The organism is Kribbella sp. NPDC004138, from assembly GCF_053603655.1.
In genome coordinates this window covers 1-46,636 of sequence record NZ_JBSGFZ010000043.1, presented here as the reverse complement: position 1 = coordinate 46,636, position 46,636 = coordinate 1, and the positions used below count along the sequence as shown (strand labels likewise).

44 protein-coding genes are annotated in these 46,636 nt (G+C 69.1%); 19 read left to right on the top strand and 25 right to left on the bottom strand.

All coding sequences use genetic code 11. The annotated features are described in order from the left end of the window. Positions 1-575: 575 nt before the first annotated feature. The 4 genes from ACWEOO_RS40160 to ACWEOO_RS40145 form a co-directional block, all read right to left on the bottom strand. Positions 576-1,889 (bottom strand): serine hydrolase domain-containing protein, encoded by a 1,314-nt coding sequence (locus tag ACWEOO_RS40160; protein ID WP_452147526.1) that lies wholly within the window; start codon positions 1,887-1,889, stop codon positions 576-578. A 71-nt stretch (positions 1,890-1,960) separates the two neighbouring features. Next, a complete protein-coding gene (locus ACWEOO_RS40155; protein ID WP_355699353.1) occupies positions 1,961-2,134 on the bottom strand; it encodes a hypothetical protein in 174 nt (57 codons plus the stop codon). Positions 2,135-2,261: 127 nt separating this feature from the next. Continuing rightward, positions 2,262-2,465, bottom strand: a complete 204-nt coding sequence (locus ACWEOO_RS40150; RefSeq protein ID WP_452147525.1) for a KTSC domain-containing protein — start codon at positions 2,463-2,465, stop codon at positions 2,262-2,264. Positions 2,466-2,516: 51 nt separating this feature from the next. Then, positions 2,517-2,870: a helix-turn-helix domain-containing protein gene (locus ACWEOO_RS40145; RefSeq protein ID WP_452147524.1), complete on the bottom strand. Its 354-nt coding sequence runs from the start codon at positions 2,868-2,870 to the stop codon at positions 2,517-2,519. Positions 2,871-3,009: 139 nt separating this feature from the next. On the opposite strand from ACWEOO_RS40145, the gene ACWEOO_RS40140 reads away from it, so the two are divergent. Then, the gene (locus tag ACWEOO_RS40140) at positions 3,010-3,303 is read left to right on the top strand and encodes a hypothetical protein (RefSeq protein WP_363714561.1); all 294 of its coding nucleotides are present in this window, start codon (positions 3,010-3,012) and stop codon (positions 3,301-3,303) included. A 59-nt stretch (positions 3,304-3,362) separates the two neighbouring features. Here the strand turns inward: ACWEOO_RS40140 and ACWEOO_RS40135 are convergent, their stop codons facing one another. Together ACWEOO_RS40135 and ACWEOO_RS40130 are read right to left on the bottom strand one after the other, a co-directional pair. After that, positions 3,363-4,559, bottom strand: a complete 1,197-nt coding sequence (locus ACWEOO_RS40135; protein ID WP_452147523.1) for a hypothetical protein — start codon at positions 4,557-4,559, stop codon at positions 3,363-3,365. 102 nt (positions 4,560-4,661) lie between these two features. Next, positions 4,662-5,291: a hypothetical protein gene (locus ACWEOO_RS40130; RefSeq protein WP_355699348.1), complete on the bottom strand. Its 630-nt coding sequence runs from the start codon at positions 5,289-5,291 to the stop codon at positions 4,662-4,664. 208 nt (positions 5,292-5,499) lie between these two features. Between ACWEOO_RS40130 and ACWEOO_RS40125 the strand changes: the two genes are divergently transcribed. Then, complete coding sequence (locus ACWEOO_RS40125) at positions 5,500-6,324, top strand: aldo/keto reductase (protein ID WP_452147522.1); 825 nt, start codon at positions 5,500-5,502, stop codon at positions 6,322-6,324. Between the two features lie 60 nt (positions 6,325-6,384). Here ACWEOO_RS40125 and ACWEOO_RS40120 read toward each other — a convergent pair whose 3' ends face one another. Together ACWEOO_RS40120 and ACWEOO_RS40115 are read right to left on the bottom strand one after the other, a co-directional pair. Further along, a complete protein-coding gene (locus ACWEOO_RS40120; protein WP_452147521.1) occupies positions 6,385-7,338 on the bottom strand; it encodes an AfsR/SARP family transcriptional regulator in 954 nt (317 codons plus the stop codon). Between the two features lie 982 nt (positions 7,339-8,320). Then, entirely contained in the window at positions 8,321-8,542 is a 222-nt protein-coding gene (locus tag ACWEOO_RS40115; RefSeq protein ID WP_452147520.1) for a hypothetical protein, read from the bottom strand. A gap of 237 nt (positions 8,543-8,779) precedes the next feature. Here ACWEOO_RS40115 and ACWEOO_RS40110 point away from each other — a divergent pair, with 237 nt between their 5' ends. From ACWEOO_RS40110 to ACWEOO_RS40090, 5 genes are all read left to right on the top strand, one after another. Beyond that, positions 8,780-8,971 (top strand): hypothetical protein, encoded by a 192-nt coding sequence (locus tag ACWEOO_RS40110; protein ID WP_359941982.1) that lies wholly within the window; start codon positions 8,780-8,782, stop codon positions 8,969-8,971. A gap of 74 nt (positions 8,972-9,045) precedes the next feature. After that, positions 9,046-9,243 carry a hypothetical protein gene (locus ACWEOO_RS40105; protein WP_355699343.1) on the top strand — a complete coding sequence of 66 codons (198 nt, stop codon included), beginning with the start codon at positions 9,046-9,048 and terminating at the stop codon, positions 9,241-9,243. A 123-nt stretch (positions 9,244-9,366) separates the two neighbouring features. Further along, on the top strand, positions 9,367-11,673 hold the full coding sequence (locus ACWEOO_RS40100) for an AAA family ATPase (protein WP_452147519.1): 2,307 nt from the start codon (positions 9,367-9,369) through the stop codon (positions 11,671-11,673). Continuing rightward, the gene (locus tag ACWEOO_RS40095) at positions 11,670-12,350 is read left to right on the top strand and encodes a hypothetical protein (RefSeq protein WP_452147518.1); all 681 of its coding nucleotides are present in this window, start codon (positions 11,670-11,672) and stop codon (positions 12,348-12,350) included. The genes ACWEOO_RS40100 and ACWEOO_RS40095 overlap by 4 nt, the downstream gene beginning before the upstream one ends. Before the next feature lie 14 nt (positions 12,351-12,364). Further along, on the top strand, positions 12,365-12,748 hold the full coding sequence (locus ACWEOO_RS40090) for a hypothetical protein (protein ID WP_452147517.1): 384 nt from the start codon (positions 12,365-12,367) through the stop codon (positions 12,746-12,748). A gap of 39 nt (positions 12,749-12,787) precedes the next feature. On the opposite strand, the gene ACWEOO_RS40085 is transcribed toward ACWEOO_RS40090, so the two are convergent. The 4 genes from ACWEOO_RS40085 to ACWEOO_RS40070 form a co-directional block, all read right to left on the bottom strand. Beyond that, on the bottom strand, positions 12,788-14,419 hold the full coding sequence (locus tag ACWEOO_RS40085) for a LuxR C-terminal-related transcriptional regulator (RefSeq protein ID WP_452147516.1): 1,632 nt from the start codon (positions 14,417-14,419) through the stop codon (positions 12,788-12,790). Positions 14,420-14,515: 96 nt separating this feature from the next. Beyond that, entirely contained in the window at positions 14,516-17,410 is a 2,895-nt protein-coding gene (locus ACWEOO_RS40080; RefSeq protein ID WP_452147515.1) for a vitamin B12-dependent ribonucleotide reductase, read from the bottom strand. 121 nt (positions 17,411-17,531) lie between these two features. Continuing rightward, complete coding sequence (nrdR, locus tag ACWEOO_RS40075) at positions 17,532-18,020, bottom strand: transcriptional regulator NrdR (RefSeq protein WP_167208700.1); 489 nt, start codon at positions 18,018-18,020, stop codon at positions 17,532-17,534. A 324-nt stretch (positions 18,021-18,344) separates the two neighbouring features. After that, entirely contained in the window at positions 18,345-19,775 is a 1,431-nt protein-coding gene (locus tag ACWEOO_RS40070) for an MFS transporter (RefSeq protein WP_452147514.1), read from the bottom strand. A gap of 130 nt (positions 19,776-19,905) precedes the next feature. On the opposite strand from ACWEOO_RS40070, the gene ACWEOO_RS40065 reads away from it, so the two are divergent. Beyond that, positions 19,906-20,214: a metal-sensitive transcriptional regulator gene (locus tag ACWEOO_RS40065; RefSeq protein WP_452147527.1), complete on the top strand. Its 309-nt coding sequence runs from the start codon at positions 19,906-19,908 to the stop codon at positions 20,212-20,214. Positions 20,215-20,237: 23 nt separating this feature from the next. After that, positions 20,238-21,182 (top strand): nucleoside hydrolase, encoded by a 945-nt coding sequence (locus tag ACWEOO_RS40060; RefSeq protein WP_452147513.1) that lies wholly within the window; start codon positions 20,238-20,240, stop codon positions 21,180-21,182. Here the strand turns inward: ACWEOO_RS40060 and ACWEOO_RS40055 are convergent. After that, the gene (locus ACWEOO_RS40055) at positions 21,175-21,759 is read right to left on the bottom strand and encodes a TetR/AcrR family transcriptional regulator (RefSeq protein WP_452147512.1); all 585 of its coding nucleotides are present in this window, start codon (positions 21,757-21,759) and stop codon (positions 21,175-21,177) included. The two genes, ACWEOO_RS40060 and ACWEOO_RS40055, sit on opposite strands and share 8 nt — an antisense overlap. Before the next feature lie 75 nt (positions 21,760-21,834). On the opposite strand from ACWEOO_RS40055, the gene ACWEOO_RS40050 reads away from it, so the two are divergent. Next, positions 21,835-22,404, top strand: a complete 570-nt coding sequence (locus tag ACWEOO_RS40050) for a GNAT family N-acetyltransferase (RefSeq protein ID WP_452147511.1) — start codon at positions 21,835-21,837, stop codon at positions 22,402-22,404. A 42-nt stretch (positions 22,405-22,446) separates the two neighbouring features. Next, the gene (gene ubiG / locus ACWEOO_RS40045; RefSeq protein WP_452147510.1) at positions 22,447-23,223 is read left to right on the top strand and encodes a bifunctional 2-polyprenyl-6-hydroxyphenol methylase/3-demethylubiquinol 3-O-methyltransferase UbiG; all 777 of its coding nucleotides are present in this window, start codon (positions 22,447-22,449) and stop codon (positions 23,221-23,223) included. Here the strand turns inward: ubiG and ACWEOO_RS40040 are convergent, their stop codons facing one another. Continuing rightward, positions 23,224-23,883, bottom strand: coding sequence for a LysM peptidoglycan-binding domain-containing protein (locus tag ACWEOO_RS40040; protein ID WP_452147509.1), 660 nt, complete (start codon positions 23,881-23,883; stop codon positions 23,224-23,226). It lies immediately after the preceding gene. Positions 23,884-24,284: 401 nt separating this feature from the next. On the opposite strand from ACWEOO_RS40040, the gene lexA reads away from it, so the two are divergent. Beyond that, positions 24,285-25,088, top strand: a complete 804-nt coding sequence (gene lexA, locus ACWEOO_RS40035) for a transcriptional repressor LexA (protein WP_452147508.1) — start codon at positions 24,285-24,287, stop codon at positions 25,086-25,088. Between the two features lie 48 nt (positions 25,089-25,136). Continuing rightward, the gene (locus tag ACWEOO_RS40030; protein WP_355699329.1) at positions 25,137-25,646 is read left to right on the top strand and encodes a glutathione peroxidase; all 510 of its coding nucleotides are present in this window, start codon (positions 25,137-25,139) and stop codon (positions 25,644-25,646) included. A gap of 115 nt (positions 25,647-25,761) precedes the next feature. Here ACWEOO_RS40030 and ligD read toward each other — a convergent pair whose 3' ends face one another. The 5 genes from ligD to macS form a co-directional block, all read right to left on the bottom strand. Then, positions 25,762-26,736, bottom strand: coding sequence for a non-homologous end-joining DNA ligase (ligD, locus tag ACWEOO_RS40025; protein WP_452147507.1), 975 nt, complete (start codon positions 26,734-26,736; stop codon positions 25,762-25,764). An 18-nt stretch (positions 26,737-26,754) separates the two neighbouring features. Continuing rightward, positions 26,755-28,752 carry an ATP-dependent DNA helicase gene (locus ACWEOO_RS40020; protein ID WP_452147506.1) on the bottom strand — a complete coding sequence of 666 codons (1,998 nt, stop codon included), beginning with the start codon at positions 28,750-28,752 and terminating at the stop codon, positions 26,755-26,757. A gap of 63 nt (positions 28,753-28,815) precedes the next feature. After that, entirely contained in the window at positions 28,816-31,116 is a 2,301-nt protein-coding gene (gene secD, locus ACWEOO_RS40015) for a protein translocase subunit SecD (protein WP_452147505.1), read from the bottom strand. A 405-nt stretch (positions 31,117-31,521) separates the two neighbouring features. Continuing rightward, positions 31,522-32,154 (bottom strand): response regulator transcription factor, encoded by a 633-nt coding sequence (locus tag ACWEOO_RS40010; protein ID WP_452147504.1) that lies wholly within the window; start codon positions 32,152-32,154, stop codon positions 31,522-31,524. Next, positions 32,151-33,275 (bottom strand): MacS family sensor histidine kinase, encoded by a 1,125-nt coding sequence (gene macS / locus ACWEOO_RS40005; RefSeq protein WP_452147503.1) that lies wholly within the window; start codon positions 33,273-33,275, stop codon positions 32,151-32,153. The genes ACWEOO_RS40010 and macS overlap by 4 nt, the downstream gene beginning before the upstream one ends. A gap of 187 nt (positions 33,276-33,462) precedes the next feature. Between macS and ACWEOO_RS40000 the strand changes: the two genes are divergently transcribed. Then, positions 33,463-35,838: an immune inhibitor A domain-containing protein gene (locus ACWEOO_RS40000; RefSeq protein ID WP_452147502.1), complete on the top strand. Its 2,376-nt coding sequence runs from the start codon at positions 33,463-33,465 to the stop codon at positions 35,836-35,838. Positions 35,839-35,893: 55 nt separating this feature from the next. Here the strand turns inward: ACWEOO_RS40000 and hflX are convergent, their stop codons facing one another. Both hflX and dapF read right to left on the bottom strand, forming a co-directional pair. Next, the gene (gene hflX, locus ACWEOO_RS39995; protein ID WP_452147501.1) at positions 35,894-37,372 is read right to left on the bottom strand and encodes a GTPase HflX; all 1,479 of its coding nucleotides are present in this window, start codon (positions 37,370-37,372) and stop codon (positions 35,894-35,896) included. A gap of 72 nt (positions 37,373-37,444) precedes the next feature. Continuing rightward, the gene (gene dapF / locus ACWEOO_RS39990) at positions 37,445-38,287 is read right to left on the bottom strand and encodes a diaminopimelate epimerase (RefSeq protein WP_452147500.1); all 843 of its coding nucleotides are present in this window, start codon (positions 38,285-38,287) and stop codon (positions 37,445-37,447) included. A gap of 82 nt (positions 38,288-38,369) precedes the next feature. Between dapF and ACWEOO_RS39985 the strand changes: the two genes are divergently transcribed. Genes ACWEOO_RS39985 through ACWEOO_RS39970 form a run of 4 tightly spaced genes read left to right on the top strand, consistent with a single transcriptional unit; the run spans position 38,370 to position 41,422 of the window. After that, on the top strand, positions 38,370-39,350 hold the full coding sequence (locus ACWEOO_RS39985) for an ArsR/SmtB family transcription factor (protein WP_452147499.1): 981 nt from the start codon (positions 38,370-38,372) through the stop codon (positions 39,348-39,350). Then, positions 39,340-40,248 carry a hypothetical protein gene (locus ACWEOO_RS39980; protein WP_452147498.1) on the top strand — a complete coding sequence of 303 codons (909 nt, stop codon included), beginning with the start codon at positions 39,340-39,342 and terminating at the stop codon, positions 40,246-40,248. Before ACWEOO_RS39985 ends, ACWEOO_RS39980 begins: the two co-directional genes overlap by 11 nt. Position 40,249: 1 nt before the next feature. Further along, positions 40,250-41,143, top strand: coding sequence for a hypothetical protein (locus tag ACWEOO_RS39975; protein ID WP_452147497.1), 894 nt, complete (start codon positions 40,250-40,252; stop codon positions 41,141-41,143). Positions 41,144-41,152: 9 nt separating this feature from the next. Next, entirely contained in the window at positions 41,153-41,422 is a 270-nt protein-coding gene (locus tag ACWEOO_RS39970) for a hypothetical protein (RefSeq protein WP_452147496.1), read from the top strand. Positions 41,423-41,496: 74 nt separating this feature from the next. Here the strand turns inward: ACWEOO_RS39970 and ACWEOO_RS39965 are convergent, their stop codons facing one another. From ACWEOO_RS39965 to ACWEOO_RS39950, 4 genes are read right to left on the bottom strand one after another with little or no spacing between them, the layout of a single operon-like run. Then, entirely contained in the window at positions 41,497-43,077 is a 1,581-nt protein-coding gene (locus ACWEOO_RS39965; RefSeq protein WP_452147495.1) for an N-acyl-D-amino-acid deacylase family protein, read from the bottom strand. A 4-nt stretch (positions 43,078-43,081) separates the two neighbouring features. Beyond that, a complete protein-coding gene (gene menC / locus ACWEOO_RS39960) occupies positions 43,082-44,212 on the bottom strand; it encodes an o-succinylbenzoate synthase (RefSeq protein WP_452147494.1) in 1,131 nt (376 codons plus the stop codon). After that, entirely contained in the window at positions 44,202-44,846 is a 645-nt protein-coding gene (locus ACWEOO_RS39955) for a MurR/RpiR family transcriptional regulator (RefSeq protein WP_452147493.1), read from the bottom strand. The genes menC and ACWEOO_RS39955 overlap by 11 nt, the downstream gene beginning before the upstream one ends. After that, complete coding sequence (locus tag ACWEOO_RS39950) at positions 44,839-45,501, bottom strand: GNAT family N-acetyltransferase (RefSeq protein ID WP_452147492.1); 663 nt, start codon at positions 45,499-45,501, stop codon at positions 44,839-44,841. Before ACWEOO_RS39950 ends, ACWEOO_RS39955 begins: the two co-directional genes overlap by 8 nt. A gap of 69 nt (positions 45,502-45,570) precedes the next feature. Between ACWEOO_RS39950 and ACWEOO_RS39945 the strand changes: the two genes are divergently transcribed. Further along, on the top strand, positions 45,571-46,636 hold a 1,066-nt coding region (locus ACWEOO_RS39945), incomplete at its 3' end, for a M20/M25/M40 family metallo-hydrolase (RefSeq protein WP_452147491.1).

Here is a 46,636-nt window from a genome sequence, read left to right as displayed (position 1 = left end):
ACGCACACCGCGCTTCGCACTCTCGTTCGAAGCTCCGGGGCAACCCGCCAAACTTTACTGTTTCGACCCGAGCCGGTCAAATCGGCTCTTTTCGATCCAGCCCCCCTGCGCGACTCAGCGTCCGAAACCCGCCGAGGCGTGTTTCGGCTTCCGAGACCTTCAGGGAGTTTGTCAGAGGGCCGGCCGCTTCCGCGTCCTGCGCTTCGCTCCAACAAGAAGGACATTACTGACATTCGCGGTGCAGATGCAAATCGGGGTCCCGGACCTCGTCCGAGCCTCCCGGCACCTGCCCTCGGCACCGGTCTTCCGGCGTCGAGGGAAGCAGTGCTGATCCCTCTGGTCACTCCACTCGCACGCGTCTCCGCGAGCGACACTTCCATCATGCCGTACCCACACAAGTCGTTTTCGTGGAACGACCTGGGGAACGACGCGGTGGGAGCCGAATCGGCTCCCACCTGTCACGCACTGCACCGCCCAGCAGACGCCTCTCGGCGAGTGGCCGCTCGTAGCGGCTGAGGTTGAGGCCCGGGGTCATGTTCCGGACGGCATGAGGTGTAACCGCCCTCCCCCACGACCTATTCCCGGACGCAGACGAACTCCGCACCGCCCTGCCGAAGCGCCAGACCGCCGTCCCGGACTTCGAGCTGCACGTCGACACCGTCTCCAGCGAACCGTTCCGAAGACAGCGCTCTGAACTGCAGCGGCGGCTGCCCGTCGAACCGCACTCCCAGCCCTCGCGCCGCCGGCTCCACCACGAAGGTCATCCCGTTGCCCAGCGAATACGCCCCCGCCAGCGCGCCCAGCTGGTCATCCGTCGGCAGATCAGGGTCCTCGAGCTCATCCGGGTAGCCGGACCATCCGTACGCGGACGCGATGGCGGCGAACGCACGCAGTACGACCCATGTCCCCGCATCCCCGTTAGTCATCACCACAGCGCCCTTCCGGGTGTCGCGGTGCGCCAACATGTGGCAGCAGAAGCCTGCGTTGCCGCCACTGTGTCCGTAGCGGCTGCCCGACTCGTCCAGAAACAGGCCGAGGCCCAAGTGGTTCAGCCCGCCGATGCGTGAGGTCGCTGCGATCTGTGGAGTCAGCATCTCCCTCGCGAGCTCGACCGATAGCACCGCGTGATCCGCCCCGGCGTACGCACGCTGCACACCTAGAGCGAACTTCGCCAGGTCCGTCGGCGTCGTCCAGAGCCCCGCGGCGGCCAGCTGCGGATACACGTCCCACTTCCCGTCCAGCGGGCTGCCGGCGTCGTCGTGTCCAGTGGCTGCTCTCGGGTGGAGCTCCGGTGGAAGCGGTTGCGCGTAGTCGCTGTCGGACATACCGAGCGGTTGCAGCACCAACTCCTGCATGAGCTCACGGAACGGCGTACCCGTCACGTCCTCTAGCAGTTGCTGGATCACCGTTGTGCCGCCCCCGGAGTACCGGAACTGCGTTCCCGGCACGAGATCGACGCGTACGCCGATATTCGTGGCCGGCCGCACGCCGTCGAGGATCTGTGCTGTCGCCGGCAACGCCGCATCGCGCGTGTATCCAGGAAAGCCGGAGACCGTCAGGCCGGCGCTATGGCTCGCCAGCTGACGAAGCGTGACCGCGGGCTGCCATTGCCCAACCGGCGGAACCTGCCAGGACGTCAACTTGCGGTTCACGTCCTCGTCGAGGTCCAGGAGGCCGCGATCGACCAGCCTCAGCATCGCCAGCACGGCGACCGGCTTGCTGATCGAGGCCGCCTGGAACAGCGTCGTCGGCGTGACAGGCCCACCACCCGACACGTCGACGACGCCGGCTCCCCCGGTCTCGGCGACCGCACCGTCCTCGAACACGACCCAGCTCGCACCCGGCACACCGAACTCGTCCAGATCGGCTTCGATTCCACCGCGCAGCATGTCCCTGCCCCTCGCCGGTTCTGTCGGAGACCTCGCAGCGACAGTACGGCGGACAGGGCTCGCGGCAGCCGTTATCGCGACGGCTGCGGCGCCGAGCAGTCGATCTTCGGGTTGGCGCCGATGTAGTTGAGCGGGCCGGCCACGATCGTCACCAGCGTGGTACCGACTCTGGCGCAGGTCGCGTCGGAGCCTGCGAAGTAGTTGCGTTGCGCGGCGGCCGCGAAACCGATCAGCAGCCAGACCACAGCAATGATCGCAACAGCTCGGGAACCAGTCGCAGAGGACCTACGAGTGCGCATGTTCACCTCCAGGGTTGGGCGCACACCCCCGTGTGAACGCCTCCCAAGTGCCCGTCGGGAAACGAGCGGAAACTCAGAGTTCGCGAACGTCGTAGTACGGCTTGATGTGTTTGTTGACGTACGAGCCGATGCTCGGCGCGGCCATGAGCGCCGCATACTCCGGCTGCGGAACGTCCAAGTACTGGTAGACGTAGCCGTTGACGTACTCGAGCTCCAGCGTCCCGTCGGACCATGCGACCGATCGCACACTCGACGAGTTCACCGGGCGTCGCCTCATCCGCGGCTCCTTCCGCACGCGCTCAGCCGCCCAGTCTGCCTGCCCCGGCGGTCACGATGACGCAGATCGCTCCGGGTCCTGCGCCTGAAGGCGTGCCAGAGCCCGGGCCAGGTCGCCGAGCGCCGTATTGAGCTCGGTCAGCACAGCGTTGTCGAGCGGCACGCCGGCGCGGTCCAGCCCGAGGTTGGCGGCGAACCGGACATGAGCGTCGGGCGGCGCCTTCTCGAGATAGGTGTCGAGTGCCTGCTGGAGATAGGGGCTGGGCACGACCTCTGGTCTCTCGCGCCATTTGGTGAGCGTGCGCGGCGATATCCCGAGCTGCTCGGCGAAGGCTTCATTCGTCAGCCGCAGCGCCGTACGCAAGGCGTGCGCGTGCCGGCCGGTCCATTCCTCGATGACTGTCATCTGTGCCGCTCCTTCCACGTCGATTACTCCCTGCAATGAGAATATGGCGTTTCGGTCACCGCTGGTGGGCAGAATTTGTGCGCTGTGGATACCGGTTGAGTTCCTGGTGAGGACGCCGGACCACGCGTTGACTTACCTCATGGACGAGATCAGCGGGAGAACCGCGACGCTGCTGCGCAACACCAGGCAGCGTCATCTGCGCGTCGCACACACGTCCGGACCACGCCGCTTCGAGCTGGTCCGCCACCGCGACATCTCCGGCGTGAGTGGTACGGGCGTTGTCGCGGAGGGGATCGAGTGGAGCGACGGCACGGTCGCGCTGCGCTGGGGCGGCAACTACCCGACCACGACCGTGTGGCAGGACGGGATCGACGCGTTGCTCGCGATTCACGGTCACAACGGGGCGACCGTGATCCGCTGGCTGGACGAGTAGGCATGCGCGGTCGACTCCGGTGGGGCGGGCCCACCCTGCAGACAGCCCGCCTCACCGGCCTACTCGGTGAAGAACTGCTCCCGGTACGGCGCATCCGCCGCCTGCGCGGAACGCTCGGGGGCGGAGCCGTCTTGCTCGAGGACGGAGCGGGCCTGCTTGGCGGAACCGTTCTGCTCGGAGGCGGGGCGGGCTTGCTCCACGGCGGAACCGTTCTGCTCGGGCGCGGAGCCGTTCCATTCGAGGGCGGAGCGGGCCTGCTTGGCGGCGGAATCGTTCTGCTTGAGGGCGGGATCGTTCTGGTCCGACCTGGTGGGACGGGTTTCGTGACCGCCCTGTCGTGGGATCGGGCGCTGCTCGGATGTAGTGAGCGAGCAGGCCGGGTCGGGCGTGGTTCCGTCCTGGTCGGTGTCGGTCAGCTCCTCGACTGCCGTGCTGAAGGCGAGTTCGGCGCGGGTCGGCCGTCGGCGTTCGATCTCCTCGGCGGCGGCTCGCCGGACCGGGAGATCGTTCGCCGCGGCCGACAGTTCGGCGAGGGTGTCGAGGAGGCCGAGCGCGCTTTCGACCTCGCCCGGGTGGTTCACCATCCACCAGACCGCGGCCGAGCCTGGCGTCGCGAAGACGTCGTCCTTCAGGTAGGCACGTTTGTCTTGCTCCATGCGGCGTTCGAGCAGCGTGGTCTGCTCCCGCCGGTGCAGCGCAGCGAGGTGCTGCAGGTGCTTCTGGTCTGCGTCCGGCAGCCTGAGCCTTACCTCGGTGGCCCAACTGCGGACCAGGCCCTTCTCGTCCAGCGCGGGCTCGCCGAGGAGCGCGGCCAGGCGGTGCTGGTTGAGGGACTCCTCCGTCACCTGCTGCCGGGCGGTGAGCGATCGCGCCCTGTCCAGCAAGGCGTCGACCGCGACCGCACCGAGGTCCGCGTGGCGCGAACCCGACAGGACCGTCGACCACTGCACGATCGCCGAGAAGCTGAACTGGAAGTCCGGAGAGGCCGACGGCAACCGCACGTCAGCGACCGTCCTGGACGGCGGCCCGGAGAAGACCGGCTCCGGGTCCGGGCGGACGACGTGAGGCGTCGGCGCCGGCTTGGTGACCACCGGACGGGGCTCGTCGGGCTGCTTCCACACAACGGCCAGCAACACCAGCAGCACCACGATCAGCACGACAGCCGCCCACGCCGGCAGACCGGCGACCAGCGAAACGACGTACAGAACCAGCACGATCGCCGCAGCGGTGAGGAGGGAGTTCCGATGGAGCTTCATGGCGCCGTTCCTTCACTGCGTCGGGCGGACGTCAGCAGGTGGACCAAGTCCACAGAAAGTTTCCCATGCGCTGCGGAGCGTGGCGATTGCTCTGCGTGTCGGTCAGCCGGTGAGCGAGCGCAGGGCCTGGCGGGAAGGAGTCAGGAGGACGGGTTTGTAGGGGCAGCGTTGGTCGGTGAGGGTTTCGTAGGCGCGGATGGCTCGGTTGGCCGCGTCCCAGCCTTGCTCGGCGGGAGTCCGGCCGAGGCCGCGGTTGCGGACCAGAGCGCCGTAGAAGGCGGAGCAGAAGACGGTGGCTTCATACCACCCGATGACCGTGCTCGTGCCGATGTAGGTGATGTCGTCCTGGATGCAGTCGCGGATCGCGCGTTGCCATTTGCCGATGCCGGTCTTGCAGCCGTCGGCGATGACGACGCCGCTGGCGATACCCCACTGGTGATCGAGGAACCAGTCGGCGAGCGACCGCAGCGACACCTGGGTCTCACCGTCGGTGGACAGGAACGACGGCTCCTCGCTGTGGTCACCGTGTGCCATCACGTGCAGGACGGTCGACGGGGTGGTGAGAGCCGAGAACGCGGTCTCGTGGTCCCGGGTCCGGACGAAGTTGACATCGAGGTACGGGCGGTCCCAGCCGGCGTTGATGTTGCCGGTGATGCCCTGGACGAACGACATCGACGCGTCGAACGAACTGTCCAGACCCAGATCCACCAGAGTGATCAGCCGGTTCTTCATAAGCCCACCCCTCCAACGCTTTTCCCCACTTTTCGCGGCCCGTCGCACCATGATGAACCACAGATCCGACAGTTCGCGCGCGGGTGGGGCGGTACTGAGACGGCCCGCCCGAACCGTACGTCGTACGGCGGATCGGAGGCCGCGGGAATCGGTGCGGACCGTGATCGGCCTATCGTGGGCCGGGCACGGACGCCGAAGGAGGAAACCGATGAAGCAGGTTCCGACGGTCACGCTGAGTCACGGGACCGCGGTGCCGCGGATCGGGCTCGGGACATCGCCGATGAACGACGCGGATGCCGAGCGGGCGGTCGGCACGGCGCTCGAGCTCGGGTATCGCCTGATCGACACCGCGGAGAACTATCGCAACGAGACCGGCGTCGGCCGGGCGCTGAAGAACGCCCCGCGCGGCGAGGTGTTCGTGACGTCGAAGTTCAACAAGCGCTGGCACAGCGTCGACGGCGCTCGTCAGGCGTTCGAGGCGAGCGCGGAGAAACTCCGCGTCGAATACCTGGACCTCCTGCTCATCCACTGGCCCAACCCCCAGCAGGACCGGTACGTCGAGGCGTGGCAGGGGCTCATCACGCTTCGCGAGGCGGGCCTGGTGCGCGCGATCGGTACGTCGAACTTCAAGCCGGCGCACCTGCAACGGCTGATCGACGAGACCGGCGTCGCGCCGGAGGTGAACCAGGTCCAGCTGAGCCCGGTGTGGGCGAAGGCGGCCGAGCGGGAGTTCCATGCGGCGCACGGGATCGTCACCGAAGCATGGAGTCCGCTCGGGAAAGGAACCGACCTGCTCAGTCACCCGACGGTGCGGCAGATCGCGAAGGCTCACGAGCGGTCGGCGGGGCAGGTCGTCCTGCGGTGGGAGACGCAGCAGGACGTCGTGCCGATCCCGAAGTCGGCCGATCGCGGGCGGCTTGCGGAGAACCTGGCGATCTTCGACTTCGACCTGACCGACGGCGAGCTGTCCGCGCTTGCCGGCCTCGACGGAACCGCCCGGCCCGCCGCGGACTCGGATCACACCGGTCACTGATTCCTGACCTCCCGGGCAGTTTGATCCGGCGCAGCTTGGTCCGGCCCTCTGGCGGGATCGTCAGTCTGGGTGGGCTGGTCTGTGGGACGAGAGCGCCAAATAGGGGCCGACCAGCTCGAGGAAGAGAGGGCTGGGTGGCAGGCCCAGTTCTCGCTCGAGCATGGCTTCGAAGCGGTGGAAGTGCTTGATGGCTTCGACGATGTCGCCGTTGTCGAGATGGGTTCGGACGATCGTGCGATGAGCACTCTCGTGGAGCGGCTCGATGCTGATCGCGGCGCGGGCGGCCTCGAGGGTTTCGTGGGTACGGCCCTGTTTCCGGCGGCGGGTGGCGAGAGCGTCGAGTGCGCCAAGGCGAAGGTACTGCAGGCGTTCCCGGGCGGCGAGGACCCAGTCGTCGTACCAGCCGGGCAGCAGTTCGGCCGAGTGCAAGACCGCGTCGGCGGCGTCCTCGGCGTCGGTGCTGCCGTTGTCGGGGTCGCGGATGAGCAGCTCGGCGCCGTCGCGGAAGCGGTCGACGTCGACGGCGACCGCGTCGCTCAGGGCCAGCGAGGAATCGCCGATCTCGATCAGGGGCGGTACGTCGACGTGCCGGTGCCGGAGGCGCCAGAGGACGGCGCGGAGACGGGCTGCGGCGACGTCGTCGGTGCAGTCCGGCCAGAGGGTCGCGGCCGCGTGGGTCCGGGCGCACCGGCCGTTGAGCGCCAGTAGGGCGATCAGGTTCTTCGGTCCCGCCGGCAGATCGATCTGCCGTACCGTCGGCGCGGAACCGTCGTCGGCCTGCCGCGCGAGAGGTGTGGAAAGACGGTCGTACGCCGAGTGTGCTGCGGCCGGGTAGCCGTGGGACAGGTCGGGAGAGGGTCCGTACGACGGGTGCTCGAAGGAGCGGTCGGGATACGTCGCGGGCGAACCGTCGCGGTACGTCGCGGCGGAACGAGCGTCTCCGGCCGGAAGAGGTCCGTCGTAGCCCTGGGCGAACACGTAATCGGGTCGGCTCTCGGGAGGTCCGTCGTGCACCGGCGCCGCTGAACCGTTGGCGGGCGCCGTCAGGCGGCTGGGGTCGGTGCCAGATGCGGGCGACGACAGGTCGGTGGGACCGTCGACCTGCGCGGCGGGAAACCCGTTCGGTGGCGGGGCGGGAAACCCGTTCGGTGCCGGCGCGGGCGAACCGTCCGGCTCCGGGCCACGAGAACCCCCCGACACTCGGGCGGGCCGACCGTTGGGTGCCGGGGCGGGCGAACCGTTCGGCCCCGGGCCAGGAGAACCGTCCGGCTCCGGGCCACCAGAACCGCCCGAGACTTGGGCGGGCCAACCGCTCGGCCCTTGGGTGGGCCAACTGTTCGCCGCCGGGCCGGGAGAACCGTTCGGCCCTCGGGCGGGCCGACCGTTGGCTGCCGGGGCAGGAGAACCGTTCGATCCTTGGGTGGGCCAACCGCTCGGACCATGGGCGGGCCAACTGTTCGCCGCCGGGCCTGTCGAACCGTTCGATCCTTGGGCGGGCCGACCGTTGGCTGCCGGGCCGGGCCAGCAGTTGGGTGCCGGGCCGGGCGAACCGTTCGGCTCCGGGCCCGGAGAACCGGTCGGCTCCGGGCCCGGAGAACCGGTCAGCTCCGGGCCAGGAGAACCGGTCGACCCTTGGGCGGGCCAACCGCTCGGCCATTGGGCGGGCCAACTGTTCGCCGCCAGGTCGGGCGAACCGTTCGAACCTTCGGCGGGCCAGCCGTTGGGTGCCGGAGCAGGAGAACCGTTCTGTGCAAGGGATGGTGTGGTTGCCGGGTCCGTTACCGTCAGGAGCCAGTCGCCCAGCAGTTGCAGGCGCAGCTCACCTCGCAGGAATGTTCGCACCGCACGGCCCCCCTCGCTGAGGCGGCGCGCATCGGACGAGCCCTGCCCCACGGCTGTGTTGCTCGCAGTCTGTCCCCGCTGTGTGTAACGGCCGAACCACCAACCGCCACGTACTTCCTTGCACCATTGGCCAGGACCGGCCCGTTGTCAAGACTCAGTTTCGCCCGACGAAGGCCTCGAGCCAGGCTCGGACTTCGTCGTAGACCGCCTCCGCGGACGTCACCACGACGGTCGTTTCAACCTCTCCTCCGAGGTCGGACACCTGGATGATGCGAGCGCGCAGGCCGGTCGCCTCGTCGGTCTCCCGCCAGACCCGGATGACCATCACCGCCGCGTCGGGCACGGAACCGCCCCCGGACTGCCTCTGATCGGTCATGATCCACTCCCCCACGGGCCGACTGACCGCTGCCTCGCGCCGTGCCCAGCACGGACAACCGGAAGACCCACGATGAGGCAACGATCCCTCGGCCCAGTCGGTTACGTCGACCACCGCATTCCTGACAACGCTGTGACAACGCCGGGACAACACCGGGACAGCGATGTGACAGCGCTGTGATCATGTGGCCCGGCATCCACTGGCTGGGAGCACCGGATCGCACGGAGGGGGTGACTCATGAACGAGAAACTGACGGCGGTAGAGCTCGACCTGGAGGAATGCCAGGTCCTTCCGGAACGGGAAGCGCTGGGCGGTTACAACTGGGCGAACATCTACGCGTCCAACACGGCGGTCGCGCTGAACGCGTCGTCGTACTGGTCGGTGGCCAAGGCCGCGGCCTTCCAGTCGATCGTGGTCAAGCAGCGCTGACAGCGCCGGATCGGGTGTGCGGGCGGTGAGCATCGGGTTCGCCGTCCGCACGCCGCAGTACCGAGGGGGTTTCGATGACGGATCTCGGCAGGATCTCCCGGACGGAAATGGCCGGCCAGTCGGCCGAGCTGCTCCCGGCCCGGGAGGCGTTGGCACTGATCAACATCACCAACATCACAGCTGTCAACCTGGCGATCGCGGTGAACGCCGCATCGGTCGGCTCCAACGCGACCGCCATTGCCCTGCAGCATGTGGCCGCCTTCCAGCGCTAGCTCAAGTACTGGTTCCAAGGCTGGTTCCAGCGGCATCACGTTCCCGCCCGGCGCCTGCCGCGGCGGGCGGGTGCGTGCGGGCGGTCTCCGGGGGAACGCGAGGCAACGGTAGGGGGCGGGGTCGTGACTGCGACGGAGAGCGGCATTCGCACGGTGCCGGTACGAGGTGGGCCGAGGCCGCGCCGAGTGGCCGGCGTGCGGCTGCTCGGGCGGTACGAGGGCTCCGGGTTCCGGGACGAGCGGTACCTGGCCGAGCGGGCCGACCGGCAGATGGTCCTGCTCACGAAGCTGCTCTACCTGATCGTCGAGAACGCCGACGGGCATGCGTCCACCGACCTGCTGGCCGATCGGGTCAGCCGGGAGTACGGTCACCGGCTCGATCCCGACGACCTGATCAAGCTCATCCAGGAGAAGCTCGGACCGTCCGGCCTGGTCGCGCTGTGGAACGGCGCGCCGGTCGGGCAGCGCAAGGCGGATCCACTGCTGGCGCTGAGCGTCCGCGGCGTCCTGCTGCCGGCCGGTCCGGTCCGGGTGATCGCACGCGTCCTCGCGCCGCTGTTCCACCTCCCGGTCATCGTCGCGGTCCTGGCGTCGGTCCTCGCGTTCGACGTCTGGATCGTGACCAGCATGGCACCGTCCGACGTGTTCGCCGCACTGGTCGAACCGGCCGGCGTCATCGCCGTACTGATCTTGTTGCTGGCGGCAACGCTGTTCCACGAGTTCGGGCACGCGGCCGGCTGCCATTACGGCGGAGCCAAGCCGGGGCGCATCGGCGTCGGCATCTATCTGTGGATTCCCGCCTTCTACACCAACGTCACCACCGCGTACCGGCTGAACCGCGCCGGCCGTTTACGAACCGACCTGGGTGGGGTCTACTTCAACGCGGTGTTCATCGTCGCCTCGGCCGGTCTGTATCTACAGACCGGATGGACCCCGCTGCTGGCGATCATCGCCCTGTCCCACCTGGAGATCGCTCAGCAACTGCTGCCCATCGTCCGGTTCGACGGCTATTACATCCTCGGCGATCTCGCCGGAGTGCCGAACCTGTTCGGGCACGTCCGGCCGATCCTGTGGAGTCTCCTCCCCGGAGGTCGCGCCGCCGCCGGCGTCGCTCAGCTGCGGCTACGCACCCGGGTCGTTGTCACGACGTGGGTACTCATCACTGTGCCGGCGCTCCTCATCGGACTCGGACTTCTCACCTGGAACGCGCCGAGCTACCTCGCGAACTTCTGGGATCGCTCCGCGGAGCTGTGGAGCAGCGCGACCGGACTCGCCGCGGCAGGTGAGATCGGCGCCGCGGTCGTCGCGTTCCTCTCGCTGCTGGCGATCACGATCCCGATCATCGGCCTCAGCGTCGTCCTGGTTCGGTCGGTGCTGCACGTCGTACGCGCGGTGCGGTCCCGGCATGCCGAGCCACCAGAGCCTGCCGAGGAGGAGCCCATGGACACCGAACTCCCCGGCGCGGCCGCGTTCACCGAGGAACGGATGCTCCACCACCGGCTCCCACCACCGCGACATGGCTGGCGTCACGGGCTGTACGTCGTCTCGAGCGGCCGGATCAACGTAGGTCCCAGTCCTGCCGAGCAACGCCGGCAGGAGCGGATCGATCGCGTTCGTACGCCGCTGCGCGGTCCGCGGCGCGTGGTCACCCTGAGCCGCAAGGGCGGGGCCGGGAAGACGACCACGACCCTGATGCTCGGCCATACCCTCGCCATGTACCGCGGAGATCGGGTGGTTGCGCTGGACGCCAATCCGGATGCGGGTTCGCTCGGCTACCGGGTACGGCGGGAGTCGCCGGCCACGGTCACCAACCTTCTGGGGGAACGCGACCTCATCACCAAGTACGCCGACCTGCGCGAGTACACCTCGCAGGCCCCCAGCCGACTGGAGGTCATCGCGTCGGACGACGACCCGACGATCAGTCAGGCCCTGGGAGCCAGGGACTACCGGGTCGTACTCGACCTGCTCACGCAGCACTACAACATGATCCTCGTCGACACCGGCACCGGCATTCTCGACAGCGCCATCCAGGGGATCCTGCGCGAGGCGGACCAGATCGTCGTTGTGATGCCACCCGCACTCGACGGAGCACGGGTCGCGGCCGGGACGCTGGACTGGCTGGACCAGCACGGGCACGCCGACCTGGTGGCGTCGGCGGTCGCGGTGATCAACACGACCAGAGGCCGGCAACGCTGGCTGCAACTCGACGAGATCGAGAACCACTTCTCCTCCCGCTGCGCCGGAACAGTCCGGATCCCCTGGGATCCGGCACTGGACAGTGGCGCCGCGGTCGATTTGAACGACCTGCGCCCGGGCACCCGCGACGCCTACCTCGAGCTGGCGGAACTGGTCGCTGACGGCTTTGCAGTGAACCGCTGGACCACCGGAACGCTGACCGACCCGTCCACCACCCCCGAAGGAGTGTCATGAGCCGGCGATTCGAAGTCATCTTGGTGATCGCGTCCCTGCTCGCGAGTGCGACCGGTACCGCGAGCATGGTGACGTTCCGAAAAGGCCAGGACCTGGATCTGGTCGCGTCGGCCAACCCGGGGACACCGGGCGGTTCGGACACGGACCGCACCGCCATGGTCGAGCGGGCGCGGGGCAAACGTGTGCAAGCTGATGCGGTGGCGAGCGCTTCCGCCACCTGCGACGGGTGCAGGGGTACGGCGGCCGCCGTACAGGTGGTCTATGTGAACAAGGCGAAGAAGCCGACAGCGGACAACCTCGCCAACGCGTGGTCGAGCTGCAGCAACTGTCGCGCCACGAGTGTCTCCGTCCAGGTCGTCGTGATCCGGCCCGGTACGACGCTGGCTGCCCGGAACCGCGCCTTCGCGGTGAACGCCGCCTGCAGCGGTTGCACGTCAGCGGCCGTCGCGGTGCAGTTCGTGGTCGTCACCAGCAAGCACCGCGCATTCTCCCGCCAGGGCCGGCAGCAGCTGGAGGCGCTGGCCAATGAGCTCCAGGCTCAGCTCTCGTCCCGGACCAAGGCCGATCGCCTCGCGGCGGCGAAGAACATGCCTGCGTCGTCCGGGATCGACGCGCTGGTCCGGAAGGAACTGAAGCCGGTCAGTGTGACGCCGAAGGTCACGATCGAGACCGGCTGACGGGAGGTCGCACCATGTCTGTCCGTCGATGGGTCGTCCCTACGGTCGCTGCCCTGGTGACGCTCGGCTTGACCGCCTGCGAGCCGCTCGACACCACGACGCCCGGCGGCAGGTCGACCAGCAGCAAGGGAAAGCCGAAACCGACGGCGCAGTCCGGCGCCACGGTCAAGATCACGACGTCGACCAGGACCTGCTGGGCGGGCAGAATCGGTACCACCACGAAGCAGGGCTGTGGTTCCGCGACCTTCCAGGTCAGGTCCTCGAAGGGGGCGTATACCGTCAATCTCCGCAAGACCAAGGGGGCCGACGGCATCAGCGTCGTACTGGTTGTCAATGGCAAGAAGGTCGACCAAGGCAGCAGTTCGAGCGTCGTCGCGGTCAGCTACGTCTCCGGCTGACCGTGCTTCCCAACGACCAGTACACATTGCTGGCAAGGCCTATTCGGTCGCCCTCGTCAGGCAGGCGGCGGCCTCGGTCCGGTCTTGTACGCCGAGCTTGGACAGGATGCTCGCCACGTGATGCTCGACGGTCCGGCGGCTGATGTACAGCCGGGCAGCGATCTCCGGATTCGGCAGGCCCTCCGCGAGTACGGCCAGTACGTCGTACTCGCGCTTCGTCAGCAGCGCGACACCACGAGGTCCACGGCGGGCCGCACCCGCGCCGGCCGCGCGGAGCCAGGCCGCAGCCGCATCGGCGTCCAGCGCAGCGCCAAGGTCCTCGAACACCGCCAGAGCCATCCGCGCCTCCGCGACCGCAGCAGCCGGCTCATCGGGAGCCATGGCGTCGGCCAGCAGCATCCGGGTGCGCGCGACCTCGAGCGGCATCTCCAGCAAGCCGAACCAGGTCTGCGCCGCCGAAAGCCGTGGCACTGCGTCATGATGCCGACCGTCCGCGATCAAGGTCACGCCACACAGCCGGGCGCCGCGGGCAGCGATCAGACCGCTGTCGGTCATGGAGCCGAGCGCAGTCAGCCGAGCAGCCTCCGCGGCAGCACCGGCCGTGTCACCGGTTGCCAGACAGGCTCGACCGAGCACTTCCCGCAGCCGAGCCTCCTCCAACGGCGTGGCCCGATCGAGCTGGTGTCGGATCAGCGAGATCGCCACCGCCGGTTGGCCGCCGGCCAGCTGAACGGCGGCAAGCACAGGCTGTACGACGGAGCGGTCCTCGAACCCGATGAGAAGCCGCCGTGCCTCGGCCAGTCGCCCCTGCGCCAAGCGAAGATCGGCGAGAAACGCGGCTGCCTCGGCCTGCACGGCCGGCAACGCGTCCCGCGCGAGCTCCGCAGCCGCGGACAGCTCCGTCTCGGCCCGCGGCCAATCACCGGTGCTGGCGAGAACAGCGCCGTACGACGCCCGGCACGTCGCGTGCAGGTACGGACAGCCGTACCGCTCGATGAAGCCGTCGAGCGATCGGGTCCACTGCACGACGCGCAGGAAATCGGCGCCGCGGACGCAGGAGCGCATCAGGAGACAACTGGTGAAGACGACTGTGTCGAGCCGGGTGTCTTCACCGCCGATCGCACCCGCCAGCGCCTCGTCCAGCAACTCCGTGCCCTCGAGCACGTGTCCCCGGTTGATCAGCGCCGAACCCCACAAACTCAAGGCGCACAACTCAAGATCGTGATCCCCCGCCTCGACCCCGACCTCGTACGCCGCCTCGGACGCCGCGGCGGCCTGCGATGCGTCGTCCGTACAGCCTGCCCGCGCGAGCGACGCCCACGCAGCCACGACCGGATTGCCGACCTGCGACGAGACCCGGACCGCCCGCGCGGCCCAGCCCCGCGCCGCGGCACGGTCACCGAAGTTGGCGTCGTACAGCAGGCTCAGGCCGATCGCCGTGAACACGGCCTGCGCGGGATCGGTACGACGGTAGTACCCGTAGGCCAGTTCCCAGCAGGCGAACGCGGCGCCGACGTCGCCGAGCCACCAGTGGGCGTCCCCCAGTCCGGCCAGACCCCGGGCCGTTGCCGAGATGGTGACCGACTCGCCGAACGCGGCCCGAGCCGCGACCCAGTCCCCGGCGCCGAGGGCGTTCTCCCCGGCTGCGAGGAGACCGTCGATCCCCTCCACAGCTCGACGGTAGACGCGCTGCGGCCCCCGGGGGAAGTGGGAAGTTCCCGGGGGCCGTGGCGCTTTCAGCTGGTGCCGGCTGGACCGGCCGGTGGATCAGCTGCAGCCGGAGGTGCTGCCGCAGCCCTCGCAGACGTAGCAGGAGCCGCTCGGGCGCATCTTCGTGCCGCAGGTGAAGCAGAGCGGGGCGTCCACGGAGGTGCCGGTGATGAGTTCCAGCATCTCGGCGGTGGTGTGCGCCTCGCCCTTCACCGGCCTCGCCGAGGCGGCCTCCACCGCAGCGGGCTTCTCGATCTCGGCAGCCGGCTCGACCGTCTTCAGCGACTCGGCCTCGGACACCTCGACCGGAACCGGCTCGTACGAACCGGTGTCGAGCTGACGGGACCGCTCCTCCGCCGAGTAGATGCCCAGGGCGGCCCGCTCGTCGAACGGCAGGTAGTCCAGCGCCAGGCGGCGGAAGATGTAGTCCATGATCGACTGCGCCATCCGGACGTCCGGGTCGTCGGTCAGACCGGCGGGCTCGAACTTCAGGTTGGTGAACTTCTGGACGTAGGTCTCCAGCGGCACACCGTGCTGCAGCGCGATCGAGATCGCGATCGAGAAGGCGTCCATCACACCGGCAAGCGTCGAGCCCTGCTTGCCCATCTTCAGGAAGACCTCGCCGAGACCGTCGTCCGGGTACGAGCCGGCGGTCATGTAGCCCTCGGCGCCACCGACGGTGAACGACGTGGTCCGCGACGGCCGCGACTTCGGCAGGCGCTTGCGGGTCGGCCGGTACTCGATGACCTTCTCGACGATCTTCTCCGCGACGGCAGCTTCGGCGGCAACAGCCTCCGAAGCCTTCTTCGCCTTGGCGTCCGCCAGCGGCTGACCGACCTTGCAGTTGTCGCGGTACACCGCGAGCGCCTTCAGGCCGAGCTTCCAGCCCTGGAAGTAGACGTCGGCGATCTCCTCGACCGTCGCGGTCTCCGGCAGGTTCACCGTCTTCGAGATCGCGCCGGACAGGAACGGCTGCGCCGCCGCCATCATCCGCACGTGGCCCATCGGCTTGATGGCCCGCTCACCCATCGCGGTGTCGAAGATCTCGTAGTGCTCTGGCTTCAGGCCCGGCGCGTCCACGACGTGGCCGTGCTCCGAGATGAACTCGACGATCGCCTCGATCGTCTCCTCGGTGTAGCCGTACTGACGCAGCGCCCGCGGGACCGTCGTGTTGACGATCTGCATCGAACCGCCGCCGACCAGCTTCTTGAACTTGACCAGCGAGAAGTCCGGCTCGATACCGGTCGTGTCGCAGTCCATCATGAAGCCGATGGTGCCGGTCGGCGCGAGCACCGAGGCCTGCGCGTTCCGCCAGCCGTTCTTCGTGCCGATCTTCAGCACGCCCTCCCACGCCGCGGTGGCGTGCTTCTGGACGTCCTTGTCGATCTCGTGCACGGTCCGGATCGCGTCGTTCGCCGCGGCGTGCTTGCGCATCACTCGGGTGTGGGCGTCCTTGTTCCGCTCGAAGCCCTCGTAGGCGCCGACGATGCCGGCCAGCTCGGCGGACCGCTTGTACGACGTACCGGTCATCAGCGAGGTGATCGCGCCGGCGAGCGCGCGGCCGCCGTCGGAGTCGTACGCGTGACCCGTTGCCATCAGCAACGCACCGAGGTTCGCGTAGCCGATGCCGAGCTGCCGGTACGCACGGGTGGTGACGCCGATCGCCTCGGTCGGGAAGTCCGCGAAGCAGATCGAGATGTCCATCGCGGTGATGATCAGCTCGACGGCCTGGACGAACTTCTCCGAGTCGAACAGGTCGTCGTCGCGGAGGAACTTCATCAGGTTCAGCGAGGCGAGGTTGCAGGACGAGTTGTCCAGGTGCATGTACTCCGAGCACGGGTTGGACGCGGTGATCCGGCCCGTCTCCGGCGTGGTGTGCCAGTCGTTGATCGTGTCGTCGTACTGCAGGCCCGGGTCGGCGCAGGCCCACGCGGCCTGCGAGATCTTGTCGAACAGCTCCCGCGCGTCGACGGTCTCGATCACCGAGTTGTCCAGCCGCGCACGCAGCCCGAACTCGCCCTTCTCCTCGACCGCACGCATGAACTCGTCCGAGACCCGGACCGAGTTGTTCGCGTTCTGGTACTGCACGGAGGTGATGTCGCGACCGCCGAGGTCCATGTCGAAGCCCGCGTCCCGCAGGACCCGGATCTTCTCCTCCTCGCGCATCTTGGTGTCGACGAACTCCTCGATGTCGGGGTGGTCGACGTCGAGCACGACCATCTTCGCCGCGCGCCGGGTGGCGCCGCCGGACTTGATGGTGCCGGCCGACGCGTCCGCGCCGCGCATGAAGCTGACCGGGCCGGACGCGGTGCCGCCGGAGGACTGGAGCAGCTCCTTCGAGGAGCGGATCCGGGACAGGTTCAGGCCGGCGCCCGAGCCGCCCTTGAAGATCAGGCCCTCTTCCTTGTACCAGTTCAGGATCGACTCCATCGAGTCGTCCACGGCGAGGATGAAGCAGGCCGACACCTGCTGCGGCGAGGACGTCCCGACGTTGAACCAGACCGGCGAGTTGAAGCTGAAGTACTGGTGCAGCAGCAGCCAGGTGATCTCCTGCTCGAAGACCTCGGCGTCCTGCGGCGACGTGAAGTAGCCGTGCTCCTCGCCGGCCTTGCGGTAGGTCTTCACGACCCGGTCGAGCAGTTGCTTGAGGCTCCACTCCCGGTTGTCGTGGCCGAGTGCGCCGCGGAAGTACTTCGTGGTGACGATGGTGGAGGCGTTCACGCTCCAGAAGTCGGGGAACTCCACCCCGCGCTGCTCGAAGACCGTCTCACCCGTCTTCCAGTTCTGCTGCACGACGTCGCGACGCTCCCACGTCACCTCGTCGTACGGGTGCACGCCTTCGGTGCTGAAGACTCGCTCGATGGTGAGTCCCGCGGGCGCGTTCTTGCGCCCCCGGAACCCGGCCGCCGACCTCTTGGTCGACCCCGAGTGGCCGGTCACCGTCTCTGTCATGGTTGCTCCTCGCCCTGTGTCTACTACCGCGGTCTGTCGGGACCGCCCCGTTGGAGTACTGCGCGACGCCACTACTTGTGGAACTACTTCTCGTTCCCCCGGTTTACGTCTACTGGGCCGGTTATTGGGTCGGCTTCAACTGGCCCGGCTCGGTGCCCTGCGGCTCCTTCTCGGCCCGCAGCAGCGCGATCTCGGTCTCGAAGTCGTCAGCCGACTCGAACTGCCGGTACACGCTCGCGAACCGTAGGTACGCGACCTCGTCGAGCTCCCGCAGCGGCCCGAGGATCGCCAGTCCGACCTCGTGCGCGGGCACCTCCGGCGAGCCGCCGCCCTTCAGCGCGTCCTCGACCTTCTGACCCAGGCGCGCCAGCTGGTCGGCGTTCACCGGCCGGCCCTTGCACGCCTTTCCGACCCCGTTGATGACCTTCTCGCGGCTGAACGGCTCGGTCGCGCCGGAGCGCTTCACGACCGTGAGCTGCATCTGCTCGACGGTGGTGAACCGCTTCTCGCAGACCGGGCACTGCCGCCGGCGGCGGATCGCTCCGCCGTCCTCGGCCACCCGGCTGTCGACCACCCGGGAGTCGGCGTGCCGGCAATACGGACAGTGCACGCGAACACTCCTCCCGTGACCACCCCGGAGGGGGTGGGTTGTGGATCGGCCTGGGGACAACTTGTGTAGAACCTGTGTGCAACCAACCACTACCTGTGGAAAATTACACCCGTGTAACCACTACATATAGGGATCCTAGATCGCTGCTCCGACAGTTTGCAAGCACGCCCGGATTGCCCGGGCGTGTCACAGATTTCAACACCGAGGCGGCCCCGTGTACTCCCGCGTGGCGTCACCGCGACGACCCTTTCGAGGCGCAAACTACGGCCCGCACAGACCACTCCCCGGAGCCGGCCGAAGCCGCCCCGGGGAGTTGTCCACAGCTCATCGGCCGGTCGCAACGGTCTCCGCTCCGGGCTCAGCCGGAGCCTTCCGTGTCCGCAGTGTCACACCGGCCAGGACGGCGCCCGCGGCCGCGATCACCGCGGCGCCGATGAGCGCCGCCGAATACCCGTTGGTCAGCGCCACCGCGTCGTCCAGCAGGTCGGCGCCGTTCGCAGCAGCCACCGCGGTCATCGCGGCCAGCCCCAGCGCGGAACCGATCTGGTAGCTGGTGTTCACGATGCCGGACGCCAGTCCGCCCTCCTCGGGTCGCGCCGACGACAGGGCGATGCCGAGGCTCGGGATGAACGCCAGCGACATGCCGGCCGCCGCGACGAGCGATCCCGGCAGTACGTCGAGCCAGAACGAGCCGGTCGGACGCAGCAGCGACAAGATCACCAGTCCGGCGGTGAGGACCGTCATACCGCCGACGAGGGTGTTCTTCGGGCCGACCTTGGCGATCAGCTTCGGCGCGACGACGATCATCCCGAGCATGATGAACGTGGTCATCGGCAACAGCGCCGCCCCGCTCGGGAACGCACTCAGCCCGAGGACCTGCTGCAGGTAGAGATTCAGGAAGAACCACATCGGGACCCAGGCCGCACCCAGCAGGAACTGCGCCACGTTGGCCGCGGCCAGGTTCGGCGTCGCGAAGATCCCGAGCCGCATCAACGGCTCCCGCCGCTTGGCCTGCACGAAGACGAACACACCGAGCAGTACGACGGCCAGCGCGCCGACCAGCAGCGTCGACGCCGACGCCCAACCGACCTGCGGAGCGCGGACGATCGCGTAGACGCCCACGGCCAGTCCACCGGTCACGGTCAGCGCGCCGAAGACGTCGACAGATCCGGGTCGGGCGGCGGCCCGCGGCATCAACGCCGGCGTGGCGAGCAGGGCCGCCAGCGCGATCGGGACGTTCAGGTAGAACACCCACGGCCACGACAGGTACTCGGTGATCACACCGCCGAGGAACACGCCCGCCGTGCCGCCGGCCGGGGCCGCAGCGCCGTACAGCGCGATCGCCTTGGTCAGCTCACGCGGGTTCGCGCCGAACAGCATCATCAGCAGCGTCAGCGCCGACGGGGCGATCAGCGCGGCGCCGATGCCTTGCACCGCCCGGCCCGCGAGTTCGGCACCGACACCGGTCGCGAGCCCCGCGACGAGCGACCCCACGAGCAGGACGCCCCAGCCGGCCGCGAAGACGCGACGGGCGCCGAGCAGGTCCGACAACCGGCCGCCGAGCAGCAGCAGCCCGCCGAACGCCACGACGTACGCATTGAAGACCCACGACAGGTTGCCCGGGCCGAAGCCGAGGTCGGACTGCATCTTCGGCAGCGCGACGCCGACGATCGAGGTGTCCATGATCACCATGAACTGCGCCGCGGCGATGACGGCCAGCGCCCACCACCGCCGCGACGACGTCGTCTCACTCATATCTAAACTCCCTACGGGTATGGGGTATAGCTTGGATTGCTCGGATACCATAGGGGGGTATCCACCAAACGCGCAAGAGTGATCCCGTGGGCGATAGGGTTCAGCAGGACCCAGGGAGGATGTGGTGAGCGTGACCGAACCGGCCGGCGAGCATGCGCAGCACGGTTACATCGGCGACAAGAAGGCGTACCTCGCGCGACTCAAGCGCATCGAGGGCCAGGCCCGCGGGCTGCAGCGGATGGTCGAGGACGAGAAGTACTGCATCGACATCCTCACCCAGATCTCGGCGATGACGAAGGCGCTCGAATCGGTCGCACTCGGCCTGCTCGACGACCACCTCGCGCATTGCGTGGTCGACGCCGCCGCGACCGGCGGTCCGGAGGCCGACCAGAAGATCAAGGAGGCGTCCGCCGCGATCGCACGCTTGGTGCGCTCCTGAGCGGCATGCCCGAGGATGTGCGCATGAAGCCGGTGATTCTCGACGTCGACACAGGACTGGACGATGCGTGTGCGCTGCTGCTGGCGGCGCGGCATCCCGGGCTCGACCTGAAGGCAGTGACATGCGCCGGCGGGAACGTCGGCATCGACGATGTCGTGCGCAACACCCTCACGGTGCTCGACGCCGCGGGCCGTCCCGACGTACCGGTGGCTCGCGGTGCCGCCGTACCGCTGATCCAGCCGGTGCGGGCGGCGCGGCACGTGCACGGTGAGGACGGGCTCGGCGACCTGGACTGGCCGCGGTCGACGCGGCCGACCGACCCCCGGCATGCGGTCGAGCTGTTGCGTGACGTATTGCGGGACGCCGCCGCGACCGGTGAGCTGATCACGCTGATCCCGCTGGCGCCGTTGACGAACATCGCGCTGTTGCTGCGGACGTACCCGGAGGCGGCGCGTGGGCTGCGCGAGATCGTCTTCATGGGCGGAGCCGCCGGGATCGGGAATGCGACGGCGTCGGCGGAGTTCAACATCTGGACCGATCCGGAGGCGGCCGCGATCGTGCTAGCCGCGTCCCGCGACCTCGGCATCCCGCTCACCATGTACGGCCTGGACGTCTTCTACGACGTCGTCGTGACACTGGACCAGGCCCGTGCGCTGAGCGGATCCCCCTCGGCGGAGCTGGCCGGGAAGCTGATCGAGAAGCGCAGCGAGCGGTTCGGGTCCGACGGCGGGAGCATCGGCGACGGCGGCGCGGTGTGCGCGGTGATCGACCCGCCCGGCCTGACGACCCGGGAGTACCCGGTGCGGATCGAGTTGTCCGGCGGCTGGTCGCGCGGCCGGACGATCGTCGACACGCGGCACGCGGCCGATGTCGCGAACGACCCGCACGGACCGGCGACGCCGATCCGGGTCGCGACGGCGGTGGACGGCAAGCGGTACGCCGAGCTGTGGCTGGCGACCGTCAGCTGAGCAGCTCGAGCAACCGGGCGCGTACGCCGTACAGGAACAGGTCGAGGCCGGCGGCGAACAGGTCCTCGGGGGGATCGGACACGACGGCGGCGAGGCTCCATCTGGCGGTGACTTCGAAGAGGTGACGCGCGTCGGGTTCCGGCACGCCGATGCGCACGAGCGCCTCGACCTGGGCGCGGATCAACGCGGCCCGGGAGCCGGCGCCCTGGTCTCGGTCCGGTGCCGCCTTGGACTGGATCAGTCCGGCGAGCCCTGGATGGTCGGCGTAGAAGGCGCGCAACTCGAGCGAGCCTGACCGGGTGAGCTCGATCCACTCGTCGACGGTCGTGAGCTCCTCGTACGCCGTGGCGTCCGCGGTGAACTGGTCGAAGGCGTTTCGGGCGACCAGATCGAGAAGCTCCGACTTGTTGTGAACGTGATGGTAGAGCGACGGGGCACGGACGCGTAGACGCTCTGCGACCGCGCGCATCGTGACGCCGTCCACGCCGTCAGTGCGGATGACGGCCAGGGCGGCATCGGCGATCGCGGCGACGGAGATGCCGGCCGCGGCGTGGGACGAAGGATCGCGTCTGGTCACGGAATCTCGTTGTCCGGGGTCGAGGGTCGGAGGTACTGTCTAACGTTGTTAGACAGAATAGCCGAGGATGGTGCCGTGACTGGATTCCGACCCGCGTACCCGTTGCTGACCGAGCGACTGGAGCTGCGGCCGCACCGGATGGACGACCTGGACGACCTGTTCGCGTTCCACTCGCGGCCGGATGTGGTGCGGTACACGCCGTGGCCGGTGCGGAACCGGGAGGAGACCCGGGTCGCGCTCGAGCGGAAGCTGCCGCAGGGTGAGTTGACCGAGGACGGGCAGTGGCTGGTGCTGGCGATCGAGCTGCGCGAGACCGGGACCGTGATCGGCGAGGTGCTGCTGAAGTGGGCCAGCGAAGCCGACCGTCAGGGCGAGATCGGCTTCGCGCTGCATTCGGACTACCAGGGCAAGGGGCTCGCGGCGGAGGCTGCGCGGGAGATACTGCGGGTCGGCTTCGACGAGCTCGGGCTGCACCGGGTCGTGGCGATCCTCGACGACCGGAACACCGCGTCGGCGCGGTTGCTCGAACGACTCGGGATGCGCCGGGAGGCACATCACCTGGATGCCGCGTGGTTCAAGGGCGAATGGGCGAACGAGTACGTCTACGCGCTGCTCGAGGACGAATGGCGTGGCCCGACCCGTTGATCGGACGCCGACACTGCCGGAGAGTTTCGGCAGGGGGCTGCGATGCGGATCGACAACCAGGTGTACGACCGGATCGGCGACGGCTGGTGGGACGAGGAGAATCCGCTCAACCTGTTGCAGGGCAGCTTCACGCCGGGCCGTTTCGCGTACTTCCGCGACGTACTCGCGCGGACCGGGACCGATCCCGCCGGGCGGCGTGTCGTCGACATCGGAAGCGGCGGCGGTTTCCTGGCCGAGGAGTTCTCCCGGCTCGGATGCCGGGTGATCGGCGTCGACCCGTCGGAGGTTTCGGTCCGTACGGCCGCCGGTCACGCGAGCGCTTCCGGCCTGAACGTGCGGTACGTCGTCGCGGCCGGCGAACACCTGCCGCTGGCCGACGAGAGTGTCGATCTCGCGTACTGCTGCGACGTGCTCGAGCATGTCGCGGATCTCGACCAGGTGCTCGCGGAGACCGCTCGGGTGTTGAAGCCGCGCGGGGTCTACCTGTTCGACACGATCAATCGCACGTTCGCGTCGAAGGTCCTGGTGATCAAGGTGATGCAGGACTGGCGGCTGACCAGGGCCTCCGATGTCAGGTGGCACGCCTGGGAGATGTTCATCAAGCCGCCCGAACTCGTCGAGGGTCTGCGCCGGCACGGTCTGCGGCTGGGCGAGATCACCGGGCTCGGGGTGCGGGCTCGCAAGCTCGGCGTACTGCGGAACTTCGTCCGGGTGCGGCGGGGCGGGATCAGCATCGGCGAGTTCAGCCGGGCGCTGGACGTCGGGCAGGTGGCGAGCACCCGCGTGTCCTACATGGGCTACGCCGTCAAGGCGCGGTGATCAGCCGACGACCGGGATCTGCAGGGTCTGGCCGGGGAGGATGTCGGCGGGCGTGGCGAGCTTGTTGAGGTCGGCGATCTTTTCCACGACCGTCACGGGGTCGACGCTCGGGTTGGTGTCCTCGGCGATCGACCAGAGGGTCTGACCGGGCGCGACCTGCACCGGCACGGTGTGGGTGAAGTGCGGCCCGGGCTCCAGGACGCCTGCGACGCGGAGGCCGAGGACCAGGATCGCGGCGCCGAAGACGAGGACCGACACGGCCGTCAGCAGCATCTGGCCGCGGCGGGTGAGGCGCAGGGTCGGCTCGGGGTGGACCTCTCGCCCGAGCGACTCCCCCGAGCAGCCGCGCACCGGGAGCCGGTCGGTGGAGGCGCCCTCGATCCGCGGACGGCGGCGCGGCGCGACCACCGGCGACGGCACCGCCGCAGGCGACGCGGAGCGCGCGACCGGCTCAGCCAAACGCCGCCCGGTCGAGGCCGACCTCGCGCGGCCGGTCGAGGCCGACGTGGCGCGGCCGGTCGCGGTGGAGGTCGAGTGGCCGGTGGTGGTCGGGGTGGCGGGGTGGGAGACCGGGGGCGGGACCACGCGCAGGGGCCGTGGCGACGCCTGCTGTGAGCGGCGCGGGGCCGGCACGTCGGCGGCGACAGCTGCTGTGCTCATCGGATCCTCCAAGACCTCGGTCGGTGCGCGTTCTGCGGTGCTGGTTCCTGTCTATCGGCTGCCTCCGACAGTTTCGTTGCGGTCCCCACCCCACCGCCCCGGTCTGTTCCTGAGACCGCTCATCCGACCGACCCGAACACCTGTTCGATCGAACGCCTGTACGAATGATTAACCGACAGCCGCCCGTTGCGCAACCATTTCCAACCGGGACACGCCCAGGAAATTCCCTGCCGCGGCAACACCCCGCGCACGCCTTATAACCTGACACCCGAACAAACATGCGAACCGACACGCCTTCGAACAGATGTTTGAAGAATCTCAGGATTCGGTCTACGGTCATCTCAGTCGAGCAAGCTTCGGCCGGTGGACGATCGCCGGCCCGACCCGAGGAGCAACCAGCGATGGCCAGGACGCCGAGCGGTTCCAGCAAGGACGAGACCGTGGGCAAGGCGGCCGACAAGTCGGCGGGCAAGGCGGCGGGCAAGGCGGACCGCACGGTCGCCGAGCTGCCCGACGGGCCGGCCGACGCGACCGGGCTGACCCCGCGCCAGCGCCGCGTGCTGGACGTCATCCGCGATTCGGTGGACAGCCGCGGCTACCCGCCGTCGATGCGCGAGATCGGCGAGCGGGTGGGCCTGACCAGCTCCTCCTCGGTGTCGCACCAGCTCCGGGTCCTCGAGCAGAAGGGCCTGCTCCGCCGCGACCCGAACCGGCCGCGCGCGATCGAGGTCCGCTACCCGGGCGAGGTCGACGCGGCGGCCCGCAAGTCGGCGCTCGGCCCGGTGCGCCAGACGGCGTACGACGAGACCGGCGCCGGTGACGCGCACCCGGACGCGGCGTACGTGCCGGTCGTCGGCCGGATCGCCGCCGGCGGCCCGATCCTCGCCGAGCAGGAGATCGAAGAGGTCTTCCCGTTGCCCAAGGCAATGGTCGGCGAGGGCACACTGTTCATGCTGCGGGTCAAGGGTGAGTCGATGATCGAGGCCGCGATCTGCGACGGCGACTGGGTCGTGGTCCGTCAGCAGCCGACCGCGGAGAACGGCGACATCGTCGCCGCGATGATCGACGGCGAGGCGACCGTGAAGACGTTCAAGAAGACCAAGACCGAGATCCTGCTGCTACCACACAACCCTGCTTTCGAGCCGATCGACGGCAAGGACGCGATCATTCTCGGAAAGGTCGTAACAGTTCTGCGCCGAGTCTGACATATCGGACGGCGAGCGAAGTCGGGCGTGTCGTGTCAGCATTGAGTCATGACGACTGTCTATGACTTCAGCGCGCGCCGGATCGAAGGCAATGAACAGTCTCTTGCCGATTTCCGCGACCAGGTGCTTCTGGTGGTGAACACGGCGTCGCAGTGCGCCCAGACCCCGCAGTACACGGGTCTGCAGAAGCTCTACCGGACCTACCGCCGGCAGGGCTTCTCCGTGCTCGGTTTCCCCTGCGACCAGTTCGGCCACCAGGAGCCCGGCGACGAGAACGAGATCGCGAACTTCTGCTCGACGATCTACCACGTCACGTTCCCGATGTTCGCCAAGATCGACGTCAACGGGTCCCGCACGATCCCGTTGTACAACTGGCTGAAGCGCGAGCAGGGCGGCCTGCTCGGCGGCCGGATCAAGTGGAACTTCACCAAGTTCCTGGTCGGCCGGGACGGCCAGGTGATCGCGCGCTACGCGCCGACAAACTCGCCGGAGAAGCTGGTCGACAAGATCGAGGCCGCACTCGCGGTCCCGGCCCCGTCCCGGGAAACGAACGACTGAATTCCCGGCATTTTCTGCGACAGTTGAACAGAAAGCGTCTCAGCGCCGCAGAGCATTCACCGCATTTCGAACATTTCCGCCCGGGACTGCATGTCGTCGGCGGCCGTGAATGCATTCAGTCGCGTCCCGCGAGAACCGATTCCGGGTCGATGTCGAGGCGCAGACCACGCCATACCGGATGCCGGAGGCGGCCGTCGCCGCCCCAGCCGGAGAACGTGACCTCGGCGACCAGCACCGGGTCGAGCCAGTGCGCGCGCCGCCGGTCCGTCGTGGGGATGCCGGCCGGGTCGAAGGCCGGCTTGGCGATCTCGAGCCCGGTCAGCTCGGCGCTCAGCATGTCCAGGGTGGCGAAGTCGAGGCCGGAGCCGACCTTGCCGATCAGGACCAGCTCACCGTCGGAGTAGGCGCCGCAGTAGAAGGAGCCGATTCTTCCTTCCCGGTTCCCCTCCCCCGGGTGCCAGCCGCACAGGACGACGTCCCTGGTCTGCACGGGCTTGATCTTGATCCAGTCGGAGCTGCGCCGGCCCGGCAGGTACCGCGACTTGCGGCGCTTCGCCACCACGCCTTCGAGCCCTTGCGCGGCAGACTGTTCCAGCGCCTCGTCGCCGTCGGTCAACGCCGGCGGAACCTCCCAGAACGGGTCGCCGATGTCCAGCGACTCGAGCAGCCCGCGGCGCTCGTCGTACGTTGCGTCCAGCAACCACTGGCCGTCGAAGCGGAGCAGGTCGAACAGCCGCACCGAGACCGGCACCTCCGTGATCAGATGCCGGAGCTGGCGCGGATCGCGGACGTGCATCCGCCGCTGCAGCAGGCCGAACGACGGCGCGCCGTTCTCGTCGAGCGTGACGATCTCCCCGTCCAGTACGGCGGGCAGACGCAGACCCGGCGCGTCCGCGAGACCGATGAGCTCCGGGTACCCGCCGGAGACGTCGTGGCTGTTCCGCGACCAGAGCCGGCAGACGCCGTCGTCGACCTCGGCGATGACGCGGATGCCGTCCCACTTCATCTCGTACGACCAGCCCGCGCCGGACGGCAGCTGTCCCAGCGCCGCCATCATCGGCAGCACCGGCGGACCGGTCACCGGACTCATGACCGGCTCATGACTGGCTCATGTCGTCTGCAGTCGCTTGAGGGCCCCGAGCACCTTCTCACGATCGGCGGTCGGCCACATCGGCGGCAAGGAGGCGCGCAGGAACGCGCCGTACCGCTGGGTGACGATGCGGGGGTCGAGGATCGCGACCACGCCGCGGTCCGAGCTGCGGCGGATCAGCCGCCCGGTGCCCTGCGCGAGCAGCAGCCCGGCGTGCGTTGCGGCCACGGCCATGAACCCGTTGCCGCCCGCCTCGTCGACGGCGCGCTGGCGGGCCGCCATCAGCGGCTCGTCCGGGCGCGGGAACGGGATCCGGTCGATGATCACCAGGTTGCAGGTCGACCCGGGCACGTCGATCCCCTGCCACAGCGACAGCGTGCCGAACAGCGAGGTCTCCGGGTCCTCGACGAACTCGCGCGACAACTCGCCGAGCTGTGCGTCGCCCTGGCAGAGCACCTTGAGGTCGGTCGCCTCGCGCACCGCGGCGGTCGCCGCCTCCGCCGCACGACGCGACGAGAACAGGCCGAGGGTCCGGCCGCCGGCCGCGGTGACGAGGTCGATGATCTCTTCGAACTGCTTCTTGCCCAGCCCGTCGCGGTGCGGCGGCGGCAGGTGCTTGGCGACATACAGGATCGCCTGCTTCTCGTACTCGAACGGGGAGCCGACGTCGAGGCCGCGCCACGGCAACGGACCGGTCTCCGCCGAGTCGTCGAGCTCGGGCATCTCCTCGTCGTCGTCGAGCTTGTCGGCCGGTCGCAGGCCGACCTGGCGGGCGATCGCGTCGAAGTCGCCGCCCAGCGTCAAGGTCGCCGAGGTGAGCACCGCCGTACGGTCCCGGAGGACCAGCTCACGCAGCAGGCCGGCCACGGTGAGCGGGGCGATCCGGAGCTCGCGGCCGAAGCGGTCGCGGTCGATCATCCAGACCACGTCCGCGTCGCTCAGTGCGGCGACCCGCTCGGCGACGTCGAAGATCTCCTTCACCGCACCCTTGGACTGCCGCTTGGCCCCGTCCGGGTCGTTGTCCTTGTCGTCGGACTTCTTGTTCAGGTCGGAGTACATCGCGCGGGCCGCGTCGCGGACCAGAGCGGCGGCCTCCAGGACCGGCCCGTTGGACGCCTCGATCCGGCCCTCGCGGGTGCCGTCGAGCGCGGCGCGGAGCGCGTCGGAGGCGTCGATCAGGTCGTCGGCCTTGTCGTCGTCGACGAACCGGCGAGCGCGCTTGGCGGCGCGCTCGACCATCTGCGGTGAGAGCTCGTCGCCCGCGGCGCCGGTGACGCGCGCGGGCAGCTCGTGCGCCTCGTCGACGATCACGACGTCGTGCTCGGGGAGGACGATCCGGTTCTCGAAAGCGTCGATCGAGAGCAGCGCGTGGTTCGTGATGATGATGTCGGCCTTGCGGGCCTCTTCCTTCGCCTTCTCCGCGAAGCACTCCTCGCCGTACGGGCATTTCTCGGCGCCGAGGCACTCACGGGCGGCGATGGAGACCTGCTGCCACGCCTGGTACTGGTGCGAGGGAGCGTGGTCGCGGTCGCCGGCGCCGCCGTCGGCCAGCTGCTGCTCGGCCCAGTCGCGCAGCTCGACGACCTGGCGGCCGACCTCACCCGCCGGCGGCACGTCGACGAGCATGCCGTCGTCGTCCGGCGCGCCCTCGCGGATCCGGTGCAGGCAGGCGTAGTTGTTCCGCCCCTTCTGGATCGCGTACTTCGGGCGGCGCGGCAGGAGCTTCTCGGTCGCGTCGAGCAGCGCGGGCACGTCACGGTCGACGAGCTGCGCCTGCAGGGCGAGCGTCGCCGTGGAGACGACCACGCGACGGTCCTCGATCGCGTGCAGCAGCGCGGGCACCAAGTACCCAAGGGACTTGCCGGTGCCGGTGCCTGCTTGGACGAGAAGATGCGACCCGTCGTGCATCGCGGTGTCCACGGCTTGCGCCATCTCCACCTGCCCCGGCCGGGTCTGACCGGCGATCCCGGACACGGCAGCTTCCAGCAGTTCCCGCACATCTACACCCACCGCCACACCCTAGCCCGCCGGACGGACAGATTTCCGGTCCAGCGGCCGGGGTGTGGATAACCCGCTGTGCTAAACGACTGCGCCGCGGTCCGGCTGGGCGTCCCGATCCACCTGCGCGCGCTTCGGACGCGGCGGCGGGGCCGGGTAGCGGCGCTCGAGCTCGAGGAGCAGCGGGGCCGCGGTCAGGTTGGAGGAGTACGTGCCGACGAGGATGCCGAGCAGCAGCGCCAGGGCGAAGTCGGCCAGTGAGTCGCCGCCGAGGAACAGCAACGCGGCGAGGATGAACAGCGTCGAGATACCGGTGTTGACGGTCCTCGGCAGCACGTTCACGATCGCGGTGTCGATGATCGTGCCGAGGTTGTCGGTCGATCGCGCGCTGCGGGTCTCACGGATCCGGTCGAAGACGACGACCGAGTCGTTCACCGTGTAGCCGATGATGGTCAGGATCGCGGCCAAGAAGATGCCGTCGATCGGTTTCCCGGTCCAGGCGAACACACCGACCACGACCGCGACGTTCTGCACCAGCGCCAGCACGGCGCCGGCGCCGAAGGTCCAGCGGAACCGCGCGGCGAGATACGCCAGCTGGGCGAGCAGGGCGATGCCGAGCGCGATCAGGCCCTTGTTCCGCAGCTCTTCACCGAGCGACGGGCCGATGCTCTCGTTGCGGATCACCTCGGCGTCGCCGCCGATCCTGGCGAGCGACTCCTTGATCTTCACGGCCTCGTCGTCGCTGATCGTCCCGGTCCGCACGGTGATGTCGTCGGTGCCGGAGGCTTGTACAACGGCGGTCGGGTACCCGGCCTCGGCGACGGCTGCCCGCGCCTGGTCCGGCGTGACGCGTTGCGCCGTACTGACCTCGATCAGGCGGCCGCCGGTGAACTCGATGCCGAGGTTGAGCCCGCGGACGGCGACACCGGCCACGCTCACCACGATCGCGACGGCCGTGATCACGAGCCAGCGGCGGCTGTGCTTCATCAGCGACGGCCGGCGGGCCTCCAGCCAGGTCCGCACCCGGCCGTGCCCGGCGATCCCGCTCAGGCCCGGGTGGCGCAGGACGAAGCCGCGCGCCACGACGAACTCGGCGAGCACGCGGGTCACCACGAGCGCCGACAGCATCGACGCGATCACACCGATCGACAGCGTGACGCCGAAGCCGCGGACCGGGCCGGCGGCCAGGAAGAACAGCAGACCGGCAGCCAGCAGGGTGGTGATGTTCGAGTCGGCGATCGCGGACAGCGCGTTCTGGAAACCGCTGCGGAGCGATCTCCGCAGGCCGTCCGTGCGGCCGGCGATGTAGTCCTCCCGGGCGCGTTCGAAGACCAGGACATTCGCGTCGACCGCCATACCGATCGCCAGGACGAATCCGGCGAGGCCCGGCAGCGTCAGCGTGGCGCCGAGCACGGTGAGAGCGGCGTACGACATCGCGGCGTACCCGAGCAGGCCGAGGACCGCCATCAGGCCGACGAGGCGGTAGACGATGATGATGAACAGCGCCGTCAGCGCCAGGCCGATGATCGCGGCGAGCGCGCTGGCCTGGATCGCGTCCTGGCCGAGCGACGGGCCGACGGTGCGCTGGTCGATCACCTCGACCGGCACCGGCAGGGCGCCGCCGGAGATCAGCGCGGCGAGATCCTTCGCGCTCTCCTCGGTGAACGAGCCGGAGATCGTCGTGGTGCCGCCGGCGATGCCGGTGTTGCAGAGCTGGTTGCCGCCGTTCGGGTCGACCTGCGGCGAGCTGATCACCTCGTTGTCGAGCACGATCGCGATCAGGCGCTGCGGCGTTCCGACCGGCTGGCAGGCGGCCTTGCCGGTGATGTTCGCCCAGATCTTGCCGCCGTCGCCCTTGAAGTTCATCTCGACGAACCAGCCCTGCGCGACCTGCTGCGGGTCGAGCCGGTGCTCGGCGCCGCTGACCAGCTCGCCGGTCATCGCGGGCTTGGCGAGGCGCAGGAAACCCTGACCGCTCTCGGGCTGCAGGTACGTCTCCCCCGCCGCCGGTTTGGCCGGCTTGGCCGCCACCTGGTCGAGGACCTCGTGGAACGTCAGCTGCGCGGTCTTGCCGATCACCTTCGCGGCCTCGCGCGGGTCCTGCACACCTGGTAGCTCGACGATGATGCGCTTGTCGCCCTGGCGGGTCACGTTCGGCTCACTGACACCGAGCGCGTCGATCCGCCGGTGCAGGACCTGGGTGGCCTTGTCCGTGGTCTCCTTGGTCGCCTTGACCGTCGGCGAATCCTTCGCCTCCAGGACGATCTGCGTCCCGCCGCGCAGGTCGAGACCGAGCTGTGGTTTCGCGGTCAGCGTGACATACGTCGCCCCCGCGAGGACCAGGAACGCGAGAAGTGCGCGGACAAGGGACGACCGGTTCACCGAAGCCTCCGGAGCTGGGCACCCGCGGTGCGAGTGTCGTGACAGAGAGCATCCACGTGGATGTGGAACGCACAGTGTACGGACGCCATTCAACCGGCCGCTACACAATCGCACAAGCGACGGCGTCGCGCGTGCGGGTCTCCGGCTGGCGCCGGGCTTGTGGGCTGGCGCCGCGTGCTGGAGTCGGGGTCGTCGAGTCGTGGAAATTGGCGGTGAAATCCAACCGATATCCACGACTCGGCCCAGGGCCTGGGAGCCAAAAGCCACGACTCGGAGTCGAAGGCGGCGACCATTCAGAGCCGGCTCGTCGCACGCGAGCGCCAGCGAGCAACTCGCGGGCGCCAGCCCACAACTCCGGCGGCAGCCGTCTGAGGAGCGGAGCGGCGAAGTTGGCGGCTGGCCGGATTACTCGCTGAATCCGTTTTCGATGGCGTACCGGACGAGTTCGGCTCGGTTGTGGAGTTGGAGTTTGCGGAGGGTGTTCTGGACGTGGTTCTCGACGGTGCGGTGGGAGAGGACCAGGCGGGCGGCGATCTGTTTGGCGGTGAGGCCGCGGGCGACGAGGCGGAGTACCTCGGTTTCGCGGTCGGTGAGGTGCGGCACCTCGGGGCCGGTCCCGCCCAGGCGGCGGTACTCGCCCAGCAGCAGTCCGGCGAGGCCTGCGCTGAAGATCGCGTCGCCTTCGGCGGTACGGCGTACGGCGTCGTCGAACTCGTCCAGCGACGCGGATTTCACCAGGTAGCCGGATGCGCCGTTCTTCACGGCGGCGAGTACGTCGTCCTGCTCGGCGCTGGCCGACAGCACCAGGACGCGGGTGTCGGGGAGGGCGGTGGTGATCTCGCGGGTCGCGTCCACGCCGGAGCCGTCGCCGAGCTGGAGGTCCATGACGACCACGTCGGGACGGGTCGCCAGCGCGATCTTCACGGCGCTCGCGACGTCCGCGGCGGTCGCGCACACGTCGTACCCCCGACTGCCCAGGTCCCGGGCGACGCCTTCGCGCCACATCGGGTGGTCGTCGACGATCATCACACGCGTCATGCGGTCACCACTTTCAGTTCCCATTCGGTTCCTTCGCCGGGGGCGGTGCGGACGGTGACGGTGCCGCCAAGGTCGGCGATGCGGCCGCGGATCGACTGGCTCACGCCGAGGTGCCCGTCCGCGTGGGCCTGCTCGAGACGGGCGGGCGTCGTACCGATCCCGTCGTCGCGCACCGACACCACGACCTCCTCGCCGAGGTCCTCGACCACGACCCACGACCGGGCCTCCGGGCCGGCGTGTTTCACCACGTTGCTCAGCGCCTCCTTGACCGCGGCAACCAGTTCGGCGGCGGCCGGTGCGGGCAGCAGGACCTGTGCGGCCGGTACGACGACGTCGACCCGGGTCGTGGCCAGCGGCAACAGCAGTCCACACAGATCAACGCGATCCCCCTCCGCCACGGCCGGGCGCGTCGACATCAAGGTGCGGAGGGCAACTTCCTGTTCGGCGGCCAGCCGGGCCAGCTCGGTCGCCTCGCCGCCGATCGCCGTACCGCGCCGCTGCACCTGGGCGAGGACCTGCAGTACGCCGTCGTGGATCGAGCGACTGAGCCGCAGCCGCTCGGCGGTCGCGCTCTCCACGGCGATCGCCTCGCGCAGCCGCCGCCCCGCCTGCCGCAGGGTCGACGCGGCGTACCCGACGACCAGACCGGCCACCAGCAGCAGCTGAACATTGCTCAGGATCTTCGCCGCGTGCTCGACGCCGCGCAGCGAGAGCAGCGCCAGGCTGATCGTCGCCGCGCCGAGCAGGCCGCCGTCGCGTCCGCGGGAGATCGCCAGCGCGAGGACCGGCCCGGCGGCCCACACCGACGTGAGCACGGAGGCTCCGGCGCGGATGTCGAGCAGCGGTTGCGCCCACAACGTCGCGTACATGCAGCCGACCGTCACCACGAGATCCGCGAACGCGAGCCGCGTGTTGCGCCGGCCCCAGCGGCGGCTGTAGCCGTACGACGAGATCAGTGTCCAGACGCCCATCACTGCCAGCTGGAGCACCGCGCCGTACGGGTGCACGATGCCGTCCCAGCGGGTCCAGACGCCGAAACAGGCGAACCCCCAGGTGAGGATGCGGAACACGACCAACGCTCGCCACAGCGGCTGCAGCAGGTCGACCGTCTCGCGCTCCACGCGCACAGTCTGCCAAGGCCAAGGGCTGGGGAGCGTGAGCCCTTCTACTCAGACATGCAGGATTCCCCGCTGATTCACAGGTTTTCCTCAGAATCCACTTCAGCTGGGCGGATTTTCCCCGTACTGTCGCGCGCACACGCTCGGGGGAGCTACGAACACACTGCGTCATCGACAACGGAGGGGAATCGTGCGCAAGTTACCCGCCGGGCTGTTCAGCCTGGCCTTGGCGGCGACGACCGGGCTCGGCATCGCCGCGGCCTCGTCCGGGAACGCCGCCACACCGTCCACGCAGGGGTCGGCGCCCGCCGCCAGTGAGCCCGCACCGGTATCCGACGAGCTGCCCAGCCCGCTCGAGGACAAGCGCCGCGAGCTGCGGCAGGAGGCGCTGACCAAGGTCATCAACGGCCAGGCCGAGCCCGAGCAGCGCAACGGCAGCACGGTCGTCAAGCTCGGCACGAAGGCCGCCGGCGCGAAGGGCGTCAAGAACGCGGCCGGCAAGGTCGACCAGTACGTCGAGCTGTCCCGCGAGAAGACCGACCGGATCTTCGTCGTGCTCGCGGAGTTCGGCAACGAGCGGCACCCGAGCTACCCGGACAAGGACCAGAACGCGAACATCCCCGGCCCCGCCACCTTCGAGGGCCCGCTGCACAACGCGATCCCGGCACCGGACCGCTCGGTGGACAACTCCACCGTCTGGCAGGCCGACTACAGCCAGCAGCACTACCAGGACATGTACTTCGGCACCGGCAACTCGCTGAAGAAGTACTACGAGAAGCAGTCGTCCGGCCGGTACACCGTCGACGGTGAGGTCACCGACTGGGTGAAGGTCAAGTACAACGAGGCGCGGTACGGCCGGTCGAACGGCTACCCGTGCGGCGGCAACGTCTGCAGCAACACCTGGTACCTGATCCAGGACGCGGTCAACCAGTGGGTCGCCGACCAGGAGGCCAAGGGCCGGACCAAGGCCGAGATCACCGCGGACCTGAAGTCGTTCGACCAGTGGGACCGCTACGACTTCGACGGTGACGGCAACTTCAACGAGCCGGACGGCTACATCGACCACTTCCAGATCGTGCACGCCGGCGGCGACCAGGCCGACGGCGACCCGCAGCAGGGCGAGGACGCGATCTGGTCGCACCGCTGGTACGCCGGGTTCCCGGGTGGTCCCGCGACCAACCCGAACGGCGGCGCGCAGATCGGTGACACCGGCCTGTACGTCGGCGACTACACGATCCAGCCGGAGAACGGCGGCGTCAGCGTGTTCGCGCACGAGTTCGGCCACGACCTCGGTCTGCCGGACGAGTACGACACCTCCGGTGCGGCCGTCGAGAACGGCGTGAACTGGTGGACGCTGATGGCGCAGAGCCGGGTCAGCGCGGCCACGGACGGCGGTATCGGTGAGCGCGCCGCCGACCTGAACGCGTGGGACAAGATCCAGCTCGGCTGGCTCGACTACGAGATCGTGGCGGCCGGCCAGAACCGGACCGTCGAGCTCGGCCCGCACGAGTACAACTCCAAGAAGGCCCAGGGCCTGGTGGTGACGCTGCCGAAGAAGGAGGTCACGCACCAGCTCGTCCAGCCCGCGAGCGGGACGAAGTCCTGGTGGAGCGGTCAGGGCAACGGCTTCACGCACACGATGAGCCGCCAGGTCACGCTGCCGGCCGGTCAGCCCGCGAGCCTCACGTTCCAGGCGAACTGGGACATCGAGGACTGCGGTCCGGACGCGTGTGACTACGCCTACGTCGACGTGAACGACGGGACCGGCGCGAAGCCGATCAAGGGCAGCATCACGAAGGACGCCGAGGGCAACGGTATCGACGGCAAGAGCGCCGGCTGGGTGCCCGCCACGTTCGACCTGTCGGCGTACGCCGGCAAGACGATCACCCTGCAGTTCCGCTACGCCACCGACCCGGCGGCCGGCGGGATCGGGTTCTTCGCCGACGACATCAAGGTGACGTCGGGCTCGACCACGGTCGTCGACTCCGGTGCGGAGACGTCTCCGGACGGGTGGACGCTGAACGGGTTCAGCTCGGTCGGCGCGTCGTACACGAGCCTGCACGACAACTACTACCTGGCGTCGAACATCAACTACACCTCCTACGACCAGTACCTGAAGACGGGTCCGTACAACTTCGGTTGGGCGAACTCGCTGCCGGACAAGGTGGAGCACTTCCCGTACCAGGACGGCCTGCTGGTCTGGTACTGGGACACCTCGCAGGAGGACAACAACACCAACGAGCACCCCGGTGAGGGCCTGGTCCTGCCGATCGACTCGCACCCGACTCCGATCAACCGTCTCGACGGCCAGATCTGGCGTCCGCGGATCGCGGCGTACGACGCGCCGTTCGGTCTGGAGAAGGCGGATTCGTTCACCCTGCACTTCGGTGGGCAGGCGAGCTACATCCGCGGCCAGAACGCCGTACCGACCTTCAACGACAGCAAGTCGTACTGGACCGCGGACCAGCCGACGAGCAGCGTGAAGATCCCCAACAACGGCGTCAACATCAAGGTCCTGTCGAAGACCGGCACCTCGATGACGGTCGAGGTGACCAAGCGCAAGTGACGTCCTGAAACAGCAAGCGGCCCCCGACGACACTCGGGGGCCGCTTCGCGTTCAGTCAGACTGCTGCGTACGGCGTGAGGTCGCCGGCCAGGGCGGGGTGTACCCGGGCGGTGATGCGGGTGCCGTCCGCGGTGTGTTCGAGGTGTTCGACCGAGCCTTCGGAGTGGATCCGGGAGACCAGGTCCCCGCGGTCGTACGGGAGCAGGACGTCGAGGGCGATGTGCGGCTGCGGCAGCGCGCCCTCGATCAGCTCGCGGAGCTTGTCGATGCCCTCGCCGGTGCGCGCGGACACGACGATCGCGTTCGGCTCCCGGTGCAGGATCGGGGCCAGCGCCAGCGGGTCGGCGGCGTCGGCCTTGTTGATCACCACGATCTCCGGGACGTCGGTCGCGTCGATCTCGGCCAGCACCTCGCGGACCGCCTGGATCTGCGCGATCGGGTCCGGGTGCGAACCGTCGACCACGTGCAGCAGCAGGTCCGCGTCGGTGACCTCCTCCAGCGTCGACCGGAACGCCTCGACGATGTCGTGCGGCAGGTGCCGGACGAACCCGACCGTGTCGGTCAGCGTGTACACGCGGCCGTCCGCGGTCGTCGTCCGGCGGGTCGTCGGGTCCAGGGTCGCGAACAGCGCGTCCTCGACCAGCACGCCCGCGCCGGTGATCTGGTTCAGCAGCGAGGACTTGCCGGCGTTGGTGTACCCGGCGATCGCCACCGAGGGAACCAGGTTCCGGCGCCGCTCCTGACGCATCGTCGACCGGGTGCTCTTCATGTCCTTGAGCGTCCGGCGGAGCTTCGCGATCTTGGTGTTGATCCGGCGCCGGTCGGTCTCGATCTTGGTCTCACCGGGACCACGGCCGCCGATACCGCCACCGGCGGCACCGACGCGGCCACCGGCCTGGCGGGACAGGTTTCCACCCCAGCCACGCAGGCGCTGCTTCATGTACTGCAGCTGGGCCAGCTCGACCTGGGCCTTGCCTTCCTTGCTCTTCGCGTGCTGCGCGAAGATGTCCAGGATCAGCGCGGTCCGGTCGACGACCTTGACCTTGAGCTTGTCCTCCAGGTTGCGCAGCTGCGCGGGCGCCAGCTCGCCGTCGGCGATCACGGTGTCGGCGCCGAGCGCCGCCACCAGGTTGCGCAGGTCGACGACCTTGCCGGAGCCGATGAAGGTCGCCGGGTCGGGCTTCTTGCGGCGCTGGATCACGCCGTCGAGCACCTCGGAGCCGGCGGTCTCGGCGAGCAGCTTCAGCTCGGCCAGCGAGTTGTCCGCGTCCTCGGCGCTGCCCTCGGTCCAGACGCCGACCAGCAGCACCCGCTCGAGCAGCAGCTTGCGGTACTCGACCTCGCTGATGTCGGTCAGCTCGGTCGACATACCGACCACGCGGCGCAGCGCCTGGCGCTCCTCGAGGTCGAGGCCCTCGGTGGTCAGATCCTGGTCATACTCATCGTGACCCGTCAACGAAGCGCCGGAGTCATCGCCCTCGATGAGGTCGGTTTCGACGTCGGTGGTCTCGTATGCCTGTGAATGGGTCGTCATATACCTTCCATGGTGGCACGGGCTCCTAGTACAGGCGACCCGTTTACCTGGAGTCAACGCCCCACGCAGGAATCAGATTCCCAACCACGCCCGATCGAACTCCCCGCGCGCGTGCAGCACGGCCGGTCCGGTCAGTTCCAGATGATTGTCGGCACGCCACGTGACCGACACTTCACCGCCTGGTACGCCGACGCGATACGTCACCGGAAGCTCGTCGCGGGCCTGGCGTGCGGCCGCGACCGTGACGGCACAGGTGCCCGTCCCGCAGGACCGGGTCTCCCCCGCGCCCCGCTCGTGCACCCGCATCTGGACGTCGTGCGCACCCCGGCGTACGACGAACTCGATGTTGACACCCTCCGGAAACGCCTCCGCCGGAGACCAGCCGGGCTGATCGCAGAGGTTGCCGGGCTCCTCCAGGCTGTCGACGAACGTGACGGCGTGCGGATTGCCCATGTCCACGGACACGGCGGGCCACTGGTGACCGTTGGCCTCGACCACGATTCCGGCCGCGGCGGGGAGCGTCGGCTCGCCCATGTCCGCGGTCAGCGTGCCGTCGTCGTTCTGCCGGACCTCCTTGACCCCCGCCCGCGTGCCGACCCGGACCGGTTTGCCGTCGATCAGGCCCGCCTCGGCGAGGTACTTCACGAACACCCGGACGCCGTTCCCGCACATCTCCGCGATCGAACCGTCCGCGTTGCGGTAGTCCATGAACCAGTCGCCGCCGTCCGCGACGTACGACTGCTGGTCGCCCCGGATCACCCGCAGCACCCCGTCCGCGCCGAGCCCCGCGTGCCGGTCGCACAGGAACCGCACCACGGCCGCGTCCAGCTCGCCGTGCACGGAACCGTCCGGGTCGGGCAGAACCACGAAGTCGTTCTCCGTACCATGCCCCTTCAGCCAAGGAAACGTACTCATGCGGACAGCGTACGGCGAGGCATTTTCACCGAGACGAAAACCTCCCCCTGTGTGGACCGTGCTCACTGTCAGACTTCGAAGCGTGACGCTGCGGATGGTCTTCGATCGGGACGACCTCCACCGGGTCCGGCTCGCCGACGGGCCGGACCCGCTGTGGGAGCTCGTCCTGGGCCTGCATGTCGCACGGGAGCCGGAGGTGCCGTCACATCTCGCGCGATGGCGGGACCAGGCAGCGATCCGGGTCACGGCGCACGATCACGCCCGCGAGTGGCTCGGCCTCCTGTTCGCGCTCGTACCGCTGGAGGGCAACTTTCCCGACTTCCTCACCCCGGCGTACTCCGGCGACGACATCGACGCCGGCTGCGAGACCGTGGCCCGTACCGAGCGCAAGCTGCTGCGTCCGGACCTCGAAGCAGTGTTCACCGGCCGCAAACCGCCACAGTGGGTACGTGAGCTCGCCGCGGGTGATCATCGGCGGCTCACTGATGTCGCTGGTGCGGTGCGCACCGGGTACGACGTACTCCTCGGGCCGGTGTGGCACGACCTGACCAGGAGCGTCGGCACCGACCGGAAGACCCGTGCCGCCGCCTTCGCCCAAGGCGGCGTGGACGCTCTGCTCCGATCCGTCCCCGGCGTGATCGGCTGGGACGGGCAGGTGCTGGAGATCGGCTACGGCCTCCGGCACCACACCGTGCACCTGCGTGGTCGCGGTCTCACGATCCTGCCGAGCTACTTCTGCACCGAGCGCCCGATCACGCTGATCGACCCCGAACTCCCACCTGTCCTCGTCTACCCCGCGGCCGCCGGCACCAACTCCGGCCCGCGTACGGCGTCCGCGCAGTTGGTCGCCCTGCTCGGCCGGACCCGCGCCGAGTGCCTGGCCGCCCTGGCCACGACCCGCACGACGAGCGGACTCGCGGCCGAGGTCGGTACGTCGATCGGCAGCGCCAGCAAGCACGCGACTGTCCTGCGGGACGCCGGCCTGATCACCACCGTCCGCCACGGCGGCGCTGTCCGCCACCATGTCACCGAACTCGGAGCGGCTCTCCTCGATGAACGCTGACCGCCTGTTCCTCAGCCTGCTGTTTCTCCTCGGACTCCTTACCGCCTGCTCGGGCGAGGACGACCGGGTGAAGCTCAAGGCCGCCCTCGAGAAGGGACCGTTGTCGGTCTCGGTGGATTCGTCGGGCAAGGCCGAGTTCGGGGCGACCGAACAGTTCGAGGTCGACATCTTCGATCCCGGCAAGGGCGTGTCCACTGCCGAGGAACGCGTCGAGGAGCAGCGCCGGAACGAGCAGGCCGAGCTCCGGTGGTACGTCGTGTTCGTGCTGGCGGCCGAGGGCGGCAGGGAGGCCTTGTTCGAGTTCGCGCCGGACGGGCTGATGCAGGTCACACTGTCCGGGAAGGTGGTGCAGTCGTTGCGGATGCGCATCACGGAGGTCGAGCTGACTCCGGGCGCGACCGCCGAGATCACCCAGCTCGCCGCAGCGACCGCCGGTCCGGGCGGAACCTTGCCGGATCCGCTGCTGCCGAAGGAACTGGTCGGTCGGTGGACCGGCAAGCTCAGCTTCTTCGAACGCCGTAACCCCCTGGGTAAGGGCTACACCCGGCCCGACCGGCCGATCACCATCACGATCCCAGCCCGCAAACTCCCCGCCTCGGACGTGGTCGGTACCGCGTACCTGCCGAAGGCGGACTTCACCGTGACCTTCGGCGACCGGGAGCAGAAGGAGGTCCGGCCGGCGCAGAAGAACACGTTCGTGCTGGCGACCACCGCGGACCGGCCGATCTCGATCAACCGCGTCTACGTCCGGATCACCGGCGACAACGGGCCGCCGTTCAGTCTCACGGTGCTGGCCAACGGCAAGTTGTACATCGAGCAGTACAAGAGCGTCCAGGCACAGGCCGAGCTGAATCTCGCGCACCTCGAGCAGGCCGCACTGCTCACGAGAGCCGGCTGACATGCGACGACTGCTGCTGCTCATCCCCGTGCTGTTGCTGCTCGCGGGCTGCGTACAGAAGGACTCGATCTCCTTCGGTCCGGTGGAGATCTCGGTCGACGAAGCCGGGTCGGTCGAGGTGTTCGTGGGCCCGTCGTTCGCGACCCCGATGGGCGACTTCAAGGTAGGAGCCGCGATCACGGTTATCGACCGGCAGCCGGACGACCACTGGTACGTCGTCGTACGGCACACCCAGCGGTCGGTGGTGACGGACACCGTCTACCGGCTCAGCTCCACGAGCGGACTGCGGATCGAGTCCGGCGGGCAGCTGGTCGAGGAGTTCGCCAGGCATCGCGCGTTGATCGTCGTACCGCCCGGGAAGGCGAACACGATCCGGATCAGCCCGCTCGGGGACGGCGAGTACTCCGTGCGCGATGCCGGGACGGTCGCGTTGCCGGCCGGACTGACCGGGGCCTGGTCCGGTTCGTTGCGCGGCGGGGACCGGAATGTCTGGACGAACAAGACGAACGAGTACTGGCCGCGGTCGCAGGTTCGGTTGCGGCTGTTCGGCGGCGAGATCGGGCAGCCCGTCGGCGAGTTCAGCTATCCGGCCTGGGACTGCTCGGGAGTCGTCGTCCTCGCTGATGTCGGAACCGCCTTCCGTCCGCTCACCGGCGCGGACGGGCGGCCCCTGATCGGGGTCCGGCTCAAGCACGTCGTCCTGGAAAGTGGGCGCACCCAGCGCTGCGGCGGATTCGTCAAGGCGGGCCAAGGCGATCCGGACCACGGCTGGCTGACGCTCCGAACCATTGCCGGCGGCAAACTCCGGATGGACACCAGCCTGGAGTGGACGCCCGAGGCCGGCGAGGACGAGCCGAACGCCGAGCGCCCGATCTCGACGACCCTGACGCGCTAGTTTTGGCCCATGATCGCGTACTTCTGGGAGCGGGACGATGCCGTCGCGGTCGCGGACCAACTGGGCGGTGAGGTCGGCCGCGGGCGCTTCCACGGGGAGGACGACGACGAGGATCACCCGTGGGTCGTCGTACTGGAGGACGTGGACCGGACCGCGCTGGATGCGTTGCTGGCTGAGCACGACGGGTGGCTCGACACCGAGACGGATGAGGCACCGGCCGCTCCTCCCCCGCTGCCGGAGGGGCCGAAGCGGTTCAAGGGTCGGCAGCTCGACAGGTAGAGCACCGGCGAGACGGTGTACGCGCGGACACGATCACGCTCAGGTGCACTATGTAGGCGCTTTGTACGTACTGTTCAGCTGCCGACAACCCGGCCGGCACGGCGACCGGTGGGTGTGCCGTTGGTGAAGGCTGGCTGGCCGGCGAGGAGGACGTGCCGTACGCCGACGGACAGCTGCCAGGGATCGTCGTACGTCGACTTGTCGGCGACCTGGGCCGCGTCGAGGACGACCAGGTCGGCGACGGCGCCGGGTCGGATCACGCCGCGGTCGGACCAGCTGAGGCGGGAGGCTGGGAGCGACGTCATCCGGCGGATCGCCTCGGGAAGGGTGAGGACACCCCGGTCGCGGGCGTAGTGGCCGAGGACGCGCGGGAAGGTGCCGAAGTTGCGGGGGTGCGGGTGGCCCGGTCCGGTCGCGTCCATGATCCAGCCGTCGCTGGCGACCGCTGTCCGTGGATGTTCGAGGACCGTTGTCACGTCGTCCTCGCTCATCGCATGGTTCACGACGCTGACCGCGGCCTGGTGCGACTCGAGGATGCGGAGCACGATCTCGGCGGCGTCCACCCCGTCCTGCCGGGCGATCTCGGCGAGGCTCAGGCCGCGGCAGTCCGCGTAGCGCCCGGGTGGGAGGGATGCGATCACGACGGTGTCGGGTGAGAGCAGTACGTCGGCCCGCAGCGCGTCCGCGATCCGTGCTCGTTCGGCGGGATCGGCAAGCCTGGCGAGCAACGCAGGGCGACGAGCGCGGCCTCGCGCGGGTGCCGGAGGCGTCTCGTCGGCGAGCGCCCAGGTCGGCAGTCTGGTGGTCAGCGTCGTGCTCGTCGCCGTGTACGGGTAGGCATCCCAGCCCAGGTCGACATCGTCGACCCGGTCCAGCAGTTCGAGAGCCGCGGCGACCAAGCCGTAGTTGGCCTTGCCAACGGCTTTCAGGTGCGAGATCTCCAGCCGTGCGCTGCCCGCCCGTGCGGCCGCGATCGCCTCGTCCAGTGCGGCGAGCAGACCGGCGCCCTCGTTGCGGATATGAGTGGAGTAGAGCAGACCGCACTCCGCGGCAGTGCCGACGAGCGCCGCCACCTCTTCCGGTGACGCGTAGGTGCCTGGCGCATAGATCAGGCCGGTGGAGAAGCCGACAGCGCCCTGGTCGGCCGCCGCTCGTAGCAGGTCCTGCATCGTCCGGAGCTCGGACGGCGACGGCGGTCGCTGCGCGCTGCCCATCGCGGCGATCCGCAGCGTGCAGTGGCCGACCTGGAGGGCGAGGTTCACGGCCGGTTCCAGCGTCGTCGCGAAGCCGGCGAGGTCGTGCCACGACCAGTCGTGCCGGGGATCGAGGAACGCCGTGCCCGCCCGCAGGGTCTCGAGATCGGTGATCGGGAACGGGGACCAGCCGCAGTTCCCGGCGACGAGAGTGGTGACGCCCTGGGCGAGCTGCGACGCTGCCGCCGGACTCGAGCCGAGACTGAAATCCGCGTGCGAGTGCAGGTCGACGAATCCCGGTGCCACAATGTTGCCTGTGGCATCGATGACCTCTGCGTCGGACACCGGATCGCCGGGCGGCAGCACCGCGCTGATGCGCTCCCCCTCGACGAGCACCGTGCCGGGCCTGAGCTCGGCGCCGGTGCCGTCCGCGACCAGGCCGCCGGTCAGCGCCACGCGCATCGAATCACTCCTGTTCTGGTCCGAGGGACAGCTCGGCGACCGTGTTGGCGGCGATCAGCTCCCGGTCGACGGCATGCCCGAGACCGGGCGCCTCGGGCACCTGGACGACGCCCCGGACCGCGGTCACGGCGGGTACGACGACATCCCTGGCGTAGTACTTCTCCGAGGCGGACACATCCGATGGGAGGGTGAACCCGGGGAGAGCGGAGAGCGCGACGTTCGCCAGCCGGCCGATCCCGAACTCGTGCATGCCGCCGCACCAGACCGGGATCCCGGCGTCCCGCGCCCGGTCGTGCGCTTCACGCGCTGGGGTCAGCCCGCCCATCCGGGACACCTTGATGTTGAGGACCTGCAGCGCTTGTAGTTCCAGCGCGGTCTCCAGGTCGGCGACCGTCTCGATGCTCTCGTCGAGGCAGACAGGGGTGCTGATCCGGCGCTGCAGCTCGGCGTGGGTGAGCAGATCGCGGGGCGCGAACGGTTGCTCGATCATCGTCAGCCGGTAGGCGTCCAGCTGTTGCAGGTGTGCCAGGTCGTCGGCTCTGTAGATGCCGTTGGCGTCGACATGTAGATCGAGCTCCGGGTACGCCGCACGCACGGCACGAACCGGTTCGATGTCCCAGCCCTGGGCGATCTTCAGCTTGACCCTCGGGTACCCAGCGTCGACCTGACGCTGGACCTGTCCCAGCAGTTCGTCGATCGTCGGCTCGATGCCGAGCGAAACACCCGCAACAACTTCGGTCCGTGTCTTGCCCAGAACTGTCGCGAGCGGCAGTCCCTGGGTCTCTGCCCACAGGACCCACGTGGCCATGTCCACGCCGGCCTTCGCAAAGTTGTTGCCCCGGACCTTGGACCACCTGCGGGCGAGCTGATCCGGATGTGTCCACGGGCGATCCAGGATCGCGGGCAGCAGGTACTTCGAGGCGATGTGCCAGCAGGACTCGACCGTTTCGGGGGCGTAGAACGGGTCGGAGGACGACGCGATCTCGCCCCAGCCGACCGCGCCGGACGCGTCCTCCAGCTCGACCAGGATGTGGTCGAGGAACGCCTTGCGGTGCGAGCTGGTCTGGAACTCGTGCACCAGCGGCATCCGGACCCGGTGCAGCCGGGCGGCGACGATCTTCAGGTCAGTTGACATACAACCCCAGCTCCGTGTTCAAGCGGTCGCGCTCCACCAGCCGCCGACGCGCGCCCTTCGCGCTCGCGGTGGTCAGCGTCGCCAGGACATGCAGCACCGAGGCGACGACCGTCGGTGAGTCGACGTACGACGCGCTGCCGGTCGCGACGTAGATGCACTGGTCGGCGAGCTTCGCCAGCGGCGCGTCCTCGAAGTCGGTGACCGCGACGAGTTCACCGCCCGCCTCGACGAACCGGCGGGCGATCTCGACGGTGTCGCGGCGGTACCGGCGGAACGAGAACGCCACCATCAGGTCGTTGGACCGGACGTCGGCCAGCACGTCGACACCGCGCACCACGGTGCCGTCGATCAGCGTCACCTGGGAGAGCCCGACGCCGAGGTCGAACGCCAGCAGCGACGCATACGAGAACGACTTCGCCGAGCCGATGATGAAGCGCCGGCGGGCGGCGACGATCCGGGCCGCGGCCTGGGCGATCGACTCGTCGCTGAGGATCTGGTCCAGGGCCTCGTCGATCGAGGCGCGCTCCTGCTCGACGACGCGGCGCTGCAGCATCGCGGACGAGCGGCGCTGCAGCCGGGCGTCGTACCGCTCGTGAGGGCTGGCGAGTTCGCGGTTCAGCGGGTCGTCAGGCATCGTCGGCCGGGCCGAAGTAGTAGGCGCCGGCGCCGTCCGCGAGGCGGCGGCACGAAACGGCGACCAGCCCCTTCGCCAGCAACTCCTCGAAGGACCGCCGCAACTCACCCGCATCGGCCGGCACGACCAGCTCGGTCAAGCCGGACGGTGTGCTGGGCTGCTCACGGGTCAGATCCCATTCGACGATCACGCGGTCGGTGCCCGGGCCGTACATGTCGGGGGCGAACCAACGGCCGCGGGCGCCCAGCACGTCGAGGTTGAAGTGCGCGTTGCGGATCTGCGCCGGGTCGTAGGTCCAGCGCATCCGCGACATGCCATGACTGAGGGCAACTTCGCGCTGGGCGTGCTTGAGCATCCGGCCGAGGCCGTGCCCCTGCTGGTCGGAGGCGACGACGGCCGACTGTGAGTAGTGGTAGAAACCGCGCCGGTCGGTGGCGCAGAAGCCGTACGCGAAGGCGACCAGCACGTCGTTCTCGTCGAGGATGCCGACCACCGAACCGCCGTTGCTCGCCAGCGCGCCGAGCAGCCGCGGGTTCAGCCCGTACGCCGGGTCGAGGTAGCCGAAGACCTCGCGGTACAGCGTCGAGGCCTCGGCGAACCTCGCCGCCGTGGTGAGCGAGACCGCGCGGAAGCTCACCTCAGAGATACGATTCATATCTCGATCCTATCCTCGCTCACCCGACGCTGGTCAATCGCCGATCGGATGATGATACGTTGACTATCCATGAGCATCGAGCGACTCAAGGAGTACGTCGGCGCGGAGACCCCGACCGGTGACGCGACCGCGCTGAACGCCTTCGCCGACCGGCTGGCGGCGCGCTACGCGGAGCTCGGCGGGACCGTCCGCCGGGTGCCCACACCGACCGGCGACCACCTGGTGGCCGACTTCCCCGGGCGCGCCGGCGAGGCGCCGCTGCTCTTCCTGGCGCACCACGACACCGTCTGGCCGATCGGGCAGCTGACCGACGCTATGCCGTGGCGCGAGGTGGACGGGATCATCCACGGTCCCGGCGTGTTCGACATGAAGGGCGGCCTCGTCGTTCTCGAGACCGCGCTGGCGCAGGTCGCCGACCGCGACCACCGGCCGCTGAAGGTCGTGGTCGTCGCAGACGAGGAGATCGGCTCCCCGTCGGCGCGGGAGCTGGTGACGGCCGAGGCAGCCGGTGTGTACGCCGCTTTCGGCTTCGAGCCGCCGCATCCGAACGGCGACCTGAAGACGTCCCGCTGGGGCAGCACGCGGGTCCGCATCGAGGTCACCGGCCGTGAAGCGCATGCCGCGCTCGACCCGGCCAGCGGTGTGTCCGCGATCGACGAGCTCGTCGACCAACTGGTCGCCGTACGGCGGATCGTCGCCGAGCACGACCAGGTGCTGTGCAATGTCGGCACGATCACCGGCGGCGGCCGCACGAACGTCGTACCGGGCTCGGCGGCGGCCGATATCGGGTTCCGTTTCGTCGATCCGTCGACGGAGGAGTCGGTCCTGGCGGCCGTCACCGCGTTGCGGGCGGTGCGGGACGCTCAGCTGACGGTGCGGGTGATGTCGAACCGGCCGGCCTGGCAACCGTCACCCGCGACCGACGAGCTGCTGGCGAAGGTGGCCGCGGCCGGACGGTCCGTCGGCCAGCAGGTCGGCGGTGCGGCCGCGTCCGGCGCGGCCGACACCAACCTGACCGGATGGTTGGGGATCCCAACGCTGGACGGCCTGGGCCCGCTCGGCAAGGGGGCCCACGCCGTCCACGAACAGATCGTCGCGGCGACCCCAGGCCGAGCGCGCCGGGCAGGGAGCCCCG

Coding starts and splice junctions, on each gene's coding strand:
- ACWEOO_RS40030 (WP_355699329.1), top strand. CDS start 25,137: ATGACGACTGTCTATGACTTCAGCGCGCGCCGGATCGAAGGCAATGAA.
- menC (WP_452147494.1), bottom strand. CDS start 44,212: ATGTCAACTGACCTGAAGATCGTCGCCGCCCGGCTGCACCGGGTCCGG.
- ACWEOO_RS39955 (WP_452147493.1), bottom strand. CDS start 44,846: ATGCCTGACGACCCGCTGAACCGCGAACTCGCCAGCCCTCACGAGCGG.
- ACWEOO_RS40090 (WP_452147517.1), top strand. CDS start 12,365: ATGTCTGTCCGTCGATGGGTCGTCCCTACGGTCGCTGCCCTGGTGACG.
- ACWEOO_RS40140 (WP_363714561.1), top strand. CDS start 3,010: ATGGACGAGATCAGCGGGAGAACCGCGACGCTGCTGCGCAACACCAGG.
- ligD (WP_452147507.1), bottom strand. CDS start 26,736: ATGAGTCCGGTGACCGGTCCGCCGGTGCTGCCGATGATGGCGGCGCTG.
- ACWEOO_RS40010 (WP_452147504.1), bottom strand. CDS start 32,154: ATGACGCGTGTGATGATCGTCGACGACCACCCGATGTGGCGCGAAGGC.
- ACWEOO_RS40070 (WP_452147514.1), bottom strand. CDS start 19,775: ATGAGTGAGACGACGTCGTCGCGGCGGTGGTGGGCGCTGGCCGTCATC.
- ACWEOO_RS40115 (WP_452147520.1), bottom strand. CDS start 8,542: ATGACCGATCAGAGGCAGTCCGGGGGCGGTTCCGTGCCCGACGCGGCG.
- ACWEOO_RS40040 (WP_452147509.1), bottom strand. CDS start 23,883: ATGAGCACAGCAGCTGTCGCCGCCGACGTGCCGGCCCCGCGCCGCTCA.
- ACWEOO_RS40145 (WP_452147524.1), bottom strand. CDS start 2,870: ATGACAGTCATCGAGGAATGGACCGGCCGGCACGCGCACGCCTTGCGT.
- dapF (WP_452147500.1), bottom strand. CDS start 38,287: ATGAGTACGTTTCCTTGGCTGAAGGGGCATGGTACGGAGAACGACTTC.
- ACWEOO_RS40125 (WP_452147522.1), top strand. CDS start 5,500: ATGAAGCAGGTTCCGACGGTCACGCTGAGTCACGGGACCGCGGTGCCG.
- ACWEOO_RS39950 (WP_452147492.1), bottom strand. CDS start 45,501: ATGAATCGTATCTCTGAGGTGAGCTTCCGCGCGGTCTCGCTCACCACG.
- ACWEOO_RS40060 (WP_452147513.1), top strand. CDS start 20,238: ATGAAGCCGGTGATTCTCGACGTCGACACAGGACTGGACGATGCGTGT.
- ACWEOO_RS39975 (WP_452147497.1), top strand. CDS start 40,250: ATGCGACGACTGCTGCTGCTCATCCCCGTGCTGTTGCTGCTCGCGGGC.
- ACWEOO_RS40160 (WP_452147526.1), bottom strand. CDS start 1,889: ATGCTGCGCGGTGGAATCGAAGCCGATCTGGACGAGTTCGGTGTGCCG.
- ACWEOO_RS40135 (WP_452147523.1), bottom strand. CDS start 4,559: ATGAAGCTCCATCGGAACTCCCTCCTCACCGCTGCGGCGATCGTGCTG.
- ubiG (WP_452147510.1), top strand. CDS start 22,447: ATGCGGATCGACAACCAGGTGTACGACCGGATCGGCGACGGCTGGTGG.
- hflX (WP_452147501.1), bottom strand. CDS start 37,372: ATGACGACCCATTCACAGGCATACGAGACCACCGACGTCGAAACCGAC.
- ACWEOO_RS39970 (WP_452147496.1), top strand. CDS start 41,153: ATGATCGCGTACTTCTGGGAGCGGGACGATGCCGTCGCGGTCGCGGAC.
- ACWEOO_RS40130 (WP_355699348.1), bottom strand. CDS start 5,291: ATGAAGAACCGGCTGATCACTCTGGTGGATCTGGGTCTGGACAGTTCG.
- ACWEOO_RS39980 (WP_452147498.1), top strand. CDS start 39,340: ATGAACGCTGACCGCCTGTTCCTCAGCCTGCTGTTTCTCCTCGGACTC.
- lexA (WP_452147508.1), top strand. CDS start 24,285: ATGGCCAGGACGCCGAGCGGTTCCAGCAAGGACGAGACCGTGGGCAAG.
- ACWEOO_RS40095 (WP_452147518.1), top strand. CDS start 11,670: ATGAGCCGGCGATTCGAAGTCATCTTGGTGATCGCGTCCCTGCTCGCG.
- ACWEOO_RS40080 (WP_452147515.1), bottom strand. CDS start 17,410: ATGACAGAGACGGTGACCGGCCACTCGGGGTCGACCAAGAGGTCGGCG.
- ACWEOO_RS40105 (WP_355699343.1), top strand. CDS start 9,046: ATGACGGATCTCGGCAGGATCTCCCGGACGGAAATGGCCGGCCAGTCG.
- ACWEOO_RS39965 (WP_452147495.1), bottom strand. CDS start 43,077: ATGCGCGTGGCGCTGACCGGCGGCCTGGTCGCGGACGGCACCGGCGCC.
- ACWEOO_RS40110 (WP_359941982.1), top strand. CDS start 8,780: ATGAACGAGAAACTGACGGCGGTAGAGCTCGACCTGGAGGAATGCCAG.
- ACWEOO_RS40150 (WP_452147525.1), bottom strand. CDS start 2,465: ATGAGGCGACGCCCGGTGAACTCGTCGAGTGTGCGATCGGTCGCATGG.